A 57,671-nucleotide genomic window follows, 5' to 3' on the forward strand; every position below is an offset into this window, starting at 1 on the left:
AGCTAGCGATACGCGCGAGGTTGGTAGCGCGCCTCCGCAACGACGTTGGCGCGGCGGGAGTTACGTGGAGACCCACGGCGATGAGATCGGTCAACACCAGTGGACTGGGCCGGGCGGGTTGCGGGTGAACGCACGTGCGGGAGTTCGTGCGTGGCTAGCGGTCGTTTCTGACGGCGGACGTGACGGTTTCCAATTGTGTGAGTGGTGCGGCTGGGCCCGTGTCGCGGAGCGTGGCGGGCGGCGAAAGAAGCACAATCGACCGGATAACGGGCGGGACTGCGATGGCCCGCTGGAGAAAATCTCCCTCGGGCACCGGTACCAGTCCGATATCGCGGAGTTCACCTTTGACGGCATACCGTACCAGAGCGACCAACAATCGATCTGGCTATCTGCCCTGTACGCAATGCTTGAAGGAGCGTCGGTTGCACTAGAAATCAGCCGGGACGACATCGACGGTGCGTTGTCGTGGACCCCAGACCATCGCCGCAGCATCGCGCTGTTTGACACGGTGCCAGGAGGGGCCGGCGCAGCGAAGAAGATCGCCGAGAACATCGGCGTGGTCCTCGAGTCGGCCTACAAGCGGGTGACGAACTGCGACTGCGGCGAGGAAACCTCGTGCTACGGGTGTCTTCGCTCGTATCGAAATGGGCGCGTTCATGAGGAGCTGTCACGTCGCGCGGCGTTGCAAGTGATTGGTGGGGTGGTGGGGTGAACGGGGACGAGATTCTGATCGTAGGATCGCAAGTGAAAATAGGTTGTCTTCGCTGGGCTGTAGATCTTCTCAAGCACACGAGAGAGGCGAGGAACACGCCAGTAAAACCCCACCGCCGAGGCGGCCGGGTGCTTGTGCATAGAGTGTCATTCGAGGCACGGGTTTGGGCGTCCCGGTTGGCAAAGCGTCCGCCAACCGAGCAAACCTCCGTCGTTCGGGAGGAAGTATGAGGGAGGTTGGCACCCCCCAGGCCGGGGTGACTGAGGCAATCCGGCTGGTTCTCGGTATTGCGCGCCTCGGCGAGCAGGGCCTTAGGGGTTGGTGGCGCTCGCATGGCCTCGGAAAGGGCGGCCAGTACGTGCTCTCGACCGCTTTTCCACGAACCGCCAAGTCAGCGGCGCTTGAGCTTGACATCGTGTCCGCCGCGCGGCGGCACGACGATCTCCTCGGACGGCAGACCGCTTTGCACCTCTTCTCGAGCGCATTTCCTTTTCGACGCTGGGCGGAGGCGTGGCTCGCCGAGCAGAAGACGCTGGCGCCCGATGCGCTGTTTGATGTACTGGTGAGCTGGGATCTTGAAAATGCCCTGACTTCCTTACGAGATTGGGCAGGCGACGCGCCAGTTGGTGAACCAATTGGCGAGGGATTGCTTCTTGGACAGCTGACCGATGAAGAACTTATGAATGACGAATCTTCGCTCACTTACGCAAAGTTGCTTGCTGCGGCATACCTCGCTCAAGACTCGAACCTTCGACCGCCGTACTTCGACCTCAAGCATTGATGTTTACCGTCAACATTCAAAAGGGCGGAGCGATGCTCGATGACACCCGCCACCTCGCAGAAGTGTGGGATGACGACCTTGATGCCGCCCAGAACTTGAGTCGGATCGCGGCAGGAAACCTGCTCGGTAAGTCGTCACGGAAGCGATCAGACGACGTGCTGCTCCGGATATTGTCGCCGCGATTCGTTGCACCCGGCCCAGACGTGTTGCGGGCCGTACGCGGGCTTCGTGACGACCCCAGGGCCTTCCGAGAAGCGTGTTACTACGAGACCGCCCGTGACGAAACACTCCTGGCGGCGTTTGCCGAGGGTCCAGTCTTCGACTGGTACAGCGCAGGCCGAATAGGTGTCAGTATCGACGACGCAAAACAGTGGCTGGAAGCGCTCACCAAAGACGGAAGTCTTCCGGTGTGGACCGACACTGTCCGCACGAAGGTTGCACGCGGGTTACTTGCTGCAATGCGGGACTTCGGAATACTCAAAGGTGCCGTACATAAGGAGTTCAACACGCCTGGTATGACACCAAAGGGCTTCGCCTACGTGGCTTTCCGTGAGCATCAGCAGCAAGTTTCTGCGCGGGCACTTCTTGAGAGCCCGATTTGGCGTCGGTGGCTTTTGGACGACATATGGATCAGCGACCTGCTCACACAGGTAGACCGACTGGGACTTCTTCACTATTCGCGTGCCGGCTCTGCGGTTCGTATCGACTGGAAAGCTTCGGATCTTCAGGAGGTAGTCAATGTCCCTGCCTGAACCGCTTCTCGGCATCGGTAAACGTGTTGTGGAGCATTTCGATGACGGTGGGGATCCGCCGTTTCAGCTGTACGTGTACAAACCCACAGCCGAATGGGAGGTTCGGGCAGAACTGGAAGACCTCCGTCTTTGGTTCGGCGCTGCAGGCCGCAACGTGAACGTCGCGGCCGTGTCGCTGGCCCGCCTGTTCTGGGCAGCGTTGGAGGATGCCGGCTGGTTGGAGTCAGTGATCACAGCTGAACGAGACGCCGGCGGGGACCCGGAGGCGCTCTCGGAGGTTTACGCGTCAGTGGGAGAAGTCCTTCGAGACGAGCCAAGCCTGCCCGACCGTGTCAGAGCCGAACTGGCGGATGTCGATGATCGGACCGCAGTGTTTTTGTATCGCGCTGGATCCCTTTACCCCGCCTACCGAACGTCTTCGTTGCTCGATGATCTGCGGACAGATCTGAAGCTTCCGGTGACACTTCTGTACCCCGGCAAGGTAGTCGGTGAGTTTGGACTCAGCTTCATGAGTTGTTGCGAGCCTGCCTACGGATACCGCGCACGAATCGTTCCCCGAGGAGACACCGAATGAAAATAGTTGAACTCTTCAGACGCGACATTGCCCGTGACATTCCTGAAGTCATTCACGTCGATGCGGTGAACCGAGTTGCTGAGGAGATCGACGAGTACGTTGCTACTCGTCACATCAAAGAGCAGCTTGAGGAAGTTCTCGAAAACTATCAAGAAACCATTCTCAAGCCCACTGAGGATACCAACGTTTGGGTTAGCGGATTCTTCGGTTCGGGCAAGTCGTCGTTCGCCAAGATGCTCGGATACCTGGCCGAGAATCCATCCATCGAGGGCCGGACAGCGCTGGAGCGGTTCAAGGAGCGGGTGGACGCCCCGCGGATCGAGGCGCTGCTGAACGTCGCGCATGCCCAAGCGGCGGCGTTCAGCGTCTTTTTGGACATGTCGACAAGCCGCAACGTCGCCAGAGAAGGCGAAAGCATCGTCCTCCCGCTCTACCGGGCTCTCCTAGAGCGGTTCGGCTACTCGCGCAATCTACTGCTCGCAGAACTCGAATACGATCTGGAAACTGACGGCGATCTGGCCGCTTTCCAAAAAGCGTTCGCGCAGGTCTCGAAGGGAAATCGTGCGTGGATCGAGCGACGTGACGTCGGCTTCGCAAAGAGCGAGGCGAGCCATGCTCTACATATTCTCCGTCCCGACAAGTATCCGGACGTCGACTCATGGGCAAAGCAAGCGGAATCCGTTGAGGTCACGGCTAACTGGTTTGCAGAGCGTGCACTGAGCTTGTTGGAACGTCGAGGGGATGGCCGCAAGCGTTTGGTCTTCATCGTGGACGAAGTTGGCCAATATGTAGCCCGCAGCATCAGCCGCATGCTGGACCTGCAGGGCCTCGCCGAGGCGATGCAGAAGCGTCGGGGTTCGCTCTGGCTGGTCGTAACATCTCAAGAGCGGCTCGAAGACGTCCTCGACAGTCTGGAAGGCAAGCGCGTCGAACTAGCTAGGGTTCAGGATCGTTTCCCGATTTCGGCTGATCTCCTGCCAGGTGACATCAAAGAGGTCACTAGCCGCAGAGTGCTCGAGAAGACGTCGACGGGCCGCGAAGAGTTGCGTTTCCTATTCACGAAAAACCGCAATAAACTTCTCGCGCACACCCGTTTAGAGTCGGCCACGCGGTCCGATACGCCATCCGAGGATGATGTCCTCAGCTTGTACCCGCTGGTTCCGTACCAGGTGCAGGTACTTATCGATGCAATCTCGGCGCGTCGAGCACACGGCGGTGCATCGCCAATCCTTGGCGGCTCAAATAGAACGATCATCAAGCTCGCGCAGGTACTGGTGACCGACCCGAAAGCCGGCCTGGGTGAACATCCTATGGGCGATTTGGTCACGATCGATCGTGCTTACGACCAACTCGAAAGTGTCATCCCGACCGCGTGGCAGAGCGAAGTCGAGCAAGTGACGTCAAAGTATGGCCAGGACAGCATCGAGGCGCAGGTGATTAAGTCGGTAGCCTTGTGCAGCGACGTTGGCGCACTCTCATTGACTGCCGAGAACATCGCCGTACTGCTTCACCCCGCGATCACTGCAGAATCGGTGCTGTCCGAAGTCCGTGAGGCGCTCGACCACTTGGTCGTCGATGATCGGATTCGTCTCGGCGACGATGGCTACCAATTGCAATCCGCAGAGCAGAAGGACTGGGAAAAAGCACGCCGGCAGATCGACCTTCGCCCGGCCGAGGCCACGCGCATTCGCAGACTTATCGTCAAGGAAGGTCTGGCGGGCTTGACCGTCACGAGAGGGCGGGTTTTCAAGGTTGAAGTCACCGTCGAAGGTGAGAAGTTGACGGACGGTGACATCGCCCTTCACATCGAAGAGGCGGACGCGGGCCGCCGTTCAGACCTGCGCAGCCTGTCGCGCGAAGCTGCGGCAAAGACTCGACTGACGTGGGCCTTCGAAGAATCTCCCGATACCTACGAGGCAATCCTTGAGCTTCACCGCAGTCGGTCCATGATCGAGCGGCGCGACACGCCCTCTAAGACTGTCGCCGAAGTGGAGCTATTGGGTGAGGAGCGAGTTCGTCAGACACGGTGGGAGCGCCTCGTCGCGGAGCGGTTGGCGCGCGACCTGACCGGCGGACAAATAATTTTTCGAGGGACGTCAGAGGATGCGCCAGCGGCGGCACTGCGCTCCGCGGCCCAGCAGGCTGTTTCGCGACACATCGACGACATCTACGAGCGCATCGACCAGTTCTCCGCGAATGTCACTGGCCGGGATGTCCTCGCCGTCCTTCATGCCGACAATCTTGACGGGATCTCCCCTCAACTGCGGGAGGACGGCATCGGGGTCACGCACTCAACGTCTCAAGGAGAGCAGGTCGTCACCGACCGCGACCCGCTACTGGCTCTTCTGACCGAAATCAGGGACCGCGCGGCCTACGGCAACGAGGCGACCGGTAGGCACCTCGAGACGTTGTTTTCGGGACCGCCGTACGGAGCTCCGGTTGAGGTCATCCAAGCAATTTTGGCGGCCGGCATCCGCGCGGGCCTTGTTGACGTAATTCACCAAGGTTCACGGATCCGAGGTAGTGCGGATCAGCGGCTTGACCGAGTGTTCGGCGCTCTACCGCAATTCAGAGCCGCCTCGTTTGTGCCGCCTGTGGACGACGAGGTTTCCCTCGAAGTTCGTGTTGATCTCGCCGAGCGGCTGGGGCAGTTGATCGGTACTCGCCCGCCCGTGGCGACTGACCAACTAGCAGCACTCGTCCGGTCAACGTTCGTGTCGGATACGCAAATCGCAAGCCGCGTGACTGCTGGGCTCCGCGGGCTCGGACTCAAAGTGCCTGAGCCCGTCACTCGGGCGTCCGCGGTACTTGAGCGGCTGGACGATGCGTCAGACGCGGAGGTCGTTACTACAACCGTCCAATCTTGGGTAGATCTCGCGGCTGGGCGAGAGGCGCTTGTTGCACTGGACACCGTTGTGCAACAGGATCTCGAGACGTTGCGCAGTGCTCAGTCGGCGGCCAGAGCGGGCGATGAGGGACTCGCGTCAGATCTTGCTACGGAGCGTCTTGAACTCGTCGATCTACTTGGCGCGGAGGATCTCCCGGCTCACATCGCCAGGATCCGTGCAATCACAGAGCGCCTCGTTGTCGCCAGACTCTCAGCTATCGAATCCGCGAACGCAGAGCTGAAGGTAAAAGTCGCAGAGAAGTCTCGGCAGATCCGTGTGCAGTATGCAGACGTAAACGCCGCTGTCCTTGACGAAGCGCTGAGACCGCTCGAGGAGTTAGTGCCTACTGGGAGCGCTGTAGAGCACGCGCTCGGTCAACTCTTAGCCAAAGCCGAAGCAGTTGACACCCGCGCGATCAAGGTCGCTCGACAACTCGATGAGATCGTCGCGAAGGGCAAAGTCGCTCACCTCGTCATCCACGATCTCGTCACGAAACCCCTGACCACCGAAGACGAATTGGACACCGCGCTCGAACGAGTGCGGGATGCTGCGGCAGCTGAGCTGGCAAACGGAAAGCAGGTGCGCTTCACATGAGTAGCGCACTGGATCATCAGGCGCGCAATGCTTTTGATCGGTTCATTCAGCAAGCTCGCCGTCTACTCGAGGCCGATCTGGCCCGGGAGGCGGAAGGGCGGTACGGAATCCATGCCGTCGACGGCGAGATCGAAGATGAAAAAGACCTCCACCTTGATCCGACGGGCCTCAGCGCCCGCCGGGACATCGTTGACGTGCTCGACTTCCTCCGCCGTGAGGAGGGTTCACACGCTAGCGCCGCCGGTCGATTGATTCGAGAGGCCACATTTACGCACCTCAATCGATTGATCGCAATTAGGATCGCCGAAGAGGTTGGTCTTCTTCCGCAGTCGCTTTCTGAAGGTTCCTCCTCGACGGGATTCAAGGACCTATTGGAGGTAGCCCCACTTCTTTCACGCGAAAAATCTGGTGGATACTGGCTTTACCTCAGGCTTTGCGGTGACGAACTAGCCGCGGACCTGCCCCAACTCTTCGATCCGCGAAATCCTCTACTAGGTCTCGAACCGTCGGCAGCGGCGTTCGACGATGTCGTCACACTGATCCGCAGCGCGGAGCTCCGAGAAGTGTGGGACGCACCCGACACACTTGGGTGGGCTTACCAATTCTTCAATACTGGCGACGAGAGGCGCGCTATGCGCGATGAGTCGCAGGCCCCTAGGAATTCGCGTGAACTCGCCGTGAGGAATCAATTCTTCACTCCTCGGTACGTGGTGGATTTTCTTGTCCAGAACACGCTCGGCCGAAGGCTTATGGAGGCCAGTCCAAGTCCTGAGCTTCAGGCAGCGCTGCCGCTACTAATTGACCCACCAACTCAGCCAGGGACACCCCTCGCGTTGGATGACGTAAAGGTCATGGATCCGGCTTGCGGGTCCGGGCATTTCCTGCTCGGCGCCTATGACGTGTTGGAAGCCGCTTGGACGATCGAGGGCGTGACTCCGCGAGACGCCGCACCCCAGATTCTCGCATCGCTCTGGGGAATCGATATCGATAGCCGGTGCGCCCAGATAGCTGCTGCCGCTTTGACTTTCCGCGCCTCCCGACACAGGACGGTCGAAAAGCTGCCCACTCCGAACATCGTCACCGCGCGAGCACTGCCCGAAGCCACGTCAGAGGGGACTGCGCTGCTGTCCTCTCTTCCGAGCAGCCGGGCCCGGCTCGTTGCCTCAGTGCGCGATGCACTGCAAGGTGCGCCGGGACTCGGACCGCTGTTGAAAGCCGAACAAATACTCTCATCCGAGATCACATCACGCGTCCCTGGTGCGGACCGGGACACGTCGACACTCTTCGGGCACAGTGGCAGCGATGAGGACGCGTACGGTGAGGCCGAGGCCCAAGTCTTAGAAGTCCTCCACCGCTTAGCTGACAGTGCGACATCAAACCCAGCAGACCGGTTATTCGCCGCCGAAGCGGAGGATGCGATCCGCTTCGTGGAGGCTCTGCGCAACCGCTATGACGCGGTGCTGATGAATCCGCCATTCGGTGCCAGTGCGCTGCAAGCCGAAACTTACCTTCGGAGCGATTATCCGCTTTCCTGGACTGAGTTATATGCAGTGTTCTTTGAGCGTGCCATAGATCTACTCTCGTCCGATGGCTGTGTAGGTGCACTCACGTCTTCTCAATACTTGACGACCAAACGTCTAGCGGGGTTCCGAAGCCGATTGCTGAGAGAAAGCCGTCCTCTCGCTATCTTGGATCTCGGAGGAGGTGTATTGCACGGCGCAACGGTAAACACCGCGATAACAGTCATTCCGAAAACTAGAACGACCGGCTCCACCTTCTACTGCGACTTGAGTTCATTTTCCCCGGAGGCAAAGGCGTCGGCCCTTGCCACTGGAGAAATGCCAATTACTCAGTACAATTTAAACAGCTTCTCTTCAATTCCAAATTCTCCTTTTGCGCTGCATATGCCAGATTCGGTGGTATCCATGTGGCAGCATGGCGAGAGTCTTGAGCCTTCACTTGCAGTAGTCCGGACCGGTCCTAAGAGCTTTGATGACTTTCGGTTTCTACGGGCGTGGTGGGAGATTCCGCCCATGCGCCTTGCCGAGGGATGGAAGCGCTACTCGAAGGGGGGAGAATTCTGTCCTTACGTCTCGTATTCACATCTCCTGATCGATTGGCGAGCCGACGGGGCGACGTTGCGCGCCTATGGTGAGGAGACAGGCAGACTCGCCCAGGTGTTGCAGTCGTCGGCAAATTGGGACCGGTCTGGCCTGTGTTACCCAAGAATGAGCAGCATTGGTTTCGCGGCGCGCGCTCTCCCCGCAGGCGAGATCTTCGGGGAGAAGAGTATCGCAATCTTGCCCAACGCCGACGTGTCGGCGATACGCCTGATGGCACTCTTAAATTCGACTGCAGCCGCCGAAATGCTGCAGATATTCGGCCGCGGCCGCGCGACGGAGAATGGGGCCGTCAAATCACTTCCTTTTGGAACGGAGTTTCTCACTCGGCTGTCCAGCGTTGATGAACCGGTTGAGGAACTGATCGAGCTATTTGACACAGCAGAGGCAGCTTCCGAGCTATCGAGCACTTTCGAATTCCCCGCGATGCTAGGGATTGCTCGGAAAGATGCGGCGAATTGGATCAGCGGTCGAACATCACGCGCGGAGGAACTGCAGCGCAAGGTCGATGATGCAGTGGCCGCCGCGCTGGGAGTCCAGCGAATGGACCCGATGACGCCAGACCGTTCAGAGCTGATTCGGCGGGCATTTCCAGACGTCCAGAATGCCGACGTCCTCTGGGCGGAAGAGACCATATCGTATCTGGTCGGTCTCGCCTTCGGGCGGTGGGACGCTCGAAAACCCGGAGCCTGTCGACAGGCCCAGGGCAGAGGGGACGTATTTCAACGGCTTCCAGATTTTCCGCCGGGAATGCTTCGTGGAGCCGACGGTCGACATCCGGCCGATCGAGTGAGCGATTATCCCTTGCAGTTGCCACTATCTCACACACTGGTAGACGAGCCCCAGCATCAGTGGGACATAGTGGACAATGTGATGGATGCTGCTCGGGTCATGTACGAAGACGAGTATGAAACGGTCATTTCCGACGTCCTAGATGCGTTAGGCGACTCATCGCTTCGCACTCATTTGCGGGGTCCCTTCTTCAAATCACACTTGAAGCGGTATTCCAAGAGCCGTCGAAAGGCACCCATCTACTGGCCATTAACGATTCCGTCTGCAAAATGGGGTGTCTGGGTGTACACACCTGCGATCTCTAGAGAAACTCTGTACCTCATCTCGTCGGAGGCGAAACGGCGTGCGGCCTTTTCGGAGGCTGAGGTCGATCGGTTGGAGCGTGAGAAGGCTGGAGGCCAATCCCCAAGGAGTACCGGTCAGCTAGGTCGTGCCCTCGATGCCGAGCGCAACCTAGCTGAGGAATTACGGCAGTTCCGCGACGAAGCGGATCGTATTGCTAATCTCGGCTGGGCCCCAGACCTGTCCGATGGCATCGCCCTGTGCGCTGCTCCGTTGGCAAGCTTATTTCCTGCTTGGAGGGATTGTTCGCGGTACCGTGATGAGTTGCGAAATGGCCAGCATAAATGGGCACATGTCTCAAAATGGGCTGAGGAACTGTGACAAGTTCACTCCGATTGCAGATCAGATCTGAGCTTGAGAGGGCTGTGCGCCAGGCCGGCGTGGTCGTATGGCAGGACGAGCACCATGAATACGCTGGCGCCGCAAGGTCGATCTCGCCTGCGAACGTACCATTCGTTGCGTACGAAGGAAGTTGGTACGCAGTGCGCTGGGAGGTGGAACACCTACTCGCTTCTGAGAAGCCGCCCCAGTTGGTCGTTTATGCGTCGGCGCCCACGCCGGCTGACGACCCGCTGGCCGAGATTCGAGCACTCAGCAAGCAGTTCAAGCACCGCCTTTCTACCCTGGTTCGTCAGTCGCTCTCAGGTCAGCTAGCAGTGGCCCGCATCGACCAGATCGCGCGCGATGCAAGAACTTTGGACGAGGCGGAAGCCGCAGTCGGCGGAAGCGGCGCGGCGGATGTCCGCCTGATGAGCATCCTTGGTAGCGATGACAGCGTGCAGATGGCCCTAGCAGTGCTTGACGGCAGTAAAGACGACACAATCGATCGCGAAAATGTATGGACTGACGTCGCGAAAATGTTGGGCGACTCGTTTGGCGGCGTGCCCTCGGGCGCACGCGATGAACTGAGAAGCTCCTTCGCGCAGCAGATTCTGCTGTCTGAAGTGGCACAAGCGGCAGGAGGACTTACGGCAGACCTATCGTCGGTATGGGCTCCGCCGACCGCAGATCAACGCCGTCGCGCGGATGCCCTACTCCAAACCTGGCGCTATGCGCCGAAATGGCGCGCGACGTATCGGGACCTCGCTATCCACATAGACCAACAGCTAGACTTAAAGTCTGTACTCGTTTGGTCCGATGGCCTAAACGGCTGCTTCACCACGCCGTCAATCGAATCATTATGTATGACAGAGGTGGCACGGCAACTCGAAGCGGGTGACTTCGACGCCGCGAGCGTGTTGGCCGAACAACGCCTTGTAGCTGGAAACCCCTGGCGCGACGAACGCCCAGGCCAATCGTCAACACGCTGGAGTGACCAGTGGAGGGCTGTGCGTGCGGTGACGGGTCTGCATCGCTCGTTGCAACACCACACCGTTCCATCGGGCGCACTTCCCGCGATACTCGATTGGTATGTGAGCACGGCACACTCAGTCGATCATGCGCACCGCCACCTAGAGCTTGCGCGCGGCGCGTTGGCGTCTCACGGAATCCTGGAGCAGCACATCGCGAAAGTGCGCGTTGCGTACGAACAGTGGGTCGATACCGTCGCGAGAGCCGTCACACTAAACTTGTGTCAGAACGGCTTGAGTGGAGTCACACAGATTCCACAGGGCGAAATACATGACCGTTTCGTCAAGAACGCCGACGGACCAACGGCCTACATATGGGTGGACGCACTCCGCTATGAATTGGGCGTTGAACTTGTCGAAGCCATCCAGAGCGACATCAGTGAGCACGTGTCGCTCTACGCGGCGACGGCGGGAGCGCCGACCATTACCAAGGTCGGAATGACGAACCTCCTGCCTGCAGCCGCCGAGCGGCTCAGCGTCGAGATCGACGACGGCCGGTTGTCGATCGCGATCGGCGAACGCGAGGTTTCGACCGTCGAACACCGCATTGAGCGGCTGCGCGCTGCGCATGGGCCAGTTGCGAACCTCGACCTCGGGTCAGTAAGCCAACAGGGCGAGACGGAACTTAAGAGAGCGGTCAAGAATGCAAACCTCGTGCTCGTCCGCAGTCAGGAGATCGACGCCGCAGGCGAATCTGGTCTGCTGAATACTGCTTGGCCGCAGTTCGAGGCGACCAAGCAGGACCTGGCCAACGCCGTGGCCAAGCTCGGCCAGGCTGGCATTCGGCGCGTCGTTATCACGGCGGATCACGGATTTGTTGCACTGAGTCAATCCGTGGGAGACCCTCGGACCATAGACGCACCGATTGGGGGTGACGGTGAATTACACCGACGGTGCTGGGTTGGCAAGGGTGGAACCACCGCGGACGGCACGGCGCGGATTGCTCTTGCCGAACTCGGCATCCGAAGTGATCTCGACATTATCGTGCCCAAGGGACTGGCGGTGTTCAAAGCCGGTGGCGGAAAACAGTTCTTTCACGGTGGTCTTTCGGCTCAAGAGTTGATCACCCCAGTCATCGTCGTGGACTTGGAACCCGTTCAGCAGCCCCATAAATTGGACATATCGGTCACCATTGCGGGTGGGCGAATCACCACGGGCGTATTCGCAGCCACCGTCGAGTTCCTCGGAGACTTGTTCACCGATGCCGTCACCTTCCGCGTGGTCGTTCGTGGAGGCACCGAAAAGGAGTCCGTCGCCCGCGTGGTGTCGGGGGATGGATACGACCCTGAGTCGGGGTCGGTGACCATTGCGCCCGGAAGGCCGACCGTCCTTACCTTCCAAGTAGTTTCAAACCTGCAACGGAACTCGCAGATCGAGCTTCAGGTGGTTGATGCCCGCACCGGCCGGCGAATCGCTGAATCGATCACGCCAGTGGCCGCTTCGATCATTGTTGAGGAGGAACTGTGACCAATCCGATGGACGAGCTCGACCGGAAATCTAATGACGTGTTCGCCGGTCGCGTGGTGCGCAAGGATCTAGTGCGTCAGGTCAAGGTTGGCGCCAACGTCCCTAACTACGTTCTCGAGTTCCTGCTAGGCAAGTACGCGGCATCAGACGACCCGGCGGCAATCGCGACAGGGCTCGAGGTCGTGCGTAGCACACTCGCTGACAACTTCATCCGCCCAGACGAATCGGAAAAGGCGAAGGCTGAACTCAAACGACGCGGGCAGTTCCGCCTAATTGACAAGGTCGACGTACGGTTGCTCGCAAGTGAAGACAAGTACTGGGCGCACCTCTCGAACTTCGGTGAGAAGTTCATCCACATTCCGGACGATCTAGTCTACAAGTATGACCGTATGCTGGGCGGTGGCGTCTGGTCGCAACTGGACCTCGTCTACAACGCAACCGATGACGACACGACCAAGCGCCCATTCTTCATCAAGGCCTTGAAACCCATTCAAGTCGCCGCGTTCTCAATGGATGAGTATGCCGACGGCCGGAGGCAATTCAGTCGGGATCAGTGGCTAGATCTGTTGATGCGGACGATCGGCCTCGAGCCCGACGAGTACGACTTTCGTGGCAAGCTGCTCGCGCTGACACGACTTATTCCGATGGTGGAACGCAACTTCAACCTCATTGAGCTTGGCCCATGGGGGACGGGTAAATCGTTCGTGTATCGAGAGTCATCACCCAACGCAATCCTCATTTCGGGTGGCAAGGTGACCGTACCCCAATTGTTTGTGCACATGGGCACTGGCCGCGTCGGACTGCTCGGGATGTGGGATGTCGTCGCATTCGACGAGGTTGCCGGTCTCGAGATGTCCGATTCCACAGTGGTCAACATGCTCAAGGATTACATGGAGTCCGGGTCATTCGCCCGAGGCAAAGAGGAGACACCAGCCGAGGCTTCGATCGTCCTGATCGGCAACACCAGCAAGCCACACCAGGAACTCATCAGGACCGCGCATCTGCTAGCGGACCTGCCGAAGGCGATGATCGACCCCGCCTTCATCGACCGCCTGCACTTCTATTTACCCGGTTGGGAAGTGCCAAAACTCGAACACCGACTCTTCACTGACCATTATGGCTTCGTGTCCGACTATTTCTCAGAAGCTATGCGCCAGTTACGAAAGCGCTCATATGTCAGCGCGATCGATGCTGACTTCTCACTGGGCGATCATCTGAGCGCTCGAGACGAAAAGTCTGTTCGTAAGACAGTCTCCGGGCTCATTAAACTGCTTCATCCGCACGAAGAGTGGACTCGCGGGGAGCTGCGCGCGTACCTCGAGTTTGCAATGGAGGGACGACGCCGGATCAAAGAACAACTGAAGAAGCTTGCAGCGCACGACTACGCGAAGACCGCCTTCTCCTACATAGAGAGGGACACCGGCAGGGAGTATTGGGTTGAGGTGCCAGAGCAACCCGATGACATCGAACTTGAGATTGCCGGCGGGACGGCCACCAGCGGCCGAGCAATTGATGAGGTGGCGGAACCGCTGGCACTGAACACGACTGAACTCATGTCAAACGGTGAGAGCAAAAAGGTCGAGTTCAAGTCCTCTGCGACCTTCGACTGGGAAACCGGGAAGAAAAACAAGGAATTGGAGTTTTCTATCGCGAAAACCGTCGCTGGCTTTGCAAATTCACATGGCGGAACTCTGCTGATTGGAGTGAATGACGACGGTGAGGCCGTCGGCCTCGTCGACGACTTTCGACTGGCGAGCCAGAAGCGCCAGGACGCTGATGGTTATGAAAATTGGTTGACTTCGATGCTTGCGGAAAGTCTAGGGAAGGTCGCCACGACGTACTTGAGTGTGTCCTTCGATGAAGATAATGGGCACAATATATGTCGGGTGGATGTGACCCCTTCTAAGGTGCCGATCTTCATCCGTAGCCAGAAATCGCGTGGGGATTTTTATGTCCGCCTGAGCAACTCGACCAGATTGCTCAACACCGCTGAGGCGATGGAATACATCAAATCTCACTGGGCCTGAGCCAAACTGATGACAGTTGTGACACTCATTCCTGATAACGCCCCTTTGAAAAGGCGGCCAGATCATCGCCACTTACACCTCCAAGTAGATCTCGCTGACTAAGTCACCCCTACCTCCTAGGGTGTGGCATGTTCCCACTGAATGAGTCCAACGAGGTTTAGAGTCCTGTGGCCCGATGTCGGGTCAGAAGGGACGATGAACACATGGCTGGTCGGAAGCGGAACTCCGCGGAGGACATCGTGCGCAAACTGCGCCGGGCGGATGAGCTGGCTGCCGAGGGCAAGACTGGTGAGCAGATCGCCGCTGAGCTGCAGGTTTCGCCGGCCACGCTGTACAACTGGCGGCGCGCCTACGGCGGCATGGACACCGACGCCGCCAAAGAACTCAAAGAGCTGCGCGAGCAGAACGCCCGCCTCAAGCGGCTGCTCGCCGAAGCCGAACTGGAGAAAGACGCGCTGCGGGAGGTCGCGAAGGGAAAATTCTGAGCCCAGCTGCCAAGCGCCGCGCCGTGGACATGCTCAAAGACACGCTGAGCATGTCGGAACGGTTGGCGTGCAAAGCCGTTGGGCTGGCCCGCTCCACCTACCGCCGCCTGCCGTTGGCGCAGACCCCGGCCGACCCGGACGCCGAGATCAGGGCCTGGCTGCGCTGAGGTGAGCCCCTCGTAGTGGTCCAGTTGTTGTGCGGCTCTGATGCCCGGTGTTCGGGCAGGAAGAATCGGCAACGACATGGCAGCCAAGAAGCGCCGGCGGCATACGCCGGATCAGATCATCCGCAAACTCGCCGAGGGCAACAAGCTCCTCGGGACCGGACAGGAACTGGCCGAGGTGTGCCGGCACCTGGAGATCACCGAGTCGACGTGGCATCGCTGGGTGGCCCAGTACGGCGGCATGAAGGCCAGCGACGCCAAACGCCTCAAAGAACTCGAGGCCGAAAACACCCGCCTGAAGAAACTGGTCGCCAACCAGGCCCTCGACATCGACATGCTCAAGGAGATCTCGGAGGGAAACTTCTAACCCCGAACCGCAAGCGCAGCGCCGTGACGATGCTGCGTGAACGGTTCGGGGTCTCCGAACGGCGAGCCTGCACGGTCGTGGGCATCCACCGCTCCACGATGCGCCTGACGCCGACGCCGATCACCGATGAAGAAGCCGAGCTGCGGGCCTGGCTGCGCACGTTCTCCACCGACCGGCCACGCTGGGGATGGCGACGAGCCGCGGTGATGGCCCGCAAGGCCGGCTGGGCGGTCAACCTGAGTTTGGACACCTCGGTCGGTTCTCGCGCGTGTTAGGTCTTTGAACTGGGCTTTCTTTGGTGTGGGTGGGTGTTTGGGGGTACTAAACCTGTAGGTTCGTGCGGTGGCGTACGTGCGGAAAGTGCGCACTGCCTCGGGCGCGGTGGCGGTGCAGGTAGCGCGCAAAGACCAGGGTCGGGTGCTGATCCTGGCGCATCTGGGTTCGGCGCATACCGATGCTGAACTGGGCATTCTGCTGGAGCAGGCCAGGGCGATGGTGCTCGGTGGCCAGGTGGCGCTGGATTTCGAGGTGGCAGCGCGGGCCCAGTCGATGGTCGATGTGGCCGATTTCCGTGAGCAGGCGTTGATCGCCGAAGGGCACAAGTCAACGGTCGCAGCGCCGGTGGTGCCGCCCGGGCGCACGGTCGGGGCCAGCTCACGACTGCTTTATGACGTCCTGGGCCACGTCTATGACTGGCTCGGGTTCGATACTGTTGCCGATGCGGTGTTCCGGGATCTGGTGATCGCACGGATCGTCGAGCCGACCAGCAAGCTCGACGCATCGCGGGTGCTGGCTGATCTCGGCGCCCAACTGGTGTCCTACAAGACCATTGACCGCCATGTCCGCAAGATCCATGCCGGCGGACATCGCGACGCTATCGCCGCGAAATGCTTCGCCTACGCCTCTGACTGCGGCGGGCTGTCGCTGATTTTGTACGACGTGACCACACTGTATTTCGAAGCCGAAACCGAGGACTCCCTGCGCAAGGTTGGGTATTCGAAGGAACGCCGTGTCGATCCTCAAATTGTGGTCGGCCTGCTGGTGGACCGGACCGGATTCCCTTTGGAAATCGGCTGTTTCGAAGGAAACACCGCCGAAACCACCACCATCGTGCCGATTATCACTGGCTTTTTGGAACGCCACGACCTCAAGGGCACGCCGATGGTGGTGGCCGCCGACGCGGGGATGCTCTCGCAGACCAACCTCGCCGCGCTCGATGAGCACGAGCTGTCGTTCATCGTCGGCTCCCGCGTCACCAAGGCGCCCGGTGATCTGGAGTCCCATTTCCATTGGCACGGTGATGTTTTCACCGACGGTCAAATTATCGATACCGTGACACCGCGGCACGGCAACACCACGGTCAACAACACCAAGCTTCGGGCCGAGCCGGTCTGGGACCCCGAGAGCAGCACTGGTGCATGGCGTGCGATCTGGTCCTACTCAGCCAAACGCGCGCGCCGCGACGAGAAAACCCTCGCCGCCCAGGAAGCTCGAGCCCGGGCGATCGTCGACGGAAGCAAAGCAGCCAAGGCAGCACGATTAGTGAAAGTCCGTGGCCACGACCGCGTCGTCGACGAAACCAGCCTGGCCCGCGCCCAATCACTGGTCGGACTCAAAGGCTACGTAACCAATGTGCCAGCAACGGTCATGCCGGCAGCCGAGATCATCGCGAAGTACCACGACCTCTGGCACGTCGAGAAGTCGTTCCGAATGTCCAAAACAGACCTCGACGCGCGGCCCATGTTCAACCGCATGCGCGATGCCATCGAAGCCCACCTGACCATCGTGTTCGCCGCCCTGGCCGTCTCCCACGCCACCCAGTCACGCACCGGACTGTCGATCGCCAGGGTCGTCAAGAAGCTTCGGCCGCTGCGCAGCGCCACCATCACCATCAACGGTGCCACCCAGACCTTCCCGCCAGCAATTCCCGACATCGAGCACAAAATCCTGTCCGATCTTGGCTTCAACCCTGGGTACTAAGCGAAATGTCCAAACTCAGGCGACGAGCCGCGGTGATGGCCCGCAAGGCCGGCTGGGCGGTCAACAACAAGCGCGTCCGCCGACTGTGGCGCGACGAAGGTCTACGAGTGCCGCAGCGCCGCAGGAAGAAGCGGCTAACCGGGATCGGGACCGCGGTCGGGGCGATGTCGCCGATCCGGCCGAACGTGATCTGGGCGATGGACTTTCAGTTCGACACCACCGCCGATGGGCGCACCTTGAAGATGCTCAACGTGATCGACGAGTTCACCCGCGAAGCCCTGGCGGTCCACGTCGACCGGGCCATCAACGCCGACGGCGTCGTCGACGTCCTCGACCAACTGGCCGGCCAGCACGGAGCACCACACTACGTGCGGTTCGACAACGGGCCCGAGTTCATCGCTCACGCGGTCAACGACTGGTGCCGGTTCAACGGCACCGGCTCGCTGTTCATCGACCCTGGATCACCCTGGCAAAACGCCTGGATCGAATCGTTCAACGGTCGCCTGCGCGACGAGCTGCTCAACTCCTGGCGCTTCGACTCACTCCTGGAAGCCCAAGTGATTATCGAAGATTGGAGGATCGACTACAACGCCAACCGACCGCATTCAGCCCATCGCGGACTCAGCCCCGCCGAGTTCGCCCTACAGTGGACCACGACCCACCAACCCCAAGCCCGCATAGCGACTGGACCACCAAACGGGTCCCCCTCAGTTGCATCGGGCGCACATTGTCAGTGGTACCTCGCGCTTGGCTTGGGCTTTCTTGTAATCCTTCGCGGCCTGTGCCTTGGGTGTAAGTGTCGGTTTCCCGCCGTCTGGCGGAAGCTCAGCACCGAAGAACCGGTAGCACTCGAGCCGTGTCTTGGCGGCATGAACATCAAGATCGTCCAGGCTGTGCATCACAGCATTGTTCGTCCCATTCGAGGTCGCACGCTCAGCCGCGGCGAGCGCGAACTTGTAACCAGAGCCCACTGTGCCGTCTGAGGTCACACACAACGATGTCAGTTGCGGCCACCCGTTCTCGGTGCATGCGACGATTACCCGACCGAGTACATCGCCGATCCAGTTCATCACGAGGCCCCTGTGCGTAACGCCTGCCTGGGTCTGGACAAACTTGGCGAGCTGCGCGTACGTGACGAAGCCGTTGTAGCGCTTAGCCGTTTCCGTCAGCATCGCGACAGCGTGAGGATGCCATGCATCGAATGCATCCGGCATCGAGATCTTGTTGCCATCTTTGCCCTGCGGCACCGATGTACCTCCTCATTCTGTCGCTAGATGTGGTTCCAGCCGGTACCCGTTGGACGAGAGGCCCTTCCAGAGCTTAGTCGGCCATAGGCTCGGACCGCTGTGCCTGGGTGAACACCCGGCATCGCTGCGTCCGTTTCGACGCGCTTGCCGGTGCAGTAGCGCGGACATGGGCGGACAACGGTGATCGGCCGCGGAATGTCACCGGGTTGATCTAAGCTCCGCGCAGTTCGGGACTCGGACTGATTTGGTGACTTAAGGGGATGCGATGCCGTCAATCAGGAATAAATTTTGGCGCATGGCTCCACCGAGCGGTCTCGCTACGGCGGGCATTGCAGATATTCCGGTACTCACCTCGCCAGCGGGGCTTGTCGCCAAGCTCTCCGATCGGGACGGCCTGGTCGTCGCGTCGTGGGACTCCGAACTGCAGCAGGGGAGAGTTCATGCACTGGGGGTGGTCCAGACTGTCGAAAAGCCGGGTTCTGCAATCGTGGACTGGCGGCTAGCGAACTTCGCTGTAACTCCCTCTCCGCAGGGCCGGAGCAAGTGGGACACCATGCCGTTCTTCAGTTTCGATGACGCTGTCGCAGAACGCTATCGGCTGATGGAACACTTCCACGACGTGTTCGCCGGTGGACAGCCACGTACCGCTGAACTCAAGCTCGGCGCGCCGGTGGCGGATCAAGCGTTCGCAAACGATGCTGTGCACCAGGCTGATTCGAGTGTTGAGTTCCGGCCAGAACACACTGCTACGCGTGTGCCTCAGTGCAACCGGGTGTCGCCGGACGGCACCATCTTCTCCACGCCGGCACGTGGTGCCTACATGGGCAACAGAGCCGATCCTCGCAGATGGCTGGTGTGCGAGCTCTACGTCGACCGAGTTCTGAAGGCGCCGCGGACGAAGCTGTTCTTTCTCGATGAGGCGGTCGCGTTGGCTGCCGGCCATCGTCCATGCCAGACCTGCCGCCGAGATTGCTACCAAACATACATGGCGGCAGTGCAACACACTCACGCTGTGAGGGGAGCCCAGGAACTCGACCAGCTGCTGAACGCGGCACGGAAGTCGTCATACGCTCACGTGTCTGTCGGGTCCCTTCCCGACGGGACGTTTGTCGCGTTGGGGGCTGCGGACTACCGGCTGGTGTGGCGTGGTGCCCTGCACCGTTGGGCGCCCCACGGGTACGTCGACTCCGTCGCGCTCGCGGATGTCGAGCCGGACACAGTCGTCGTGCTGACCCCTGAACCTTCGTTGGCGGCGCTGCATAACGGCTATCCAGTGGACGTGCACCTCTCCGTCTCCTGAAGGAGTTCCGCGGTGGCTCCCGCTCAGGACCGCCAAACTTCTGCGTGCTGCTGCGCCTGTCTCGGCCGCGGCATCAGCGGCCCAGATGGCCATGAGCTTATTCGCCGTGAAGATTGCGACCCGCTTGGTCATCCCGGACTTGGTGTAGGTGCCGTGCGCGGCGAAGCTGGATCCTTCGGCGTCGCAGATCAGTTCGTTGTCGACGCACAAATCAACGTTTTTGGCGTATATCGCCGCCTATAACATCACCGCGGTGACGGCCCTCGCCCGGTCGTTGCATTCAAGGCCGCGAATTGTCGTCGGTCGCGAGTACCGTCCGCGGCATGAGTGACGGACGTCGACGACGCAAGGCAAAACAAACGCGACGAGAAGAGCGACGCCGAAAGAAGCGCAATCCAGAAGCGCTTGCCGAACCGCGTATCGCCGACCCGGCGCCGCCGACAGGTGTGACGTGGGGTCCGCGCGACCTGCTGGTTCTGACGAGCGAGCTGATCCAGGCGACGCGACCGGACCCGTTCGCGTGGCTGAGAACCGGTGACCGAGGGGAGCCGCCGAGCCTCGATGCGACCGTGGCCGGACTCATCGCTCAATGGGTCCCGAACAGCACCGCCGTGCTCGCGGTGCTCGCCGAACTCCTGGTCGACGACGAGAACCTACGGACTCGCTGTCGACTGGAGGTAGCCGCGCGCAGCCACCGACTGCCGCGTTGGATCATCGAGCTGACGCACATCGAGGTCTACCGCGCCGCCCGCATCACGCACGTGCTTGGTGACGGCGACGAACTCCTGATCGGTGTTCGCCTTGTAGACGGGCACGAACTGACGTGTGCCGTCTTCATCGACCACAACATGCTGTCAGAGGTCAAAGACGCAGGCTTGGTGTCGGATTCGACCGACAACGTGCTTGTCGAACTGGCCGAACGCAGCAACGATCCCGATACCAGCATCGTAGAGATGAGCCTCGCCGATGCGAGAGCGTGGATCGAACAGGGTCTCGACCAGCCGGTGATAACGAGGGAAATTGGCTCCTGGCCAGGTGTTCAGCCCCTGGTCCGGTGGTTGATCGGACATCTGCCCGAATTCGGCGAGCCTTACCGGCCACCGGTCTGGGGTTATCGGCCGACCTTGGAGTTGTGTGCCGAGTTCTTCGCCTCCAGCCAGGGTGCGCAGTTCCAGGACTACGAGCATCAGGAGTTGCTGCTAGAACTCCTGGAAACCGGCAACGGGGATCCATTGCGATGGAGTGTCGCGCGCATCGAACAAGCCCTGGGCGGCTCGGGGCCCTACGACGAGCACCTTTCGGTGGGGAGTGTGTTGGACGCTCCTGAACTTCTGCCCGAGTTCGTCCCGTTCGTACACGCGAAGAGCGGGATTCGGGACGAACTGACTGCACAAGCGCTTGCGGTCATCGACGAATTGGGCCCGGGTTATAGGCGGGAGGTGCTGGCAAGGGTCGAGTGGTCCGCGTGAACGCGTGACATCAGCGTAGGCCTCGGTGTCACAGCCCGCTGCTAGGGTGCCAACCGTAGGAAAGCTGGGGGGATATGGACATTAGATCGTTGGGCCACGCAGGCAGCGTCTCGTGCCGGGAGCCGTACTGATGACAGCATCCGCGCCGGGGCGCCTGCTCACCCCGTCGAAGGTGACGGCCTGGCTGGACTGCCCGCACTACCTGGCGTTATGCGCCCGGGTCGACGACGGCACCCTGCCGAGACCCGACTTCACCTTCGGCTCGTTCGCCGAGCTATTGCTGAACAAGGGCCTCGCGCACGAGCAGGACTGCCTGGACGAGTACCGGCGCCAAGGCAAGACCATCCTAGAAGTTCCGGAGAAAGCCAAGGGCCAAATCTTCTCGTCCTGGGTGGCCGGCACTGGTAACCCGCTCGACGACTACGACGTCGTCTATCAGATGCCGTTCATCCACAACGGTATTCGCGGTGTCGCCGACTTTGTGGTGCGCGTACAGGACCCCGATACCGGCGAGGTGAGCTACGAACCCGTCGACGCCAAGCTCACCCGCACTGAAGCCAAGCCCGGCCACGTGCTGCAGCTGTGCTTCTACGCCGACGCCATCGAGGCGTTGACCGGCCGACGCCCCGAACACATGCACATCTGGCTGGGCTCCGGGCGCATGGAGACGCTACGAGTCCGTGACTTCCAGCCCTACTGGCGCCGGCTGCAGAAGCACCTCGCGGTGGCGCTGGCCGGGGGACCGGCCGGCGGTACCGTCGCTGAGCCGTGCGCGCATTGCGAGTTCTGTAAGTTTCACCCGACCTGCGAAACATACTGGCGCCAAGTCGATTCACTGACCTACGTGGCCGGCATCCGCAAGCCCGACGTGACGGCACTGGTCGATGCCGACATCGCCACCCTGGCTGCCCTGGCCACCAACCAGGACCCGGTCGAGAATCTGGCACCTGAACGCCTGACCCGCCTGCGGGGACAGGCGGCGCTGCAGTTGACCGCCCGTGAACAGGCGCCGAATCGGCCGCCGTTTCAGCTGATCGAAGAAGGAGAACCGCCTTGGGGCCACGGATTCGAGTCGCTCCCCGAACCTGACGCCGGCGACGTGTTCCTCGACTTCGAGGGCCACCCGTTCTGGCGTGCCGACACCGGGCTGTTCTTCCTGATCGGACTCATTGAAAGGGATTCGAGTGGGCAGTGGCAGTACCGGTACTGGTGGGCGCACGACCTGGCCCAGGAGGCCGCCGCAGTCAAATCCCTCGTCGACTACCTCACTCACCGGCGCGAGCAGCACCCAGGCATGCACGTCTACCACTACAACCACACCGAACGCTCGGCCCTGCAGCGGATGGCTGAAACCCATGGCGTCGCGGAGGTCCCGCTGGCCGAGCTGATCGACACCGGTGCGTTTGTCGACCTGCTGCTGGTGGCGCGCAACAGCATTCAAGTCGGCACCGAGTCCTACGGGTTGAAGCACCTGGAGCGGTTGACCGACTTCGAACGCGGCCACGAGATCGATCAGGGTGCCGGAGCCGTCGTCCAGTACGAGCAGTACATGGCCGAGCCCAACCAGGCCGACCTCGATGCCATCGCCGCCTACAACGAGGACGACGTCCGGGCCACCATGGCCTTACGGGACTGGTTGATTGAGCACCGCCCACCCGAGCTGCCCTGGCGCGCCGCCGTCATCGAGCCCGACCCCGGCATTCCGGAGCTCGACGAATGCGTCGCGCGGCTGCACGAATTCGAACCGGGCACAGACGAACACAATCTCGGTGATCTGCTGTGCTATTGGCGCGACGAGTGGTTCGCCTATGTTGCGCCCAAGAAGGTCAAGCTGGCCGCCGACCCCCTCGACCTCCTAGACGATCCCGAGACCATCGCCGACTTGAGCCTCGTCGAACGTATCGAGCGCACCAGTAAGGCTGGCAAGGCCCTGTTGCCGGCGATGCGGTTCAGCTTTCCGGCACAGGATCTCGAGCGATTTCCCAGTAGCGGTGGGTCGGTCATGATCGCCGTCCCCACCGGAGAGTGGCGGTCCGCCAGTATCGACAAGTTGGACCGCGACGCACGGGCCCTCGACCTGCTGTGGAACGTGGATCTGCAGGAGATTGGCGGCCAGCCGCGGGCGGCGGTGTTGCATGATTGGGTCGCCGCAAAGCCCAAACCCGAGGCACTGCAAGACTTCGCGGAAGACCTCTTGGATGGCCGCGCACCCAACCCCGTGACGCTGGCCCTGCTGCGGCGCGAACTGCCACGCTTCACCGACCGGGCCCGCACGGAGTTCATCGACGACCTTGATGACATGACCGAGTGGGTCACCCACTTGGACCACAGCGTCGTGGCGGTGCAAGGCCCTCCCGGCACCGGAAAGACCTACCGTGGCGCACGATCGATCCGCGCGCTAGTACGAGCCGGTCAGCGCGTGGGGATCACCGCGGTCAGCCATTACGCGATCGCCAACCTGCTTGAGGGCGTGGTGGAGGCGTTCACCCAAACCGGCGAACTCCACCTGCTAAAGGCGGTGTGCAACGCGGGCACCAGTTCGGTGGCGCGGCTCCCCGGCGTCACGTACGGCGACAACAACAAGTGCGCCCGCGACGAGTACAACGTGGTGGCCGGCACCACCTGGCTGTTTTCCAACGACGCGATGCGCGACGCCCCCGTGGACGTGTTGCTGATCGATGAAGCCGGCCAGTTGGCGCTGGCCGACGCTTTGGCGGCCTCCGGTGCGGCACACAACTTGGTACTGCTGGGCGATCCGCTGCAGCTGCCGCAGGTGGCCGGGGCCAGCCACCCCGGCATCTCCGGTCGCAGCGTCCTGGACCACATCGTGGGCGACGACGTGCTACTGCCCGCGGACCGCGGGGTCTTTCTGCAGGAGACCCGACGGATGCAACCCGATGTCTGCGCATTCATCTCAAGCCAGATCTACGACGGGCGCCTGCACAGCTTCGAGGACTGCAAGCAGCAGACGACCGTCGCGGGGACCGGGCTGCGCTGGCTGAGAGTCGATCACGAGGGCAATCGCACCTGGTCGGTGCAGGAAGCCGACGCGATTGCCGAGGAGCTATCCCGGCTGATCGGCACGCCCTGGACCAACCAACAGGGTGAGACCAACCCGTTGCAGCCAAGCGATTTCATGGTGGTCGCCCCATACAACCTTCAGGTCAACGCCATCAAGGCCCGACTCGCCAAGGATCCGGCCCTGGTTGACGTCCCCGTGGGCACCGTCGACAAGTTCCAGGGCCGCGAAGCGGCGGTGGTGTTCTTCAGCATGGCCGCCTCCAGCGGCGAGGACATCACCAGGGGAGTGGACTTCCTGTTCTCCCGCAACCGGCTCAACGTCGCCGTCAGCCGGGCCCGCTGCCTGGCCTACCTCGTCTGTACTGATGCGCTGCTGGACACCCGGGCCCGCACGGTCGAGGACATGCGGCTGGTCGCCACGCTCAATGCGTTCGTCGAGGCTGCTGAGCCGTGACTACCCCATGGCCTGGCAATGCGTGTCGAGTGAAGATCAGCGGCTAACTCTGCCGATCGTCTGTGGTGTCTTCCTCTGCGAGCAGTGCAGTCACCGCCACACTCAGGGGATCCATGTCGTTGGCAATCACGTCGTCCACGATTGTGGCGTCGATGTCAAAGTATTCGTGTATCAGAAAGTTTCGCATAGCCGCGATCTGGCGCCACGGGATCTCGGGACGTCTGGAAGTCACGCTGGCCGGCAGCGCATTCACTGCCTCTCCGACGATGCCAATCTCCCGAAGCACTACTGACAACGCCATATCGGAATGCGGGTCGTCAAGTGACCGACGGAATTCATTGACCTTGCCGATGGCCGCGTGTATGTCGCGCAGGCGGTCCCGGGGCGATCTACTCACAGCGCAATTGCCTGCTGACGCGCAGTCTCGGACACTCCGGCCTTGAGGAGGCGCTCGTCGGCAACGTCAATGCGCATCTGTAGAAGCTCTTCGAGTTCGAGACGGATGCCAGACAAACGCGCCAGTCGACTGCCGGGTCCTACATCGGAAAGGTCGAGCAAGATGTCGACATCGCTGTCTGGCCCGGCATTGCCTTGTGCTACCGATCCGAACAGCCTCGGATTGCTCGCGCCATACTTCGTGAGGACGGCACAAATCGCTTCCCGATGCCGCTGAACCGTCTCCAGCGCTCGCCTGCTGTACGCACTGGTCATCCAGCTATTCTACCGGCGATGCCTGGTCGGGCGATGTTGATTACGAAGAGATGATGACCATGGGCGACACCGTAGATAATCAGGGCGTCCGTGCGAGACGAAATGGCGATCCGCGCTTTGCACAAAACCCTTCGTCGGCCAGCGTCCCGCCGTGCGGGTACCGGCCGCTTCCTTCTCCAGGCAGACGTCGTACGCGGTGCGTCCGGGGTCCGCAAGACGGGCGCGGTCGCAACAAGGCGATCGGACAATTGACCGGGGTCGAGCACGCCGCGCCAGGTCAGTTCGCTTTCGGTGTCTCGATCAGGCATCTCGCCTGCCGGCATCCGCGGGCTGCGGTGGTGATTGCAGTGCCTCTCCCAAGCGCTGCAACGCTTCCCGAAACGCCGGATTCGGATTCGCGTTGGGTAGCGCCGCGAGCACGTCCCGCAACGCCTCGTCCGCGCCGACCGCGCGCAACCGCGCACCATATAGCGCCGCGGTGGTGGGGGTACGGCTGTAGGCCTCGGCGCAATGCACCAACACCGTGCGCCCTTGAGCCCGAAGGGTTTCGATTGCGCGCACGGTATCGAGCAGGACGAAATCCAGGTGCGGGTTCTCGTCGGGATCGGTCTTGTCGATCAACCGCACCTCGACGTGCGGCATCCCAGCGGGCACGTCGGCGTCGGCCACGCGGCACAGTGAGACCACCGCGTCCACTTCGGCCGGCAGTCGACGCAGCGCCCCGACACCGCCGAGCAGAACGTCCGGATCGTACGGGTGAGGAGTGAGCGTGTTGATCCGCGAACCCGGATACGTCGGTCCCTTGGCGGGGCGGCCCTTGCGGTGGATGGCGGTCGCCAGCCCCACCAGTCCGCGCGCAGTCAGATCCGGCCAGCCGTGCAGCAGGTGGCGCCACTCCAGCGGCACGGCCGACGCACCGTAGGCCGCACCGAGCAGACCGCCCGCGATCGCCGCGACCGTATCGGTGTCATTGCCGGCCCGCACCGCCGCGTCGAGGCCGCGCCGAAGATGCTCGGCCCGGTCGGTTCCGGGCCCGGCCACGGTGGTGGCAATCGCCGACCAGGCAGCTTGCAGCGCCGCGACCACCCATCCGTTGTTGGCGAAATCGGAGGGACGAGACACTTCTGCCTGTTCGATCCGTGTCGACCAGACCTCTCGGCGGTCACCACCGATGTGGCGCAACCCGATTCGGACATCCAACTCCGTGGTCAGCACCGCATGACGGATCGCGCAGCACCACAACACCGTGGCATCGCCTGCATCGGGATCGAAATGGGTGAGCTCGCTGATCGCCCGGGCGGCCGCCACCAGGGCGTGCTCGTCATCAAGATAAGCCAACGCCACCGGCGCGGTCCGCATCAGCGAACCATTGCCGGCGGTGCGACCGGTGCGCTCGTGCAGCGTCGCCGCCGCGGTGCGCGCGTGGGCCGCCGAGATGCGCCCCTCGCGGGCAGCTGTGGCCAGAACGGACCGCGTCTGGATGCCGACATCCTTGGCGCCCAAAGACCACTCGTGCCAGCGAGCCACGATGGCGTCCTGCGCCGTCGACTCGCGTAGGTCCGCTCCCGTAGCGGCGACCTCGGCGATGGCAATCGCCATGGCGGTGTCGTCGGTCCATTCACTCGGCTCCCACGGCCCACCCCCGGCCATCTCTACCGGCAACTCGGGCCCTCGCGGCGGCTGGAACTCGTACGGCGCGCCCAGCGCGTCCCCCGCCGCGGTCCCCAACAGCACGCCCTCGACCCGGTCATTCAGTGATGCCATCTCCACCCCCAGTTCAATTTGCGCAAAAGTGCGCTAAATGAGATGGACTGTACGCTGGGGCACTGACATGGACAACAAGAACCACAGAGACAGCAGCGGACGCACCCTGGGGGACTACCCAAGACCCTCGGTTGCCGTCGACGCGGCTGTGCTCACCGTCGATCCTGCGGTCGGGTTGTCGGTCCTGCAGGTCAGGCGGACAGGAGGTCGAGGTTGGGCGCTGCCGGGCACCTTCCTGCACGCCGGCGAGACCCTGGCCGACGCCGTCGCTCGGGCACTGGCGGACAAAGCCAACGTGACCGGGTTATGCCCCCGCCAACTCCACGTCTTCGATGACCCAGAGCGCGACGATCGTGGCTGGGTGTTGTCGGTGGCGCACGTCGCCGTCGTCCCGCCAGATCGGCTAACCAGCCGCCTCGTCGCCACCACCCGACTGGTCCCCGTGCATGCACCGGGCCGACTGATCTACGACCACGCCGACATCATCGCGCTGTCCGTCGAGGACGTGCGCACCCGCTACGAAGCGTCGCCGGATCCCGACCGTCTGCTCGGCGAGGAATTCACCCTGCGCGACCTTCGGTTGGTCCACGAGGGCGTCGCGGGGTCCGCGCTGCAACGTGACACGTTCCGGCGTTCGATGGAGTCCCAACTCGTCGCGACCGGCGCCACCACGGCGGGCGGGCGAGGACGCCCCGCGGAGTTGTTCCGGCGACGGGTCAACCTCGAGTCATGAACGGCCGCGGCTCACCATCCGCCTGAAGTCACGGAGTGTTCGCGCTGAATTGTGCTCTCGCCCGACCAGCGGTAGGCGGTCAGCGCGCCGTCTTTCACCGCGCTGAAGTCGACGCACGCGGTGTAGTCCGTCCAGTCGTGCCGGTGTTTCGGAGGCGCCTGCCGCCAGTAATGACCGTAGACCACCGGGATTTCGTCGGTATAGACGAAGGACCGGGTGTCGCTCCGCAGTTCCAGGTCGGGCAGCGGCGGGTAGGGCTCGCCGGCCGCGGTGGTGAAATTGCCTGCCATTTCGGCGATGTCGCGCAGGGTGCGGCCGCCGTTGTTCCACCATTGTATTCGGGCGTTGTCGCGCGGCGTGCCGTCTTTGTCGTGGTAGGGGAGCTGCCCATGGTTGACCAGACTGATCTCGGGGCCCTTCAGCAGCGTCTCGACCGCACGGTACAGCGGATGGTGCTCGGTGCTGGCCGCCACCAGATGGTCGATGTGGGCGAACGGGGTATTCGATCCGCAGTGGTGCTCGACCACTGCGATGGAGTCCGCGTGCCAGCAGGCGTGGACGACCCGCAGGCCACCGAGATCCAGCCAGAGCGGAATCGTCTTGAACCACTGCAGGTATCGCTGCCGGTCAATGCCGGTGACCTGGTCGAGGAAGGCCTTGTGCTGTTTCGCGTTCTTCTCCGACCTTTCGTCGTCCGGGTCATCGTGTGGGCGTAGGTACTTCCCGCTGCCGGGCGGCCATTCGGTGTCATAGGCGAGGGCGTTGAACTCGTGATTGCCCATGACGATCCGGGCGCTGTCCGCATCGACCATGGCCTTGACCACCTCGAGCACGCGCAACTGTTCGTCGCCGCGATCGATCAGGTCGCCGACGAAGATCGCCTGCCGACTGGGATGGCGGTATGCGGCTGCGGGCTCGGCCATGTAGCCGAGTTCGGTGAGTAGTTCCTCGAGCTTGGTGGCGCATCCGTGGACGTCGCCGATGATGTCGTAGCCTTCGATTCGCTGAACGTTCATCTTGTGTGATCCTCTCAATGGGGTTCGGATAGAGCAGACTGGGACTTCGTGTTACCGCGGTCCGCATCAGAAACGACATGCGGTCGAATCTCACACGTCCCGGGTATCACTGAGGTCCAATCCGAACACCTTGGCGCGCAGACGATGTCGGTCTTCCACCCGCGCTTCGTCCCGACGTCTCTGGGCGGCCACGCCGAGGTGCACCTTCAATGCCTGGAGCCATTGCTTGCGGTGCCCAGGGCCAATAGAGGCGCAGTCCTTCGCTTGAGACATCGCGATATTCCCCGAGTTTCGTGCCTCTGCCAGGAGAGGCGCTCTTGCCCTCACCGGTTGGCGTGGGCCGCGTCGTCATCCGAGCCACCCGCGAGCGTGGGGTTGGCGTGCCGCTTAGTCGGAGCTTGGTACGGCATCTCATGACGCACCCCGACTATAACTTGGCGGTCTGACAGGCAAGGCCGAAAGGTCTTGATGGGGTGCGCATTCTTCGCTTACGCAACGAAACCTCTCGGTTCAGATCACCGGTGTACTCACGGCAGGGGATGGAGAATGGTGATGAGATCAGGTCGCACGCTAGACCGCCGCCATCACGGCTGCTGTGTGGCCCGAGCCCTGTACCATGACGATTGCTTCACGAGTTGCCGTCGCCAAGCTCCGACTGGACGGTACGCCAACCCCACGCTGGTGGGTGGCTCGGATGACGAAGCGGCCTAAACCGTTTGGTGCGGGCAAGAGTGTCTCCGTGGTGGAGACTCCCGGGCAGGGAGGGCGGATTATGTTCCGGTCGATTGATCAAGTCATCAGGCGCAACGTGCGTGCGCAGTGTCCGCGGCGACTGGAGCGGCCCAGGCAGGCGGGACGGGGCGACCGTCCTCGGCAGAAGAGGTTGTCATGAGCGCAGAGCGTGGCTGGATTGGCGAGCCACAGCCTCCCCGGCAGTGGCATGCGTCGCACTACTCCCGAACGGCTGATCAAATCGCGCGCCACGGTTCCTACGCGGCCGCCGAAGCTCATCGTCGTTCTAAATTGCAGCGCGCCGTGGAAGATACCTGGGTCGAACAGGAGATCAGGAATGCCAAACTGCGCACCGTGAACGCATCTGCTCCCTTGCAGATTGCGGCGCGATACGAAAAGGCATCCGGTGTTGGTGACGGTTGTCCGGCTGACGGCACATAGCTGTGTCTGCACCGGGCCTCGCTTCGCCGAAGAGCGGGCGACGGGCGCACCGCACGGGTGAGTCGCAATGACTGACCAGGACCGCACCCGCTGGGACGAGCGCTACCGGGAGCGCCCGGCACCGTCCATGGAATCGGTGGGTCCGCCGCCGGCGTTCGCCCACTTTGAAGACGTGTTCCCCACTGAGGGGCACGCCCTGGACCTGGCGTGCGGACCGGGCGTGACCAGCGTGTGGCTGGCCCGTCGCGGCCTCGACGTATGGGGCGTCGACGTCTCGACGATCGCCATCGACCAGGCCCGAGAGCTCGCTGCGCGCAGCGACGTTGGCGATCGTTGCCGATTCGAAGTCGTCGACCTCGACGCCGGGCTTCCGGCCGGTCCACCCACGGACGTCATTGTCTGCCAACGGTTCCGGGACCGTCGCCTCGATCAGGCGATCATCGACCGGTTGGCCCCCGGCGGGCTGCTGGCGATCAGCTGGCTGAGCGCGGTCGGCGCCGAACCGGGGCGCTTCCGGGCGGCGCCGGGGGAGTTGACGGCCTCCTTCGCCACACTGGAGACGATCGCCGCCGACGAACGTCAGGGCGAGGCGTGGATGCTGGCCAGAAAGACCTGAGCAACGGCCGTGGAGGCGCCCTCAGCCCGCGGCCCACTCCTTCGCCTGCTCCAGCTCGCCGAGACCGAATATCTTGAGCTCGCCGGGAACCATCCACGCCAGCACGTGTAGCGCGTGCACAATCCAGTCCGTGTCGGTGACGATCGCCATCCGCTTGAATGCGGAGTGGTGTTTGAAGAGCACACCGAAGCCCATCCGGATGTCCTCGGCCAGCCCGCCGCGGCCGAAGCCTTCGTAGTCCGGATCGATGACCTCGACGAACCTGATCTCATCGGTGTCCAGCAGCTGGCGCATCTGCGGTTCAAATGCGCGCAGTTCCTCGCCCGTGACTGTGCCCGAGACGCGAATCCCGGTCACGCCCTCGGGCGTGTCAGTCATCATCTCGATCACGGCATAACCCCCCTGTGCAGTGCCCGAAATCCACCCTACGCTCGCTACCGGACCACCGGCCACGGTACGGGAGTGACGGGCGGGCGGCCCGGGCCGGCCGACGACGGAACGCCAGCTTTAATCGGGCACTGCAGACATCGCCCGCGCGACCGCGCCGTAGCGTTCGAAACGCTCGAGATCGCTGGCCGCGTTGTACAGCACGAGGCGGGTCGCGACACCGGCGTACTTCTCGCCGAGGGCGCCGGCCAGACCGTCCCAGGTGGACTCGGTGGCGAACGCCGCGATGTGGTCGTCGGTGATCTGGTCCGCCATTCCGGCGAAGTCGCCGGCCTTCTGCTTCTCGCGGATCCGCGCGGTCGTCCCTTCGAACCCGGCCTCATCCCAGATGAACGCATAGTTGGGCGTGCTGCCGTAAAAGCTCAAGCTGGCCCGCACAAGCTCACGTTCGTTATGCCGTTCCTCGTCGGTATCCCCGACAATCGTCATGACCGGCACAATCACCGCGACCTCCGACGGCGATCGTCCCGACTTCGCCGCTCCCGCAGCGACATTCGGCACGACGTGACGCGCAATGTATCCGGGTTCGCCGAGCGGATGCACATGCAGCCCGTCGGCGACCTCGCCCGCCATCCGCAGCATCCACGGATTCACCGCCGCCACATCGACACTCGGATCGGGTGCGTCGATGGGGCCCGCGCTCCACTGGGGCGTCAGGAAGTCGAGGTCGTAGAACTCGCCGTGGTGATCAAGCGTCCCGGTCCGGAACGCGGCGAAACACGCCTTCACAGCGAGCACGTAGTCGCGCAGTCGGGGACCGGGCCGGTCGAAGGCCGCACCGTATCGCCGCACCACATGGGTACGCACCTGCGTGCCGAGACCGAGCCGGAACCGCCCGCCCGTGGCCTCTTGGAGCTCCCAGGCCGTCGCGGCCGTGACGAACGGACTGCGCGGAAACGCCACCGCGACACCGGTCAACAGGTCAAGGCCGGGCGCGCACTGCGAGGCCACCGCGGCATTGAGATACGCGGTTCGCCCGGTCTCGGTGAACAGGAGACCGGAGAAGCCGAAGGCCTGCGTACGTCGGGCGAGATCGCCGATCTTTTCCAGCGGCTGCGGAGTCGTCATCACGTCGATGTGCACGCTGCCACCGTACGCCCGCGGGATGGTGATCCCTAGGCTCGCTGAATGCTCCGCAGCAACCCATCCCAGTTTCCGCGCTCGACGTAGCGCATGACCTTCGCGCCCTGCTCCCCGTAGGTGCCACGGCTGTCACCGTCGAGCACCCATGCATGCTGTCGGTCCGCCCGCGCGGCGATCTGCGCAATGCGGCGTTTCCGCTGCGCTTCCCGGCGGCTCCGCTCGGCCTCTGCTTTCTCGCACTGCGTGACCAACACCTGCGAGACCACGACGGCGAGGACGACGACGACGATTACCGCCAGAGCGCCCAGGATCCACCAGATGTACTTGACGATCACGCCGATGATGAACAGCAGCCCCACCAATGCAGCGAATCCGCCGACCTGATTCCCTTGACCACCCATGTCGGTTCTCCCTCCTGACCCGCATGATGCCATCAGGTACCGACATCGAGTCCCGTTGCCGAAGAGGCGATTCGCCGCTCACACCGGTCCGGTATAGCCCTGATCCCGGGCCCACCCGACAACCGTCGGCTTGGCGTCCAGGCACATGGTGTTCACCGCTGACATCAGCACGATCGCCGCCTCGGCCGGCGCGAAACCGGTATTGCCCAGCTTGCCGAGCACCAGCGGCGGCGAAACCCCTTGGCGCAGTTCGTGGCAGAGCTCCTTGCCGATATCGATCATGTCGACCATCGACGAGTACCAGACCCCCGCGCTGTCGAGCTCGGAGATGAAGTCGTACTGGTCGGCCTGGGCCGGACCGGCGAACAACACCGATCCACACACCGCCAGGACAGCCGCAATTACCCCACGTTTGCGCATGATTCCCCCCTCGGATAGCGCTTACGAAAGGGAAGTTAGACCATGCCACCGACAGACACGGACAACTACGATCCCACCCACCATGGCGGAAAGCTGATGTCGAGGCGTTCCCGTTGCCGGTATCCCGCCCAGGTCGGCACCCCGGTGGGCTGCCCGAGGTAGATCCCACGCGCCGCGGCGACTACTCGTGCGTGCTGGGTGGGCCACTGCAACGACGAGGCCACCTCTTCGAGCACCTTCAGGTCGCGTTCCAGCACCCGGTCGACGAGCGCCACCGCGGGCAGCGCACCGCTCTTGTCGCCGTTGCAGCGCGCGCACGCCAACACCAGATTGGCGAGGCCGTCGATGCCCACCAATGACCACGGCAGGACATGGTCGATCGGATTGTTGGCGGGCAGATGGGTCCGGCAGTAAAAGCAGTGCGGCCCAAAGGCTTCCTTGAAAGGTTCGCGCACCAGCGCCATCGCAGTGCGCTCACGGCCGAACAGGTGCCCGGCGACGTCCGGCACTTCGGCGTCGAGGAACTTGTTCATCCGGCGCACGTCGTCGACCCACATGATCTCCAGCGCCGGCTTCAGTAGACCCGACAGCCGTGCCAGGCCGTGCGCCACACCAGGTTTGAGGACGATCGCGTCCCCGCGGTCACGCAACGTCGAGCGGCTCACCTTGTCGTGCAGGTAGGAGTCGTCGTAGAGAAACGCGTCGCTGGTCGATGCCCCGGGCAGTTTCTGCAGCCGATGCAGGGGTTGCTGCGCCAGGCACAAAGCGATGTCGTCGATGGCACGTTGGTAGGCCTCGGGTGCACGCAGGCGCGCGATGTCGACCGAGAACCCGCCGCGCCGCATTCCGGCCGCATCCCGCAGCGCCGCGGTGGCGGCCAGGATCCGCGCTCTGGGCTGGGTCGACTGGCGCAGCTGGTGGCCGTCGAAGGGCCGCACCTGCTGCCAGTAGATGCTGAGCACGCGATGGGCCAGGTCGGGGATCGGCACCTCGAGCGTGCCGGCGGGATCGGCCGGCAGGTTCTCCACGCAGTGCTCGAGCAACGCCATCAGCGTCGCCAGCTTGTAGGTGGCCGTGCGCAACCCGGCTTCGAGGATCGCGACGACGCGCTGCCCGAGTAGCAGCGGATCGGCAGGGTCAGTCACGCCGCACGCTCAGTGTCGGGACCCTGCGATAGACAGTCACCAACGCATTATGGCGAGGGGGACGGACATCGTGGCCAAACTCGTGCGGGACAACATCCCCGCGATCATCCGGGCGTCGGGCCGGAGCCCGGTCATCCGACAACTCTCCGACGTAGAGTTCCGCGCGGCACTCGAGGTCAAGCTCTCCGAAGAGATCGCCGAACTGCGAGTGGCCCGCGACGCAGAGGCGATCCTCGACGAGGCCGCCGACGTCCTGGAAGTTCTTGCCGCGGTTGTCGCCCTGCACGGCAAGACGGTCGACGACATTCTGGCCGCTGCCGCGCGCAAGCGCACCGAGTGCGGGGGCTTCGAGGAGCGCACCTGGCTGGAAAGGATTACGAAGTCTCGTTCAGGCCACGATGTTTTCGATGCGCTCCAACTGGCCCTTAATCACGGCTCTGGCGACGTCGGCGTCGTAGCGGGACTGCATGTTGATCCAGAACATGTCCGACATCCCGAAAGCCCGCGCCAACCGCAACCCCGTGTCGGCGGTGATGGCACGCCGCCCATGAACGATCTCGTTGATCCGCGGCAACGGCACGTCGATGGCCTTGGCTAGCTTGTACTGGCTGATGCCGAGCGGTTCCATGAATTCGCTGCGCAGGATCACCCCCGGGTGGGTAGGCGTGAAGTCCGCCATCGTCGTCTCCCTTCGCGTTAGTGGTAGTCGCATATCTCTACTCCTTCGGCACCGTCATTCCATGTGAAGCAGATGCGCCACTGGTCGTTGACCCGGACGCTGTACTGCGATGCGCGGTCGCCTTTGAGCTTCTCCAACCGGTTCCCGGGTGGGACGCGCAAATCGTTGACACTCTCGGCGGCGTCGATGATCTGCAATTTCTCCCGGGCCTTCTTGGCAATCTCGTTGCTGAACCGCTTCACGTAGGTCAGGTTCCACACTTTCTCGGTGTCGCTGTCCTTGAATGAGCGGATCACGCCAGCAATAGTAACGTCATGCGTTACTAACGGCAAGCGTTAGCGTGCTGTTGCTGTAGGCCGCCGTCACGCCGTCCACTTTTTTTACGAGGTCGGCGGAGGGGCGTTCTAGGATTATGAAACTCGCCTAAAATTCAAGAATGGCTTTGAGTATCAAAGATCCTGAGGCCGGCCGCCTCGCCCGGGAGCTCGCCGCGCGAACCGGGGAAACGCTGACCGAGGCGGTGGTCGTCGCGTTGCGTGAGCGCCTGACGCGCACCATCGGTCGTACCCAAGCCGCACCGTTGCGCGAGGAACTCGCGTCGATCCGTCGTCGCTGTGCGTCGTTGCCGTCCCTAGACGGCCGTTCCGCCGACGAGATCCTGGGCTATGACGACCGAGGACTGCCGTCCTGAAGTAATCGACACTTCCGCCCAGGTGCCCGGAGCAACCACTTCCGCCGGTACGCCATGATGGAACCCATGGATGGAACAAAGGTGAACCAGCCGATCCGGGCCCTCGGTGCGGTCTTGGTCCTGGTCGTGGCACTCGTGATGGCCGTACCGGGTGCGGGGCTGGCGCATGCCGCCCCAGCGGCGCCGGCCTGGGACGCCATCTCCATCGGCGACCCTGCGGCGCCCGGGCAGATCGACCTCTACCTGGACCCGCTGTGCCTGTACAGCGGGAAGATGATCCAGGCCCAGGGCGCCGAAATGGGTGACCGCATCGAGGCCGGCACCCTGCACGTCAACCTTCGCTTCGTGGACTTCCTCGACAAGCATTCGGCCAGCGGCAACTACGACTACCGGGCGATCTACGCGACGTACGTGGTGGCCGGCCAGTCCCAATCGAGTGACATCACCTGGCGCTTCATCCAGCAGATCTTCTCGGCCGAGCACCAGCCGAAGAAGAACGGACCCACCGATCTGTCCAACGATCAGCTGGCGGCACTGGCCCAGCAGGTGGGTGCACCCCAACCGGCGCAGGACCTCATCAGGTTCGGCTTTCCGATCGGGTATGACCCGCGCGCCATCGCCGCTAGCAACCTCACGCTGCTGCGCCAATTGCCGGAGTCGAGTGTGCCGCGCGTCGTGATCGACGGCCGGGCCGTTGACGGGGAATCGGACTGGCTCGACCAGCTCCCGGGCTGAGGGGTTCGCGACGCCCTAGGTGTAATGGCCAGGGAGGTTGTGAACGGCGTGGTGCGCGGAAGTAGGTGAGGACCTCCGGTATCGGTGTGGTTACCACACACACGCCGATCACCAGGAGGTCCTCGTGTCCCACGCTAATGCTTCGCTGACCCCGAAGGGGCGATTGAAACTCGCCAAGCTGATTGTCGATGAGGGTTGGTCGATCCGACGTGCTGCTGAGCGGTTCCAGTGCTCACCGGCCACAGCGAAGAAGTGGGCCGATCGCTACCGGGTCGGTGGCGCGGAGGCGATGTTCGACCGACCCAGCCGTCCGCGCCACAGCCCCAACCGGCTGCCGGCACGTCGGGAGCGTCGGATCGTCAAGCTGCGCTTCACCCGCCGCTGGGGGCCCGATCGGATCGCCGCACACCTGCACGTGCCGCGATCAACGGTGCAGGCGGTGCTCAAGCGCTACAAGATGCCCCTGTTGAGGCACCTGGATCAGGCCACCGGCCTGCCGGTACGCCGCCCGAAGCCCAACCGCTACGAGCACGCGGCGCCGGGCGATCTGGTGCACGTGGACATCAAAAAGCTCGGCCGTATCCCCGATGGTGGTGGGCACCGCAAGCTCGGCCGGCAAGCGGGGCGCAAAACCCGCAGCGGGATGGGCTACGCCTACCTGCACCACGCGGTCGACGACCACAGCCGACTGGCCTACTCCGAAGAACTCGACGACGAACGCAAGGAGACCGCCGCAGCGTTCTGGCGCAACGCCAACGCCTTCTTCGTAGACCATGGCATCATCGTTCGGCGCGTCCTCACTGACAACGGATCATGTTACCGCTCAAAGTGTTTCGCCGAAGCACTAGGCGATGTGATCACGCACAAGCGAACCCGACCGTATCGGCCGCAGACCAACGGCAAGGTGGAACGCTTCAACCGCACCCTGGCCGCCGAATGGGCCTACGCCCAGACCTACCGGTCCAACGACGCCCGCGCGCAGACCTACCAAGATTGGCTGCATCACTACAATCACCACCGACCCCACACCGGTATCGGAGGAAAGACCCCCATCGAGCGCCTACGCGTTCACAACCTGCCTGGTCATTACACCTAGGGTCGTGAAAAAGAAGCTGTCATCGGTATCGCTGCAGAAATGCGATTCCAGCCGGTTACTGGCAAGTATATCGATAGCGATATAAACTCGGCGATGTGCCTGACCCGAAGGAGATCGTCTGGATGGGTACGTCGCTGGAAGACCTGCGTGGCTGGTGAATGGCAATGAGCGTGTGGGATGACATCGCGGATAGCCGCGAGGAAGCCGAAAACCTCAAGGTTCGTGCGGCGCTGATGCGCGCCGTTCGTGCCCGTATCACTGACGCGAAATGGTCACAGGCTGTGGCGGCGGAGCATCTCGGTTTGACGCAGCCGCGGGTGTCCGACCTGTTCCGAGGGAAGATCTCGAAATTCTCTCTGGACGCGCTGGTCGAGATCGCGTCCAAGCTCGGCATCCACGTCCGCATCGAGGTGGACCAAGACTGCGCGCTGCCCGCCTGAGGTACAAGCGATCAACTGGCCGCACGGGGCACGCGAGCGGTAACACGTGTCCCACCCGTCACCAATCCCGGTGACCACGGGTGCCCAACCGGCGCGCCGCGACGCGTCCCGTCGGCCCGGTTATTAGTGTGGCCCGAAGAAATCGGGAAAGTGACATATCGATGTTGGTGCTGCACGGGTTCTGGTCCTCCGACGGTCTTTGTTTGTGGGGTGAGGACTCCGCGCTGGCGATCAAAAGTGCCAGCCAGGCGCTGCGGTCGGCGCGACCGCATCCGTTCGCCGCGTCCCCCGACGTGATCGCCGCGATCCATGCCGGCAAGCCCGGCAGCGCGGTCCTGCTGTTGCCGTCGCTGCGCAGCGCGCCGCTGGACTCACCCGAACTGCTGCGCATCACCCCGCGCCCGGCTGCGCGCACTGCGCCCGCACTGTTGCCGTGGACGGTTCCGGTGCTGTCAGTGCCGGCGACATCAGCGATCACCGTGCTGGATGAGCCTGCCGCCGACGTGCGCTATGGCGAGTCGATCACCTACCTCGCCGACATCGCGAGCTTCGCCGCGGAACTCGTGCGGCGGGGCCGGGTACTGCCGGCGCTCGGCTGGGATGAGCACGGACCCGTCGCGTGGTGGCGGCCCGTCGTTCAGGGCGCCGACGTCGTGGCCCTGAACGCTCTGGTGACGGCGATGCCGCCGGTATGTCGCGCCAATCCGGCCGCGCCGGCTGCCCACGACGTGGTGATGTCGGCGCTGCAGGGCTTCGTGGATGCGGCGGCGCGTGCGGCGATGCCGTCGGTCGAGGATCTGCTTCCGGCGCGGCGAGGCCGACGCCCGAAACGTGCACCGGCTGCGGAAGCCTGGGTGACCGCGCTCGCTGCGCCGGACGGCAGGGTCGATGCGGATTCGGGCGACCTCGACGCCCTCGCCGAGGCGTTGACGCCGTGGGACGATATCGGAATCGACGAGCCCGGACCGGCGCGGGCGACCTTCCGGCTCAATGAGATTGAAACGGGCGAGAGCGGCCCCCCAGGCTGGCGGCTGGAGTTCCTGCTGCAATCCATCGCCGACCCGAGCCTGCTGATCCCCGCCGAGCAGACCTGGGACGACGACGGCGGCCTGCGTCGCTGGCTCGACCGTCCCGAGGAACTGCTGCTGGGCGAGCTAGGACGGGCGGCGCGGATCTATCCGGCACTGGCCGCCGGCCTGCGCACGGCCCGGCCGTGCGGGATCGATCTGGATGCCGAAGGGGCCTACGACTTCCTGGCCACCGCCGCGCCGCTGCTCGACGAAGCGGGTTTCGGCGTGCTGCTGCCGTCGTGGTGGGACCGGCGCCGCAAGCTCGGCCTCGCGGTGTCGGCGTCGACCCCGGTCGACGGTGTGGTGGCCGGCGCCGGCAGATTCGGCCGCGACCAACTCCTTGATTTCCGTTGGGAACTCGCCGTCGGCGACGACACCCTCACCGCCGACGAGATCGCCGCGCTCGCCCAGACCAAGGCTCCGCTGATCCGGCTGCGGGGTCAGTGGGTGGCGGTGGATCCCGAACAACTGCGTCGGGGTCTGGAATTCCTCGAGCGCAACCCGTCCGGGCAGGCGAGCGTGGCCGAGGTCCTCGCGCTGGCCGCCGCTCATCCTGCCGACAGTGACACCCCGCTGGACGTCACCTCGGTGCGCGCCGATGGCTGGCTCGGCGATCTGCTCAGCGGCGCGGCCGCGCAAGCACTGCAACCGCTGCACACCCCACCCGAATTCGCCGCGACGCTGCGGCCCTACCAACAGCGCGGGCTGTCGTGGTTGGCGTTCCTGTCATCGCTGGGACTGGGCAGCTGCCTGGCCGACGATATGGGACTGGGCAAGACCGTTCAATTGCTCGCCCTGGAGTCCGTGCAACGCCACGATCAGCCCGGCGCTGCGCCGACACTGTTGTTGTGCCCGATGTCGCTGGTGGGCAATTGGCAGCGGGAGGCGGCGAAATTCGCTCCGGCACTGCGGGTTTACGCGTACCACGGGTCGACGCGGCTGCGTGGCGAGGCGCTGCGCGAGCACCTGGCCGACGTCGACCTGGTCGTCACCACCTACGGCACGGCGATCCGCGATATCGACGAGCTCGCCTCCTACCGCTGGAACCGGGTGGTCCTCGACGAGGCGCAGGCGGTCAAGAACAGCCTGTCCCGCGGGGCCAAGACGGTGCGCCGACTCGACGCCGACCACCGGGTGGCGCTGACCGGGACGCCCGTGGAGAACCGGCTGGCCGAATTGTGGTCCATCATGGACTTTCTCAACCCGGGTCTGCTTGGCTCCTCGGAGGTGTTTCGCGCCCGGTATGCGGTCCCGGTCGAAAAGTACGGACAGACCGAACCGGCCGAGCGGCTGCGAAAGATCACCCGCCCCTACATTTTGCGGCGACTCAAGACCGACCCGACGATCATCGACGACCTACCCGAGAAGATCGAGATCAAGCAGTACTGTCGGCTCACCACCGAGCAGGCGTCGCTGTATCAGTCCATCGTCGACGAGATGATGGAAAAGATCGAGAACACCGAGGGAATTGCGAGACGCGGCAACGTCCTTGCCGCGATGACCAAGCTAAAGCAGGTGTGCAACCACCCCGCCCAATTGCTGCACGACCGTTCGGCCGTCGGCGCCCGGTCGGGCAAGGTGATCAGGCTCGAGGAGGTGCTGGAGGAGATCCTGGCCGAGGGCGACCGGGTGCTGTGCTTCACCCAGTTCACCGCCTTCGCCGAGATGCTGGTACCCCACCTGGCGGCGCGTTTCGGTCAAGATGTGGCCTATCTGCACGGGGGCGTGCCGAAGAAACGCCGAGACGAAATGGTCGCGCGCTTCCAGTCCGACGACGGCCCGTCGATCTTCCTGCTGTCGTTGAAGGCGGGTGGCACCGGACTCAACCTGACTGCGGCCAACCACGTTGTACACCTTGACCGTTGGTGGAATCCGGCGGTGGAGAACCAGGCCACCGACCGGGCATTCCGCATCGGCCAGAAGAAGAACGTACAGGTCCGCAAATTCATCTGCACCGGCACTCTCGAAGAGCGGATCGACGACATGATCGAGGACAAGAAGGCCCTGGCTGATCTTGTGGTCGGCGACGGGGAAGGCTGGCTGACCGAGCTGTCCACCGGTGATTTGCGCACGCTGTTCACCTTGTCGGAGGGGGCCGTCGGTGAGTGACTGGTATCCGCCGCCGTCGCGGCCCCGCCCGGTCGACGGCGGTCTGAAAGCCCGCAGCGCCCGTGGCCGGATCGCCCAGACCTGGTGGTCGCAACGGTTCATCGAGGTGCTGGAGGAGATCGGCATTGGTAGCCGGCTGCAGCGGGGACGGAACTACGCCCGTCGCGGACAAGTGATTTCGCTGGAGGTGGGTCCGGGCCTGGTGACAGCGCAGGTGCAGGGCAGCCGGGCGCGTCCCTACCGGGTACGGATCGGTGTCAGAGCGTTCGGCAAGAGCGAATGGGCGCAGGTGGAAAACGCATTCGCCGAGAATGCTTGGTACGCAGCCGCTTTGCTCTCCGCGGAGATGCCCTCGGACATCGAGGTGGTGTTCGACGCTCTGGGATTGTCGCTGTTTCCTGCGACGATCCGTGAGCTGTCGCTGGACTGCTCGTGCCCGGATAGCGCCGTCCCGTGTAAGCACCTTGCCGCGACGTTCTATCTGCTGGCTGAGACGTTCGATGACGACCCGTTCGAGATTTTCGCCTGGCGCGGACGATTTCGTGAGGAGTTGCTGGAGAATCTGGCGGCGGCCCGGTCGCAGGGTCGACCGCCGGTCGAGCGCGCCGGACCGACCGAACCACAGCTCGCCGACTGCCTGGACTCCTACTTCGCAAGGCGGGCCGAGGTGCCGGTGTCGAGTCCGCCGATGACCCCGTCGACGACGCTGCTGGACCAGCTTCCCGAGGTCGCCGTCGCGGTGCGGGGCCGGCCGTTGGCCGAGATTCTGCGGCCGGCTTACGACGAGTTCGGGCGCGGCGGATCGTCCTGACGGCCAGGTTGGTGCACCCCAACCGGCTCGAGGCCTCCGATCGAGTTGCCCAGCTCCGAGCGACAACTAGCGACAACCGCGGCGGCCGAGCCGACCAGCGGGCACGTGTCGCTCGTTGTCGCTCGAAGGTGAGACCAACGGAAAGCATCGGGCACCTCCGCGCCTAGGAACGATCTTGTCGGTGGCCCGTGTCATTCTGTGCCTCAAGGGGAGCGTGGCGACCGCCACGTTCGAGGAGGGAGCGAAAGTGGCCGAGTTCAAAGACAAGTCGGCGGCGGCGCCGGGCTGGCATCCAGACCCGGGCGGGCAGCCTGGGCAGCGTTACCACGACGGAGAGCGTTGGACTCAGCATTTCGTGCCGACGCCGCCGCCCACCGTCGCACCGCAGGCTCCGGCCGTAGCGGTGGCGGTGTCCACCGGCGGCGGCGCAAACCACGCGTTGCACGCGGTCCTCATGGTGCTTTCGTGCGGGCTCTGGCTGCCGATCTGGATCCTGGTGGCCATCTTCAGCGCGGGGTCAGCATCGTCGGTGGCCATCGGAGGCGGTGCAGCCGCTGTCGCGCGAACAACCAACCACCGCCCACTGGTGGTGGCGGGCATCTTCGGTGGACTTGTACTTCTCGGCACCGCCGCACAACATCCTTGGCTGTTCATCGTTTTGGCGATTCTCGGCATCGCTGGCGGGTACGGGTTCTGGGCGCTGAAGTCGGCGCAGCAGCGCGAGGAGCAGCAGCGCCGGGAGGAGCTCCAGCGGGACTTGCTCGCCCAGCGCGCCGAATACGAGGATCAGCTCTATCAACAGGGCGATCCTCGGGGCGTCCACGGTCGATACCTGCCACCCGAATCGCCTTGAGACGACGGGCCGCAGTCCGGGCCCAAGGACTACTCGAGACCGAGCGCGGCCCGCAGGCGATCGGCGTTCATCCCACTGCCCGCGGCCGCACCGGCCGGAAAAGTGTTCAGCAGCTTGATCAGGTCACCGCGACGAGTCGGGTCCTCGGCGGCCTGCCGGGGTGTGTAACCGTTGAGTGCCGGGATCGATTCGTCGAGCCAGGTGGTTTCGTAGGTGCGGATGAAGGCGTCGAGGGCCGCGGCCACCTGCGGGTCCTGCGGGTCGAGCCGGCCCTCGCCGGCGTTCGGAAACCGTTCGGCCAGCGTGCGAACATCACCGATCGGCTCCCGGGTGTCGTCGACCACGCTCAGCGTGGGGTCCAGGCGGGCCAACGTGGCCAGCGCGTCGTCCATGCGTTGCTCGCTGTTGGTCTCCACGCGCAGTTCGTTGCCCTCGAGCGTAAAGATCGCCCGAATACGTTGCATACCTTGGGTGGTGACGTGCTCGTGCCACCGCTGACCGTCTAACCGGTCGAAGGCGGTGTCCAACTCGGCCGTCAGCCGAGCGGGGTCGTCGACGCGCGCGGTGGCCTCGCAGACCGCCATCGGGTGGCCTTCGGTGTTGGCCAACCTCGGCGGTGCGAACCGGGCGCTCAAGAACGCCACCAGCTCCTCCGGGTCGGGCTCGGAGTCGAGCAGCTTGACCAATGCGTCGCGCTGTTGCAGCGCCACCGGCTCGAGACCGCCGAGGAAAAGCAGCGCGTCTTCGGCGGGCGACAGGCGGCTGCAGATCAGATGCCCGGGCTTGAGCTGCTGGGTGGCGAGCCGATCCCGCACCGTGTGCGCGTCGCCGGTACGCACGTCGCGTAGGTCGACATCCTGGCCGGGGCGAACCGCCTCCACCTCGAACACCGATCGCTCGCCGAGCAGCCACTGTTCAGCCAGCAGTCGCTCGTCGTCGGGCAGCAGGAATCCGCGAACCCGAAGGAAATCCGCGAACGCGCCCCCTTCGAACAGCACGATGTCCATCATCAGCGGATCCTCAGCGGCTTGCGGATCGTCGTCGTAGCGTGCCCGTCCGAACTCGAGCTCCGTCAGCAGGTCGCTCCAGCCGGTCATCAGCACATGCTGGGTAGCCTTGCGATACAGCCAGGCGGCGCGCTCGGCGAGCGGGGGCTTTTCGTTGCCCAGGTGACACTTCTTGTATTTGCGCCCGGACCCACACCAACATGGCTCGTTGCGGCCCAGACCGGGCCGCGCAACGGCACGAAACGGTTCCAACAGCTTCACCTGCGGATGATCCGCAGCGAAACCCGCGCGTCGCAACAGCGCCAAGCTGCGCTCGGCGTCACCGCGATCGGAGCTGAAGCGGGCGAGATCGACCAGCGCGAGCGGCCAATCCGGGTCCATCGACTCGGCCGCCGACAACTCACGTTCGGCCTCCTCGACCGCACCGACGCGCTCGAGCATTAGCGCGTGTAGCCAGCGGCAGGCGACCCGTGCGGCGCGCGGCACCCGAGGCTCCAGCGTTTCGGCGAACAGGCCGAGCCCGGCTGGGTTGACGCGACCCAGGCCGACGGTCTCCTCCAGCAGGATCTCTGCCAGCAGCGGATCGGCCAGGACGGCCCCGAACTCTGCCATGACATCAGGACCGTCGACCGGTTCAATTTCTTCCGGTACGTCCTCCGGGTCGGCGCTCGCCAACAGCGCCGACATGGATTCACTGAGTTTGACCAGCGACCACACGGCGAGCGCGTCGTCGGGGTCGATGTCATGATGGGTGGCCAGAGCGTCGCACTGAATATCGAAACGCCAACGCTCGAAATCGAATTCGGCCGGCGCCAGCAGTTCGAGCTGGCGCTTCAGGCCAAGCTCGCCGATGATCTCCGACAGCGGCGGCGCCGGCTCGGTGAACGCCGCCGGATCCTGCAGGCACATCGCCCATACCGCGGCGTCGATGTACGTTGGCTTGTCAGGGGCGAGCATCGCCGCCAGCCGGGGGCCCAGATCCGTGGGCGCGGTCGCGTCGACGCGCTCGACGACAAGTCCTTGCGGACTGATGCGGATTCCCACCACATCGTCGGCTCCCGCGCCCAATGCGTCCAGCGTGCCCGGCGGCAAGACCAGCACCCCACCCTCGGGAACAAGGTCGTCCGGAATGCCGCGCAACTCCAGTAGCTCGTCGTCGTAGTCGCCGATGGCAAGTGCCACCGGCGCGCCGTTGGCGAGTTGACTGTAGGGCTCATGCTCGAACAGGACGCTGAGCGGGGCCAAATCCGGCGTCACGGTGAGGATGTCGTGCGTGGACTCTCCGGCGCTGAGGCGGTGTGTGAACACCCGGCCGGCGACGACCGTGGGCACCCACACCCACCGCTCATCGGTCAGTTGTCCTGCCGGACACTCCATGAATTGGAGGGTGTTCTTGATGACGGCCGCGGCGTCCGCGACCCCTTCGGCCCGCAGTCGCTGCTCGAGGGTGTCCTCGTCCAGTGGCCCGTGTTCGGCCAGGATTGTCGCCAACAGGTCGATCGGTTCCGCCATGGTGGAAACGGTACCGCCGTGTGCTCCGGCGGGCGGGCCGGCGGGGGCCTGCGAGTTGCCCACCTCTGCGCGACAACGAGCGGCAGACGGCGGGGCGGCTCGGTGAGCTGGTCGCCACGTCGCCACCACGGTGAGCGCGAGTTGTCGCTCGGAGGTGGGCAAACAGGGATGCACGAGGCAGATCCCGTCGCGGCCAGCGGCCTGGAACGGGACGAGCGGCTCAGCGCGGCCGGTCCACCGCGTACGTCCCCGCATCGTCCTGAAACACCGCGAGCACGCTGCGCGTCCGGCCGTCGACGACGACCTCGCAGCGGAACTCCGCACCCGCAGTGACAGCGGGGTCCTTCCCGCCGTTGCAGGTGACGTCGGTGAGCCCGTACACCCCGTACCCGTCCACCGGGTCGCGCAGGACCGCGGCGACGCCGTCCTCCACCGTGGACACGTCAAGCACGTTGTCGCGCACCGGGTTCAGCGATGACAGCCCCACTCCCAGCGCCGCGCCGCCCACCAGAACCACGGCGGCACCGACGGCGATCCACCCCGGTGACACCGAACGCTTCGCGGGCGACGGTGTGGTGGGCGCGGAAGGGTGCGGGCGAGGTGTCGGGGCCGACGGCGCGGGGACGGGCGGCCGCGGCCCGGGACCCTGCGGCGGCAACGGGGGAGGGGGCCGATAGGTGGGGCGCGGCACGCCCGGTTCCCGGTTCACGTTGCGCCACCAGGGCTCGTCGTCGCGGGGCGGGGGCGGTGCGGGCCGGCGCGGGGGCACCGGCGGTTTCGGGAACTCCACCGTCGGATCCTCGGGATGCGGGCGCCGCAGCCGATCCGGGCGCGGCGGCTCGCCGTAGGGCCCGCTCACTACGGGAACCTCCGGAAGCAGTCGTCGACGTCGCCGACCAGGCCGGACCGGAACGCCGAGACCCGGGTGAATCCGGACGGCACCACGCCGCCGTTGACGTCGCTGGCCACCATGCCGTTGGTGAGGATTCCCGACACCGCCTCGTCGAGGTCGCCGGTGCCCAGCGTGAGCGCCAAGTCGTCGCGTTCGGCCATCTGGTGCTGGGCGACCCCGGTCAGGCACGCGGTGCGCATCGCCGCCACACCGGATTCCAGGCTCACGCCCCGTTCCTGTTGCAGCGCAAGGACATACCGTGACACGACCGCCGAGAGCGCGGTGTTGTCGCCCTGCAGCAACACCTGCTCGCTCTCGTCGGCCGGGGTGCCGATCTGGCGCAGCAACCCCAGATTCACGCCCACGGTGTTGGTGTCGGGGCAATACCTCGCGGGTTGCCCCTCGGCCAGCGGGCAGTCGGTCTGGTCCACCGCAAGCCCCGGCGGTGTCACCGGGCGGAAAATGGTGGTGAGATCGTCCATCAGCGTCGCGACGGTGTCCTCGGTGATCGACAGATTGCTGGCGGGGATGCCGGGGTGGAACAGCAACTTCGACAAGTCGCCGCGGCGCTGCTGGATCTCGTCGAGAGTCATTGCCGCACAAGCTTCTGCGCCGATGTCGAAGCCCTGCTGCAGCGCGCTGACCCGATCCAGCGCGGTGCCGTGGGCCTCCGACGGCGGGGCCAGCAGCCGGAACAACGAGATGGGGTCGCGCATTGCGATGGCCCCGGCGATCACCCGGTCCAGGTCGCCGGTGGTGTTGAGGGTGAACTGCGGGGAGTGGCCCTCGGCCACCCAGCGCAGATAGGTGCCGGCCAGGCAGTCGGCCTGCTGCTCGCCCACCAGGGTGGGGGTGTCGGCGTCGACGAGCCGGGCCTGCACCTGCACGGCGTGGCCGTATTCGTGGGCCAGCACCCCGTTGATGGACATGACGCCGAAGAAGGTGTTGGCCACCGGCAGCAGGAACTCGCGGTCCCAGACCAGCACGTCGCGGGTGCGGCAGTAGGCGGCGTTGTACTTCAGGGCGGCGGCCTCGGCGCCGCACACCTGCGGGCTGTTGGGATCGGACGGGTCGATGGACACCAGCGTCTGCACTGGGGCGAACTGCCCGCCGAAGGCCTCGGAGTAGTGCTGGGCCCAGAAGTCCTCGATGTCCTCGATGGCCGCCAGCGCCGCCCGGTCGATCTCCCCGCCGTTGGAGTTCTGCACCCGGGCGGTCGATTCGGGCAGCGGACCGCGGAGGCCGCTCGGGCCGTCGGTGGCCGGCAGGCCCGCGACCCGGAACGGGTCATAGCGCATCGATACCGCGCGCCCCTCGAGCGTGTACTGCGCACACCCGGTGCCCAGCAACACGCACAGGAGCACGACCGCGACCTTCAGCCAGCGCAGATCCGGGCGAGAGGGCATATCCGAGTTCCGTCGGTCGGTGGAGCGGGGTCAGTGATCCCGCTCAGCTTCGCATAACCCGCGTCGCGGCCGCACCCGCGGGACCGCGCGCATACTGGCCCCATGCCGACCATCACCGCCGTTCAGGGCGACATCACCCGGCAGGATGTGGACGCCATCGTCAACGCCGCGAACAACGCGATGCGCGGCGGCGGCGGCGTCGACGGCGCGATCCACCGCGCCGGCGGCCCCGCGATCCTGCGCGACTGCATCGCACGCTTTCCCGACGGGCTGGCCACCGGCGACGCCGGCTGGACCACCGCCGGTGAGCTGCCCGCCCGGTGGGTGATCCACACCGTCGGGCCCAATTACAACGCCGGCCAGCGGGACCGCGCGCTGCTGGAGTCCTGCTACCGACGGGCGTTGCAGGTCGCCGACGAACTCGGCGCCCGCACGGTGGCGTTCCCGCTGATCAGCAGCGGGGTGTACGGCTGGCCGCGCCACGACGCCATCGCCGCCGCCATCGAGACCATTGCCGCCGCCGACACCGGCGTGCAGGAAGTCCGACTGGTCGTGTTCGACGCCGCGACCTATGACGCGGTGCGTGCGGAACTGGATTCATCGTCGCCCTGAAGCGGGCGATGCTGATGTGGGTGACCCGCAGCCTGCGGGTTACCTACTGATTGCCGGGGGAGTGTCCTCTGCGATCACTGCGGCAATGGCCTTCATTGGGAGGAACAAGTGCAGCGGATCCACCGGCGACGGCAGGAACTCCGCGTGGTGCAGGTAGAACTCTCGGGCGGAATCATCGCGGGCGTGGACTAAGAGTGCCGGTGCTGCAACAGATTGCGACAACATCAAGACGCGCTGCATTGCGTCCCGCAAGAGCCCCCACCCCAAGCCCAGGCCCTGCCATCGGCGGTCGACCGCCAACCTGGCCAGTAGGAAGCAGGGCACCGCATCGGGAGCCTTCTTGGCGATGACGTCCGGCGCTGCGCTGCGTGCGTAACCGGCGACCGTGATGGCGTAGTAGCCGACGACGCGGCCGGCATCTGTACTGACGTACGTTGTTGCGTTGCCGGCTCGCTGGATCTGCCAGCTGTATTTCTCAAGCCATTCGTCAAGTTCGACAGCGCCGGATTCAAAGTCTTTGCGGTCGTGAGCCTTTGTGAGCTTTTCGGGCTTGCTGGCTTTTGCCTGGCGGTGCGTCAACTCGTCTGTCAATCGTTTTCGGCGAACGGACTCTTGCGGTGTAAAAGTCGGCGAAGCCTGGGCATCGGCTCGAGTGGGGCGTCAAGCAAGGCCTTGAACTCGATCCATTGTGCCTCGCTGGCGACGAACCACGCGCGGTCAGCAAGTACGCGCTCGGCTCGCTCCACCACGCTGTCGAGGATGAAGTCTGTGACGGTGCTGTCCGTCTCTTCGGCCGCCTGCTGGATCAGTTGCCGCTGCTGTGCGCTGGCGCGGAAGTTCAGCCGCTGGTCGCGGGCCGCTTTCGTGCCCGCGGTGTCGGTGCTGCGCATGCTCTCCTCCTTTCAGGTATGTACATCGTACGTACGGGGGTGAGGGTGACGCTAGCGATTCGGCGTCTCACTCGCTACAAAGTCAGGTCCGGCACTGACCTGTCAGGGCATTTGCCTACCCTCTTGGTGTGGACTATGAGGCAATTACCGCCGTGCGGGACCGGCACCCGGCCTGGCGGCTGTTGCGCGCCGGCAACGCGGTGTTGACCCTGTCCTTTCTCGGGGAGTTCTTCGTCGAGGGCAACCGGGGAGCCTGCTCGTCCAGCGCAGTCGCGGACGCGTTGGACAATCATTTGTACGCGCTCAACGTCGAGAACGCCCAGGACCGCTATCCGAAGGAGCCGCGCGCCTATCTGGAAGATTGGGCGGCCACCGAGGCCGGGTATCTGCGCCGGTTCTACCCGGCCGGTGACGACGAGGTCCACTACGAGGTGACTCCGGCGTTCGAAAAGGCGTACGCCTGGGTTCTGGGCCTGCAGGGCCGGTCCTTTGTGGGAACCGAGTCCCGGCTGCACACCGTGGTCGAGTTGCTGCGCCAGATCGTGCATGGAACCGAGGTCGAACCCGAGGTTCGGCTGGCCGAACTGCACCGTCGACGCGCCGACATCGACGCCGAGATCGCCGCCGTCGAGGCCGGCACTGTGGCCATGCTGGACGCGACCGCGGTGCGTGACCGCTATCAACAGCTGTCCACCACGGCGCGCGAACTGCTGTCGGACTTCCGCGAGGTCGAAGAGAACTTTCGGCTCCTGGACCGGGCCGCGCGCGAGAAGATTGCCGCCTGGGAGGGCTCGAAGGGTGAACTGCTCGCCGAACTGGTCGGCAGCCGCTCGGAGATTGCCGGCTCCGACCAGGGGCGCAGCTTCGGCGCGTTCTACGATTTCCTGCTGTCCGAACAACGCCAGGCCGAGCTCGCCGATCTGATCGCCAAGGTCTCGGCCCTCGACACCGTCGAGGCCGACCCTCGGAGCCACAGCGTCAGGGGCATCCACCACGACTGGTCCGAGGCCGCCGACCGGGCCCAGCGCACCGTCCGGCAGATCTCCGAACAACTGCGCCGCTTCCTCGACGACCAGGTCTGGTTGGAGAACCGCCGCGTCCTGGACCTGGTCCGGGCCGTGGAGAGCGCCGCCCTGGAAGTCCGCAGCGCCCCGCCGTCCTTCGGGCTCGAGGTCGACGAACCTGGCCTGGAAATCGCGCTGCCGTTCGAGCGCCCGCTGTACCAGCCGCCGGCGGCGGTCGCCGTCGAGAGCCGCATTGCGCAGGCCACCGAGCAGGTCGACGCCGACCTGCTGTTCACCCAGACCTACATCGACCAGGCCCGCCTGGCCGAGACCATCCGTGCGATCCTGCCGGAGAATTCCTCGGCGCTGTTGTCCGATGTCCTCGCGGTCCATCCGATTGAGCAGGGCGCCGCCGAGATCGTCGGCTACCTTGCCCTCAACGACGAGGACGTGACCATCGACATGGACGACACCGACGAAACCGTCCTGGAGTACTCGGACCCCGCCGACTCCGACATCATCAAGCGGGCGAGACTGCCGAAAGTGACGGTGCGCCGGCGATGAATGTCGAACGACGATGAGCAACGAACGGGCGGTGGCCGCCGCCATCATCCGGCTGATGCAGGGCGTCGTCTACCGCACCTCGGACGAGGACACCTGGCTGACGCTGGAACGCGCAGGCGCCGGTGTCCGAGATCACTTCGCCACCATCGGCGTCGACGTGGTGGTCGATGACGCCGAAGGTTACGCCTATCTGCGTTCCCAGCCCGCCGAGGAAGGCGAGGAGGCATTGCCGCGTCTGGTGCGCCGCCGCGCCCTGACCTACAACGTCAGCCTGCTGCTGGTCCTGCTGCGCAAGCGGCTGGTCGAGTTCGAGACCAGCGGTGGCGACGGCCGACTGGTCCTGAGCACCGACCAGATCGTTGAAATGCTGCGGCTCTTCCAGGCCGAATCCACCAACGACGCACGCGTGGTGGACCAAGCCGAGAGCACCATCAAGAAGGCCGCGGAGCTCGGCTTCCTGCGCCAGCTCCGCGGGCAGCGCGACCACTGGGAGGTGCGGCGCATCCTCAAGGCCTACGTCGACGCCCAGACCCTGTCCGACTTCGCAGCCAAACTGCGCGAGTACGCCGGCGCGCCGGACCGGGGAGCGGGAGCCGACGATGAATGAAACACTTTTCAGCACAACTGAACTTGGCGAAGTCCGGGGAGCCGGATACCGCCTGCAGTACGCCGAGGTCTACAACTGGGGCACCTTCGACGACCAGGTCTGGCGGTTTACTCCAGGTACCGATACCGCGCTGCTGACCGGGGACATCGGGTCGGGTAAGTCCACGATGGTCGATGCGCTCACCACGCTGCTGGTGCCGTCGCACAAGGCCGCCTACAACAAGGCCGCCGGCGCCGACGCCAAGGAACGCAGCCTGCGCTCCTACGTCGAAGGCCACTACAAGTCCGAACGAAACGAGGGCACCGGGAAGTCGCGGCCCAAGGGTCTGCGCGAAAACAAACGCACCTACTCGGTGATCCTCGGTGTCTTCCGTAATCACGGCCACGATGAGACGGTCACCTTGGCCCAGGTATTCCAGCAGCGGGAGAGCACCGGACAGCCCTACCGATTCTTCATCACGGCAACCAAGGAACTGGCGATTGCGACCGACTTCGCCGATTTTGGCTCGGATCTGCGCGAACTGCGCAAGCGGCTGCGATCGGCCGGGGCCGAGATCTTCGATGAGTTTCCCAAGTATGCGACCTCGTTGCGTCGGCTGCTGGGAATCCGATCAGAGCAGGCACTGGAGCTGTTCCATCAGACCGTCTCGATGAAATCCGTTGGGAATCTCAACGATTTCGTGCGTGATCACATGCTCGAGCCCAGCGACTCGACCGAACGCGTTCGCGACATCATCGGCCATTTCGACGATCTGACCAGGGCCCACGACGCCGTCAAACGAGCGCGCGAGCAACTCGAGGCACTCGAACCCATCGTGGCCACCGCGGCCAAGTACGACGCCGCGCTCGCTGAGCGCGACGCGCTGGAGCGCGAACGGTCGGCGGTCCGGCTCTTCATCGCCGAACTTCGCTCCGGGCTGCTTGCCGGTGAGATCGCGGCGCTCGAGGCCGAAGGCGCGGCGCTGTGGACACAGCAGGACACCGCCGAATCCGAACAGCGCAAGCTTAACCATGAACGCGAATCCCTGATTGAGGAGCGCGCCAGGGCGGGTGGGGACCGCATCGGCGAGCTGGAGCGGCTGGCCCACGAGGCCCGGTCCCAGGCCGAGGCACGGCGGCAAACCAGAACGCTGTTCGATGCCGCCGTCGTCGACGCTGGGCTGCAACACGTTTCCGATGCGGCGGCGTACACCGCGTTGTCGACCTTGGTTGCCGACGAGCGCCTCCGGTTGACCACCGAGAAAAGAGACCTCGACTCGGCCATCGTCGACGCGATCGGGCGCGAACGCGAGTGCCAACGCAAGTGCGACATCCTCACCGAGGAGATTGTCAGCCTGGAACACCGCACCAACAACCTGCCCCACGAGCAGGTCGCAGTGCGCGCGGAGCTGTGCGCGGCGCTCGGGCTGACGCCGGAGGACCTGCCCTACGCCGGCGAGCTGCTCGAAGTGTACGACGAGAACGCGCAGTGGCGCGGCGCGGCCGAACGCGTGCTGCGTGGGTTCGCGCTTTCGTTGCTGGTGCCGCAGCAGCACTACGACGCCGTCACCGGATGGGTGAACGGCCGCAGGCTCACCGTTGCGGGCCGCGGCGGCAAGACGACTGGCGCCAAGCTGGTCTACGAGCGGGTGCCCCAGCATCGGGTCCGGTTGCAGTCGACAGGGGAGGACGGGTTGCTGCTGGCCGACTGTATCGATGTCCGGGAGGGGCCGTTCTACGACTACCTCCGCAACGAGCTGACCAAGCGGGCCGACTTCCGTTGCGCGGCAACCCTCGACGAGTTCCGCAGTCAGCGCCGCGCCGTCACCCGCGAGGGTCAGGTGCGCTACGGTGACCGGCACGAAAAGGACGATCGGCACCGCGTCGACGATCCGCGCCGCTGGGTATTGGGCTGGGTCAACGAACGAAAAGTCGCCGCGCTGCGTACCGAGCTCGCCGAGCTGGAGTACGAACGCGAAGGAGCCGCTGCCACGGCGGCCAAGCTTGGCGAGCAACGCGAGGTACTGCAGCTGCGCTTGGATGCGTTCCTGCGTGTCGAGGGATTTCGGTCCTGGAACGACCTCGACGTCGACGAGGCCGAGTCTCGCCTCAAAGCCCATGACGCCGAGCGGATTCGGCTCCAGGCCGGCTCGTCCCGGTTGGAGGAGATCACCCGGGCGCTGGACCGCAACGCCGAGGAATTAGCCGCCGTAGCGACATTGATCAAGGACATCACCGGTCAGTTGGCAACCACCGCCAAGGCTGCTGAACAAGCGGTCCAGGAACGCCAGCGCAACAACGAGTTCGTCGCCGCGCAGCCGGACGAGCAACGCGAGACGGCCTGCGCGTCCTACCCGGCCCTTGACCAACGCCTGGGCGCGAGCCGGCCCCACCGCGCGGCGGACTGCGCCGAGACCGAGACGACGCTGTCGGCGGATTTGCATCGGCGCATCGAGCGACTGACCCGTGAGCTCGGCGGATACGGTCAGAGCCTGGGGCAATACATGCTCGAGGTGCTTCGTCGGTGGCCCGAGTTGCGGACAGACATGGATGCCGACGTCGAGGCCCGCGGCGACTTCCTGACGTTTCGGGACCGGGTGGCCAACGACGATCTGCCGCGGTTCGAAAGCGAGTTCAAGGATCAGCTCAACAAGAACGCCATCCAGGAGCTGGCTGGGTTCAACAACTGGCTTCACCGGCAGGCGTCGGCGATTGACGAGCGTGTCGATCGCATCAACGAGGCCCTTGGCGCGGTGCCCTACAACCCGGGCCGCTTCATCCGGTTGGAGAAGGAACCCACCACCAACCAGGATGTTGCGCAGTTCCGTTCCGACTTGCGCAACCTGACCAACGACACCCTTGCTGTCGACGGTGACCAATACTCCGAGCAACGGTTCCTGGACGTGAAGCGGATCATCGAGCGGTTCCGCGGCCGCGACGGTTACGCCGAATCGGATAAGAACTGGAGCCGTCGGGTCACCGATGTCCGCAACTGGTTCGTTTTTTCGGCCTCCGAGCGCGACCTCGACACCGATGTCGAGTGGGAGCACTACAGCGACTCCGATGGCAAGTCCGGCGGGCAGAAGGAAAAGCTTGCCTACACGATCCTGGCGGCGTCCCTGGCTTACCAATTCGGGCTCGAATGGGGTGTCGAGCAGTCCCGGGACTTCCGGTTCGCCGTCATCGACGAGGCATTCGGGCGGGGCTCCGATGTCTCGACGCGCTACGCGCTGGAGCTGTTCGCGACCCTCGGACTGCAACTGCTGATCATCACGCCGCTGCAGAAGGTGCACGTCATCGAGCCGTACGTGAAGGCGATCGGCATTGTCGACAACCCCACCGGCACGTATTCGCGGCTGCAGACGATGACGATCGAGGAGTACCGGAACCGGCGGGACGGAGCTCGTCCGTGAGCCCCGGATGGACCACGCCAGATGACATCGCGGCGAAGGTCAGACGCCGGTGGGACAACGGATCCTTGTTGCGGGCCCACGCCAACCGTGAACCCTTCGCTCCGATCGAGGTGCCGCTGCGTGGTCCCACACCGGCGCAGATCGGTGACAACGTCGGGGCCGCTCGCGACTGGGTGGCGGCGCTGGACGCCGGCCGTCGCGACGACGCCCGGTACGCACTGGAATGGAAATCGGTCGGCGGCAGGCAGATTGGCCGCAACCAGTTGCCTGTTCGCGCGGTGATTTCCTCGAGTGATCAGGCGTGGGCGCTGCTGGGCGTTATCACCGTGGTCCGACGCTTCGATGAGTTACTGGTGTCGGTGCAACAGCATCCGCGGCTACGGAACTGGATGATCGCCAATCCCCATCGCGCGCTTGCACTCGCGCCGGAGCTGACGCAGCTGATCGCCGCCTACCTGTGGCTCGACGGTCACCGAGGGTCACAGCGGTACCTGCGCGAGATCAGCGCACCCGGTGTGGACACCAAGTTCGTCGAGCGCCGCCGATCGGACTTGGCCGGCATGTTTGGGATTTCAGCGACGGCCTCCGGATTCCTCGCCGAACTGGGCCTGCGTTCCAAGCCCGCACTGGTTCGGCTGCGGCCCGCCCCGTCGCTGGGTTTGCCGGTCCAGCTCACCGAGCTGGCAGCGCGTCCTGAAGAACTCGCGCAGCTCGATCTGCACCCCCGCATCGCGGTGATCATCGAGAATGAGATCAGCTATCTGAGTGCCAAGGTCCCCGACGAAGGCGTGGTGATGTGGGGGAAGGGTTTCGAGGTCGACAGCGTGGGACGGCTGCCGTGGCTGGACGGTACCGACGTCGTCTACTGGGGAGACATCGACACCCACGGATTCGCCATTCTCGATCGGCTACGGGCGTGGCTGCCGGCGACGCGGTCGGTGTTGATGGACCGGGCCACCCTGCTGGCCCATCGCGACCGGTGGGTGAACGAAGATCGTCCGGCGACGTCCGCACTCACGCGACTGACACCTGACGAGCACGATCTCTACCGGGAATTGGTGGAGGACAGCCTCGGCGATCGCGTTCGACTTGAACAGGAGCGAATTGATTGGGTTTGGGCTGATCAACGGCTGCAAGGCAGCGTTCGGGAGAGGCCATGACGAGCCCAGCCCCCGGACAGTTGTGTGTATATTCGTGTGTATGGCTCGGTTGAACGTGTATGTGCCCGACGAGCTGGCAGAACGCGCCCGGAAGCGGGGGCTGAACGTGTCGGCCCTGACGCAAGCTGCGATCCGCGCCGAGTTGGACGACACCGCTACCGATGCGTGGCTGGAGTGCTTGGCCCCCAGGAGCTCCAAGGCGCGGCATGACGACGTCTTGGCGGCGATCGACGCCGCCCGCGACGAGCTCGGCGCGTGAGCGCAGCTCCCTCGTTGCCGCCGGAACAAGTGGTCATCGACGCGAGTGCCATGGTGGATCTCGTCGCTCGCACTGACCGGTTCTCGGCGGTGCGTGCGCGGCTGGCGCGCACCGTGATGCACGCACCGGCTCACTTCGACGCCGAAGTGCTTTCGGCGCTGGGACGTCTGCAGCGTGGCGATGTACTTACCGCCGCGGAAGTCGATGCAGCCCTGGATGAGCTCCAACACGCACCGGTGACACGGCACGATCTCCCGCCGCTGCTTGCCGGCGCGTGGGCGCGTAGCGACACCCTCCGACTGGCCGATGCCCTCTATGTGGAACTAGCTGAGGCAGTGGGACTGACGTTGCTGACGACGGACCGACGATTGGCCAGTGTTTCGGCATCGGCGGAGGTAATCGCCTGAGTCCGGTTTGGGCCGCCCATCGCCGGTACGGTGGAGACCCATGGATGTTTACACCCTGGCCTTCGAATGGACGGACACCAACCGGCACTGGTTGATCGAGGTCCCGATCCGGGTAACCGCCTACCTCGTCGTCATCCTGATCGCGCGCTATGTGCTGCACCGGATGATCGAGCGGGCCGTCGCCGGACGAAACCACAAGCCCCGCGGCGAGCGGCCGGCGTTGCTGCGCACCCAGCGCGTGCCGTCGGCGACCGGCGCCGCCCAGGCCGCCGCGCGCCGGCATCAACGCGCGCAGACCATCGGGTCGGTATTGAAGTCGACGGTGTCGATCGTGCTGTTGATCTGGCTGGTGCTGGCCGTCCTCAACGTGCTCGGGGTGAACATCGCACCGTTCATCGCCTCCGCCGGTGTGGTGGGCCTGGCCATCGGCTTCGGCGCGCAGAACCTGGTCCGCGACTTCGTCACCGGCGTGTTCATGCTGCTGGAGGACCAGTACGGGGTCGGCGACACCGTCGATCTCGGCGCGGCCACCGGCGAGGTGGAAAGCGTCGGGCTGCGCGTCACCACGGTGCGCGACATCGACGGCACCCTCTGGTACGTCCGCAACGGGGAGATCGCCCGCGTCGGCAACATGAGCCAGGACTATGCGGTGGCCAGAATCGAGCTGCCGGTCGCGTTGACCACCGACCTCGGCCGCGCCGAAGCCGTGGCGCTCGAAGCTGCGGAGCAGACCATCGAGGATCCCGCGGTGGCCGCCCAGGTGCTCGGCGAGCCGGAAATGCTTGGCATTCAGGAGCTCTCGCCGGATCAGGTCACGCTGCGGATGACGCTCAAGACGCGACCGAATGCGCAGTGGTCGGTGCAGCGACGGTTGCGCCGCGACATCCTGCGCGCGTATGAGAAGCACGGTATCGGCCCGTACCCGCAGGTGCCCGAGCCTGCGGGGGCCAACACGGATTAGCCGGTCACGTCCGCTGCCAGCTGCGCCAATTTGGTGTCCAGCACCGTCGCGGCTGCCAGCAACGCCGGATTGTCCTCGACCACCATCAGCGACGACGGCTGCACGTAAGTCAGCGCGCTGC

Annotated in this window: 50 protein-coding genes, 2 pseudogenes and 2 riboswitches (2 of these 54 cut by a window edge); of the genes and pseudogenes, 34 read left to right on the forward strand and 18 right to left on the reverse strand. The window is 64.2% G+C overall.

The window, feature by feature from the left end; translation table 11 throughout:
- The 16 genes and pseudogenes from RCP80_RS09305 to RCP80_RS09380 form a co-directional block, all read left to right on the forward strand.
- A protein-coding gene (locus RCP80_RS09305; RefSeq protein ID WP_308482055.1) for a DEAD/DEAH box helicase family protein crosses the window boundary here: on the forward strand, positions 1 to 712 show its 3' end. Its footprint begins 3,935 nt before the window's first position; only the last 712 of its 4,647 coding nucleotides appear in the window; the start codon falls outside the window, past its left edge; its stop codon occupies positions 710 to 712.
- Between the two features lie 256 nt (positions 713 to 968).
- Positions 969 to 1,493: a BrxE family protein gene (locus RCP80_RS09310; protein WP_308482056.1), complete on the forward strand. Its 525-nt coding sequence runs from the start codon at positions 969 to 971 to the stop codon at positions 1,491 to 1,493.
- Positions 1,493 to 2,245, forward strand: a complete 753-nt coding sequence (locus RCP80_RS09315; RefSeq protein WP_308482057.1) for a BrxA family protein — start codon at positions 1,493 to 1,495, stop codon at positions 2,243 to 2,245. Before RCP80_RS09310 ends, RCP80_RS09315 begins: the two co-directional genes overlap by 1 nt.
- Positions 2,232 to 2,819 carry a BREX protein BrxB domain-containing protein gene (locus RCP80_RS09320; RefSeq protein ID WP_308482058.1) on the forward strand — a complete coding sequence of 196 codons (588 nt, stop codon included), beginning with the start codon at positions 2,232 to 2,234 and terminating at the stop codon, positions 2,817 to 2,819. Before RCP80_RS09315 ends, RCP80_RS09320 begins: the two co-directional genes overlap by 14 nt.
- Positions 2,816 to 6,301, forward strand: a complete 3,486-nt coding sequence (brxC, locus tag RCP80_RS09325; protein ID WP_308482059.1) for a BREX system P-loop protein BrxC — start codon at positions 2,816 to 2,818, stop codon at positions 6,299 to 6,301. Before RCP80_RS09320 ends, brxC begins: the two co-directional genes overlap by 4 nt.
- Complete coding sequence (gene pglX, locus RCP80_RS09330) at positions 6,298 to 9,876, forward strand: BREX-1 system adenine-specific DNA-methyltransferase PglX (RefSeq protein ID WP_308482060.1); 3,579 nt, start codon at positions 6,298 to 6,300, stop codon at positions 9,874 to 9,876. Before brxC ends, pglX begins: the two co-directional genes overlap by 4 nt.
- A 161-nt stretch (positions 9,877 to 10,037) precedes the next feature.
- Complete coding sequence (locus RCP80_RS09335; RefSeq protein ID WP_308482061.1) at positions 10,038 to 12,371, forward strand: PglZ domain-containing protein; 2,334 nt, start codon at positions 10,038 to 10,040, stop codon at positions 12,369 to 12,371.
- The gene (brxL, locus tag RCP80_RS09340) at positions 12,368 to 14,398 is read left to right on the forward strand and encodes a protease Lon-related BREX system protein BrxL (RefSeq protein ID WP_308482062.1); all 2,031 of its coding nucleotides are present in this window, start codon (positions 12,368 to 12,370) and stop codon (positions 14,396 to 14,398) included. Before RCP80_RS09335 ends, brxL begins: the two co-directional genes overlap by 4 nt.
- Positions 14,399 to 14,601: 203 nt before the next feature.
- Complete coding sequence (locus tag RCP80_RS09345) at positions 14,602 to 14,883, forward strand: transposase (RefSeq protein ID WP_308482063.1); 282 nt, start codon at positions 14,602 to 14,604, stop codon at positions 14,881 to 14,883.
- A 23-nt stretch (positions 14,884 to 14,906) separates the two neighbouring features.
- Positions 14,907 to 15,050 carry a hypothetical protein gene (locus tag RCP80_RS09350; protein WP_308482064.1) on the forward strand — a complete coding sequence of 48 codons (144 nt, stop codon included), beginning with the start codon at positions 14,907 to 14,909 and terminating at the stop codon, positions 15,048 to 15,050.
- Between the two features lie 76 nt (positions 15,051 to 15,126).
- Positions 15,127 to 15,650 (forward strand): annotated as a pseudogene (locus RCP80_RS09355) (transposase); the annotation flags it as partial.
- Between the two features lie 106 nt (positions 15,651 to 15,756).
- Positions 15,757 to 17,394 carry an IS1634 family transposase gene (locus RCP80_RS09360; protein WP_308482065.1) on the forward strand — a complete coding sequence of 546 codons (1,638 nt, stop codon included), beginning with the start codon at positions 15,757 to 15,759 and terminating at the stop codon, positions 17,392 to 17,394.
- Between the two features lie 5 nt (positions 17,395 to 17,399).
- Positions 17,400 to 18,068, forward strand: a pseudogene (locus RCP80_RS09365) (IS3 family transposase); the annotation flags it as partial.
- Between the two features lie 868 nt (positions 18,069 to 18,936).
- Positions 18,937 to 19,941, forward strand: a complete 1,005-nt coding sequence (locus RCP80_RS09370; RefSeq protein ID WP_308482066.1) for a hypothetical protein — start codon at positions 18,937 to 18,939, stop codon at positions 19,939 to 19,941.
- Between the two features lie 323 nt (positions 19,942 to 20,264).
- A complete protein-coding gene (locus RCP80_RS09375) occupies positions 20,265 to 21,410 on the forward strand; it encodes a hypothetical protein (RefSeq protein ID WP_308482067.1) in 1,146 nt (381 codons plus the stop codon).
- A gap of 130 nt (positions 21,411 to 21,540) precedes the next feature.
- Positions 21,541 to 24,885 (forward strand): TM0106 family RecB-like putative nuclease, encoded by a 3,345-nt coding sequence (locus RCP80_RS09380; RefSeq protein ID WP_308482068.1) that lies wholly within the window; start codon positions 21,541 to 21,543, stop codon positions 24,883 to 24,885.
- A gap of 43 nt (positions 24,886 to 24,928) precedes the next feature.
- Here RCP80_RS09380 and RCP80_RS09385 read toward each other — a convergent pair whose 3' ends face one another.
- From RCP80_RS09385 to RCP80_RS09395, 3 genes are all read right to left on the reverse strand, one after another.
- Positions 24,929 to 25,282 carry a HepT-like ribonuclease domain-containing protein gene (locus tag RCP80_RS09385; RefSeq protein WP_308482069.1) on the reverse strand — a complete coding sequence of 118 codons (354 nt, stop codon included), beginning with the start codon at positions 25,280 to 25,282 and terminating at the stop codon, positions 24,929 to 24,931.
- The gene (locus RCP80_RS09390) at positions 25,279 to 25,596 is read right to left on the reverse strand and encodes a nucleotidyltransferase family protein (RefSeq protein ID WP_308482070.1); all 318 of its coding nucleotides are present in this window, start codon (positions 25,594 to 25,596) and stop codon (positions 25,279 to 25,281) included. Before RCP80_RS09390 ends, RCP80_RS09385 begins: the two co-directional genes overlap by 4 nt.
- 300 nt (positions 25,597 to 25,896) lie before the next feature.
- On the reverse strand, positions 25,897 to 27,360 hold the full coding sequence (locus RCP80_RS09395; protein ID WP_308482071.1) for an ADP-ribosylglycohydrolase family protein: 1,464 nt from the start codon (positions 27,358 to 27,360) through the stop codon (positions 25,897 to 25,899).
- A 67-nt stretch (positions 27,361 to 27,427) separates the two neighbouring features.
- On the opposite strand from RCP80_RS09395, the gene RCP80_RS09400 reads away from it, so the two are divergent.
- Positions 27,428 to 28,093: an NUDIX hydrolase gene (locus tag RCP80_RS09400; RefSeq protein WP_308482768.1), complete on the forward strand. Its 666-nt coding sequence runs from the start codon at positions 27,428 to 27,430 to the stop codon at positions 28,091 to 28,093.
- An 11-nt stretch (positions 28,094 to 28,104) separates the two neighbouring features.
- On the opposite strand, the gene RCP80_RS09405 is transcribed toward RCP80_RS09400, so the two are convergent.
- Positions 28,105 to 29,109 (reverse strand): metallophosphoesterase, encoded by a 1,005-nt coding sequence (locus RCP80_RS09405; protein WP_308482072.1) that lies wholly within the window; start codon positions 29,107 to 29,109, stop codon positions 28,105 to 28,107.
- A 308-nt stretch (positions 29,110 to 29,417) separates the two neighbouring features.
- Positions 29,418 to 29,528, reverse strand: a riboswitch (SAM riboswitch).
- A gap of 207 nt (positions 29,529 to 29,735) precedes the next feature.
- Positions 29,736 to 29,847: riboswitch (SAM riboswitch) on the forward strand.
- 150 nt (positions 29,848 to 29,997) lie between these two features.
- Between RCP80_RS09405 and RCP80_RS09410 the strand changes: the two genes are divergently transcribed.
- Both RCP80_RS09410 and RCP80_RS09415 read left to right on the forward strand, forming a co-directional pair.
- The gene (locus RCP80_RS09410; protein WP_308482073.1) at positions 29,998 to 30,282 is read left to right on the forward strand and encodes a hypothetical protein; all 285 of its coding nucleotides are present in this window, start codon (positions 29,998 to 30,000) and stop codon (positions 30,280 to 30,282) included.
- Between the two features lie 67 nt (positions 30,283 to 30,349).
- Complete coding sequence (locus tag RCP80_RS09415) at positions 30,350 to 30,898, forward strand: class I SAM-dependent methyltransferase (RefSeq protein ID WP_308482074.1); 549 nt, start codon at positions 30,350 to 30,352, stop codon at positions 30,896 to 30,898.
- A gap of 21 nt (positions 30,899 to 30,919) precedes the next feature.
- On the opposite strand, the gene RCP80_RS09420 is transcribed toward RCP80_RS09415, so the two are convergent.
- The 8 genes from RCP80_RS09420 to RCP80_RS09455 all read right to left on the reverse strand — a co-directional run bounded on the left by RCP80_RS09420 (position 30,920) and on the right by RCP80_RS09455 (position 35,369).
- Positions 30,920 to 31,288 carry a SpoIIAA family protein gene (locus RCP80_RS09420; protein ID WP_308482075.1) on the reverse strand — a complete coding sequence of 123 codons (369 nt, stop codon included), beginning with the start codon at positions 31,286 to 31,288 and terminating at the stop codon, positions 30,920 to 30,922.
- A gap of 117 nt (positions 31,289 to 31,405) precedes the next feature.
- Entirely contained in the window at positions 31,406 to 32,428 is a 1,023-nt protein-coding gene (locus tag RCP80_RS09425) for a TIGR03617 family F420-dependent LLM class oxidoreductase (protein ID WP_308482076.1), read from the reverse strand.
- A gap of 32 nt (positions 32,429 to 32,460) precedes the next feature.
- Positions 32,461 to 32,829, reverse strand: a complete 369-nt coding sequence (locus tag RCP80_RS09430; RefSeq protein WP_308482077.1) for a hypothetical protein — start codon at positions 32,827 to 32,829, stop codon at positions 32,461 to 32,463.
- A gap of 78 nt (positions 32,830 to 32,907) precedes the next feature.
- Entirely contained in the window at positions 32,908 to 33,249 is a 342-nt protein-coding gene (locus RCP80_RS09435) for a DUF732 domain-containing protein (RefSeq protein WP_308482078.1), read from the reverse strand.
- Between the two features lie 65 nt (positions 33,250 to 33,314).
- Positions 33,315 to 34,394 carry an HNH endonuclease gene (locus tag RCP80_RS09440; protein ID WP_308482079.1) on the reverse strand — a complete coding sequence of 360 codons (1,080 nt, stop codon included), beginning with the start codon at positions 34,392 to 34,394 and terminating at the stop codon, positions 33,315 to 33,317.
- The gene (locus RCP80_RS09445; RefSeq protein ID WP_308482080.1) at positions 34,387 to 34,680 is read right to left on the reverse strand and encodes a hypothetical protein; all 294 of its coding nucleotides are present in this window, start codon (positions 34,678 to 34,680) and stop codon (positions 34,387 to 34,389) included. The genes RCP80_RS09440 and RCP80_RS09445 overlap by 8 nt, the downstream gene beginning before the upstream one ends.
- A 102-nt stretch (positions 34,681 to 34,782) precedes the next feature.
- The gene (locus RCP80_RS09450) at positions 34,783 to 35,106 is read right to left on the reverse strand and encodes a HigA family addiction module antitoxin (protein ID WP_373693478.1); all 324 of its coding nucleotides are present in this window, start codon (positions 35,104 to 35,106) and stop codon (positions 34,783 to 34,785) included.
- Positions 35,091 to 35,369 carry a type II toxin-antitoxin system RelE/ParE family toxin gene (locus tag RCP80_RS09455; RefSeq protein WP_308482082.1) on the reverse strand — a complete coding sequence of 93 codons (279 nt, stop codon included), beginning with the start codon at positions 35,367 to 35,369 and terminating at the stop codon, positions 35,091 to 35,093. Before RCP80_RS09455 ends, RCP80_RS09450 begins: the two co-directional genes overlap by 16 nt.
- A 140-nt stretch (positions 35,370 to 35,509) precedes the next feature.
- On the opposite strand from RCP80_RS09455, the gene RCP80_RS09460 reads away from it, so the two are divergent.
- From RCP80_RS09460 to RCP80_RS09490, 7 genes are all read left to right on the forward strand, one after another.
- Positions 35,510 to 35,764: a type II toxin-antitoxin system VapB family antitoxin gene (locus RCP80_RS09460; RefSeq protein WP_308482083.1), complete on the forward strand. Its 255-nt coding sequence runs from the start codon at positions 35,510 to 35,512 to the stop codon at positions 35,762 to 35,764.
- 66 nt (positions 35,765 to 35,830) lie between these two features.
- On the forward strand, positions 35,831 to 36,499 hold the full coding sequence (locus tag RCP80_RS09465) for a thioredoxin domain-containing protein (protein ID WP_308482084.1): 669 nt from the start codon (positions 35,831 to 35,833) through the stop codon (positions 36,497 to 36,499).
- Positions 36,500 to 36,623: 124 nt separating this feature from the next.
- Complete coding sequence (locus tag RCP80_RS09470; RefSeq protein ID WP_308480513.1) at positions 36,624 to 37,595, forward strand: IS481 family transposase; 972 nt, start codon at positions 36,624 to 36,626, stop codon at positions 37,593 to 37,595.
- A 164-nt stretch (positions 37,596 to 37,759) separates the two neighbouring features.
- Positions 37,760 to 38,035, forward strand: coding sequence for a helix-turn-helix domain-containing protein (locus RCP80_RS09475; protein ID WP_308482085.1), 276 nt, complete (start codon positions 37,760 to 37,762; stop codon positions 38,033 to 38,035).
- Positions 38,036 to 38,196: 161 nt separating this feature from the next.
- Positions 38,197 to 41,214, forward strand: coding sequence for a DEAD/DEAH box helicase (locus tag RCP80_RS09480; protein WP_308482769.1), 3,018 nt, complete (start codon positions 38,197 to 38,199; stop codon positions 41,212 to 41,214).
- The gene (locus RCP80_RS09485) at positions 41,207 to 42,025 is read left to right on the forward strand and encodes an SWIM zinc finger family protein (RefSeq protein ID WP_308482086.1); all 819 of its coding nucleotides are present in this window, start codon (positions 41,207 to 41,209) and stop codon (positions 42,023 to 42,025) included. Before RCP80_RS09480 ends, RCP80_RS09485 begins: the two co-directional genes overlap by 8 nt.
- A 181-nt stretch (positions 42,026 to 42,206) precedes the next feature.
- Positions 42,207 to 42,878: a DUF2510 domain-containing protein gene (locus RCP80_RS09490; protein WP_308482770.1), complete on the forward strand. Its 672-nt coding sequence runs from the start codon at positions 42,207 to 42,209 to the stop codon at positions 42,876 to 42,878.
- 29 nt (positions 42,879 to 42,907) lie between these two features.
- On the opposite strand, the gene RCP80_RS09495 is transcribed toward RCP80_RS09490, so the two are convergent.
- The 3 genes from RCP80_RS09495 to RCP80_RS09505 form a co-directional block, all read right to left on the reverse strand.
- Positions 42,908 to 45,397 (reverse strand): SEC-C metal-binding domain-containing protein, encoded by a 2,490-nt coding sequence (locus RCP80_RS09495; RefSeq protein WP_308482087.1) that lies wholly within the window; start codon positions 45,395 to 45,397, stop codon positions 42,908 to 42,910.
- Positions 45,398 to 45,617: 220 nt separating this feature from the next.
- Positions 45,618 to 46,256, reverse strand: a complete 639-nt coding sequence (locus RCP80_RS09500; RefSeq protein WP_308482088.1) for a DUF4333 domain-containing protein — start codon at positions 46,254 to 46,256, stop codon at positions 45,618 to 45,620.
- Positions 46,256 to 47,695 carry a neutral zinc metallopeptidase gene (locus tag RCP80_RS09505; RefSeq protein WP_308482089.1) on the reverse strand — a complete coding sequence of 480 codons (1,440 nt, stop codon included), beginning with the start codon at positions 47,693 to 47,695 and terminating at the stop codon, positions 46,256 to 46,258. Before RCP80_RS09505 ends, RCP80_RS09500 begins: the two co-directional genes overlap by 1 nt.
- 102 nt (positions 47,696 to 47,797) lie before the next feature.
- Between RCP80_RS09505 and RCP80_RS09510 the strand changes: the two genes are divergently transcribed.
- Entirely contained in the window at positions 47,798 to 48,307 is a 510-nt protein-coding gene (locus RCP80_RS09510; RefSeq protein ID WP_308482090.1) for an O-acetyl-ADP-ribose deacetylase, read from the forward strand.
- Positions 48,308 to 48,346: 39 nt separating this feature from the next.
- Here the strand turns inward: RCP80_RS09510 and RCP80_RS09515 are convergent, their stop codons facing one another.
- Together RCP80_RS09515 and RCP80_RS09520 are read right to left on the reverse strand one after the other, a co-directional pair.
- On the reverse strand, positions 48,347 to 48,898 hold the full coding sequence (locus RCP80_RS09515; protein ID WP_308482091.1) for a GNAT family N-acetyltransferase: 552 nt from the start codon (positions 48,896 to 48,898) through the stop codon (positions 48,347 to 48,349).
- Positions 48,895 to 49,197, reverse strand: a complete 303-nt coding sequence (locus RCP80_RS09520; protein ID WP_308482092.1) for a type II toxin-antitoxin system TacA family antitoxin — start codon at positions 49,195 to 49,197, stop codon at positions 48,895 to 48,897. The genes RCP80_RS09515 and RCP80_RS09520 overlap by 4 nt, the downstream gene beginning before the upstream one ends.
- A 128-nt stretch (positions 49,198 to 49,325) precedes the next feature.
- Here RCP80_RS09520 and RCP80_RS09525 point away from each other — a divergent pair, with 128 nt between their 5' ends.
- The 7 genes from RCP80_RS09525 to RCP80_RS09555 are packed head-to-tail and all read left to right on the forward strand — an operon-like array spanning position 49,326 to position 57,550.
- Positions 49,326 to 50,765: a DUF3375 domain-containing protein gene (locus RCP80_RS09525; RefSeq protein ID WP_308482093.1), complete on the forward strand. Its 1,440-nt coding sequence runs from the start codon at positions 49,326 to 49,328 to the stop codon at positions 50,763 to 50,765.
- A 13-nt stretch (positions 50,766 to 50,778) separates the two neighbouring features.
- A complete protein-coding gene (locus RCP80_RS09530; protein WP_308482094.1) occupies positions 50,779 to 51,372 on the forward strand; it encodes a DUF4194 domain-containing protein in 594 nt (197 codons plus the stop codon).
- Positions 51,365 to 54,763, forward strand: coding sequence for an ATP-binding protein (locus RCP80_RS09535; RefSeq protein WP_308482095.1), 3,399 nt, complete (start codon positions 51,365 to 51,367; stop codon positions 54,761 to 54,763). Before RCP80_RS09530 ends, RCP80_RS09535 begins: the two co-directional genes overlap by 8 nt.
- Positions 54,760 to 55,923, forward strand: coding sequence for a Wadjet anti-phage system protein JetD domain-containing protein (locus RCP80_RS09540; RefSeq protein ID WP_308482096.1), 1,164 nt, complete (start codon positions 54,760 to 54,762; stop codon positions 55,921 to 55,923). Before RCP80_RS09535 ends, RCP80_RS09540 begins: the two co-directional genes overlap by 4 nt.
- Before the next feature lie 40 nt (positions 55,924 to 55,963).
- A complete protein-coding gene (locus tag RCP80_RS09545) occupies positions 55,964 to 56,182 on the forward strand; it encodes a type II toxin-antitoxin system CcdA family antitoxin (protein WP_308482097.1) in 219 nt (72 codons plus the stop codon).
- Positions 56,179 to 56,589, forward strand: a complete 411-nt coding sequence (locus RCP80_RS09550) for a type II toxin-antitoxin system VapC family toxin (RefSeq protein WP_308482098.1) — start codon at positions 56,179 to 56,181, stop codon at positions 56,587 to 56,589. The genes RCP80_RS09545 and RCP80_RS09550 overlap by 4 nt, the downstream gene beginning before the upstream one ends.
- A 40-nt stretch (positions 56,590 to 56,629) precedes the next feature.
- Entirely contained in the window at positions 56,630 to 57,550 is a 921-nt protein-coding gene (locus RCP80_RS09555) for a mechanosensitive ion channel family protein (RefSeq protein WP_308482099.1), read from the forward strand.
- Here RCP80_RS09555 and RCP80_RS09560 read toward each other — a convergent pair.
- A protein-coding gene (locus RCP80_RS09560; protein WP_308482100.1) for a DUF302 domain-containing protein crosses the window boundary here: on the reverse strand, positions 57,547 to 57,671 show its 3' end. Its footprint extends 370 nt past the window's final position; the window shows 125 of its 495 coding nt (coding positions 371-495); its start codon lies beyond the right edge, outside the window; the stop codon is at positions 57,547 to 57,549. The genes RCP80_RS09555 and RCP80_RS09560 overlap by 4 nt on opposite strands.

It is taken from the genome of Mycolicibacterium sp. MU0053, from assembly GCF_963378095.1.
GTDB classification, from domain to species: domain Bacteria; phylum Actinomycetota; class Actinomycetes; order Mycobacteriales; family Mycobacteriaceae; genus Mycobacterium; species Mycobacterium burgundiense.

What these genes read in the sequence shown, in the direction of transcription:
- RCP80_RS09315 (WP_308482057.1), top strand. Translation starts at nt 1,493, where the DNA reads ATGTTTACCGTCAACATTCAAAAGGGCGGAGCGATGCTCGATGACACC.
- RCP80_RS09320 (WP_308482058.1), top strand. Translation starts at nt 2,232, where the DNA reads ATGTCCCTGCCTGAACCGCTTCTCGGCATCGGTAAACGTGTTGTGGAG.
- brxC (WP_308482059.1), top strand. Translation starts at nt 2,816, where the DNA reads ATGAAAATAGTTGAACTCTTCAGACGCGACATTGCCCGTGACATTCCT.
- pglX (WP_308482060.1), top strand. Translation starts at nt 6,298, where the DNA reads ATGAGTAGCGCACTGGATCATCAGGCGCGCAATGCTTTTGATCGGTTC.
- RCP80_RS09345 (WP_308482063.1), top strand. Translation starts at nt 14,602, where the DNA reads ATGGCTGGTCGGAAGCGGAACTCCGCGGAGGACATCGTGCGCAAACTG.
- RCP80_RS09370 (WP_308482066.1), top strand. Translation starts at nt 18,937, where the DNA reads ATGGCTCCACCGAGCGGTCTCGCTACGGCGGGCATTGCAGATATTCCG.
- RCP80_RS09375 (WP_308482067.1), top strand. Translation starts at nt 20,265, where the DNA reads ATGAGTGACGGACGTCGACGACGCAAGGCAAAACAAACGCGACGAGAA.
- RCP80_RS09380 (WP_308482068.1), top strand. Translation starts at nt 21,541, where the DNA reads ATGACAGCATCCGCGCCGGGGCGCCTGCTCACCCCGTCGAAGGTGACG.
- RCP80_RS09390 (WP_308482070.1), bottom strand. Translation starts at nt 25,596, where the DNA reads ATGACCAGTGCGTACAGCAGGCGAGCGCTGGAGACGGTTCAGCGGCAT.
- RCP80_RS09395 (WP_308482071.1), bottom strand. Translation starts at nt 27,360, where the DNA reads ATGGCATCACTGAATGACCGGGTCGAGGGCGTGCTGTTGGGGACCGCG.
- RCP80_RS09400 (WP_308482768.1), top strand. Translation starts at nt 27,428, where the DNA reads ATGGACAACAAGAACCACAGAGACAGCAGCGGACGCACCCTGGGGGAC.
- RCP80_RS09405 (WP_308482072.1), bottom strand. Translation starts at nt 29,109, where the DNA reads ATGAACGTTCAGCGAATCGAAGGCTACGACATCATCGGCGACGTCCAC.
- RCP80_RS09410 (WP_308482073.1), top strand. Translation starts at nt 29,998, where the DNA reads ATGAGCGCAGAGCGTGGCTGGATTGGCGAGCCACAGCCTCCCCGGCAG.
- RCP80_RS09415 (WP_308482074.1), top strand. Translation starts at nt 30,350, where the DNA reads ATGACTGACCAGGACCGCACCCGCTGGGACGAGCGCTACCGGGAGCGC.
- RCP80_RS09430 (WP_308482077.1), bottom strand. Translation starts at nt 32,829, where the DNA reads ATGGGTGGTCAAGGGAATCAGGTCGGCGGATTCGCTGCATTGGTGGGG.
- RCP80_RS09435 (WP_308482078.1), bottom strand. Translation starts at nt 33,249, where the DNA reads ATGCGCAAACGTGGGGTAATTGCGGCTGTCCTGGCGGTGTGTGGATCG.
- RCP80_RS09450 (WP_373693478.1), bottom strand. Translation starts at nt 35,106, where the DNA reads ATGCGACTACCACTAACGCGAAGGGAGACGACGATGGCGGACTTCACG.
- RCP80_RS09460 (WP_308482083.1), top strand. Translation starts at nt 35,510, where the DNA reads ATGGCTTTGAGTATCAAAGATCCTGAGGCCGGCCGCCTCGCCCGGGAG.
- RCP80_RS09465 (WP_308482084.1), top strand. Translation starts at nt 35,831, where the DNA reads ATGGATGGAACAAAGGTGAACCAGCCGATCCGGGCCCTCGGTGCGGTC.
- RCP80_RS09475 (WP_308482085.1), top strand. Translation starts at nt 37,760, where the DNA reads ATGAGCGTGTGGGATGACATCGCGGATAGCCGCGAGGAAGCCGAAAAC.
- RCP80_RS09480 (WP_308482769.1), top strand. Translation starts at nt 38,197, where the DNA reads ATGTTGGTGCTGCACGGGTTCTGGTCCTCCGACGGTCTTTGTTTGTGG.
- RCP80_RS09495 (WP_308482087.1), bottom strand. Translation starts at nt 45,397, where the DNA reads ATGGCGGAACCGATCGACCTGTTGGCGACAATCCTGGCCGAACACGGG.
- RCP80_RS09505 (WP_308482089.1), bottom strand. Translation starts at nt 47,695, where the DNA reads ATGCCCTCTCGCCCGGATCTGCGCTGGCTGAAGGTCGCGGTCGTGCTC.
- RCP80_RS09510 (WP_308482090.1), top strand. Translation starts at nt 47,798, where the DNA reads ATGCCGACCATCACCGCCGTTCAGGGCGACATCACCCGGCAGGATGTG.
- RCP80_RS09520 (WP_308482092.1), bottom strand. Translation starts at nt 49,197, where the DNA reads ATGCGCAGCACCGACACCGCGGGCACGAAAGCGGCCCGCGACCAGCGG.
- RCP80_RS09530 (WP_308482094.1), top strand. Translation starts at nt 50,779, where the DNA reads ATGAGCAACGAACGGGCGGTGGCCGCCGCCATCATCCGGCTGATGCAG.
- RCP80_RS09535 (WP_308482095.1), top strand. Translation starts at nt 51,365, where the DNA reads ATGAATGAAACACTTTTCAGCACAACTGAACTTGGCGAAGTCCGGGGA.
- RCP80_RS09545 (WP_308482097.1), top strand. Translation starts at nt 55,964, where the DNA reads ATGGCTCGGTTGAACGTGTATGTGCCCGACGAGCTGGCAGAACGCGCC.
- RCP80_RS09555 (WP_308482099.1), top strand. Translation starts at nt 56,630, where the DNA reads ATGGATGTTTACACCCTGGCCTTCGAATGGACGGACACCAACCGGCAC.